Annotated in this window: 57 protein-coding genes and 3 pseudogenes (1 of these 60 running past the window's edge); 43 read left to right on the top strand and 17 right to left on the bottom strand. The window is 33.6% G+C overall.

The genetic code is table 11. The features are described from left to right. Positions 1 to 596 carry the 5' portion of a sulfite exporter TauE/SafE family protein gene (locus BR72_RS09160; protein ID WP_035432219.1) on the bottom strand. The gene continues 175 nt to the left of window position 1, outside the view, so 596 of the gene's 771 nt are visible here — the first part of the coding sequence; the start codon lies at positions 594 to 596; its stop codon lies beyond the left edge, outside the window. Between the two features lie 472 nt (positions 597 to 1,068). Between BR72_RS09160 and BR72_RS09155 the strand changes: the two genes are divergently transcribed. The 5 genes from BR72_RS09155 to BR72_RS09135 all read left to right on the top strand — a co-directional run bounded on the left by BR72_RS09155 (position 1,069) and on the right by BR72_RS09135 (position 4,635). Next, the gene (locus tag BR72_RS09155) at positions 1,069 to 1,851 is read left to right on the top strand and encodes a TrmB family transcriptional regulator (RefSeq protein ID WP_035432217.1); all 783 of its coding nucleotides are present in this window, start codon (positions 1,069 to 1,071) and stop codon (positions 1,849 to 1,851) included. A gap of 266 nt (positions 1,852 to 2,117) precedes the next feature. Continuing rightward, on the top strand, positions 2,118 to 2,684 hold the full coding sequence (locus BR72_RS09150; RefSeq protein WP_035432216.1) for a sigma-70 family RNA polymerase sigma factor: 567 nt from the start codon (positions 2,118 to 2,120) through the stop codon (positions 2,682 to 2,684). Continuing rightward, positions 2,681 to 3,781: a DUF4179 domain-containing protein gene (locus BR72_RS09145; protein WP_035432214.1), complete on the top strand. Its 1,101-nt coding sequence runs from the start codon at positions 2,681 to 2,683 to the stop codon at positions 3,779 to 3,781. Before BR72_RS09150 ends, BR72_RS09145 begins: the two co-directional genes overlap by 4 nt. A gap of 107 nt (positions 3,782 to 3,888) precedes the next feature. Then, positions 3,889 to 4,137 carry a GlsB/YeaQ/YmgE family stress response membrane protein gene (locus tag BR72_RS09140; RefSeq protein ID WP_035432212.1) on the top strand — a complete coding sequence of 83 codons (249 nt, stop codon included), beginning with the start codon at positions 3,889 to 3,891 and terminating at the stop codon, positions 4,135 to 4,137. A 102-nt stretch (positions 4,138 to 4,239) separates the two neighbouring features. Beyond that, positions 4,240 to 4,635: a hypothetical protein gene (locus tag BR72_RS09135; protein ID WP_035432210.1), complete on the top strand. Its 396-nt coding sequence runs from the start codon at positions 4,240 to 4,242 to the stop codon at positions 4,633 to 4,635. Positions 4,636 to 4,656: 21 nt separating this feature from the next. Here the strand turns inward: BR72_RS09135 and BR72_RS09130 are convergent, their stop codons facing one another. Continuing rightward, positions 4,657 to 5,868, bottom strand: coding sequence for an MDR family MFS transporter (locus tag BR72_RS09130; protein WP_035432208.1), 1,212 nt, complete (start codon positions 5,866 to 5,868; stop codon positions 4,657 to 4,659). 100 nt (positions 5,869 to 5,968) lie between these two features. Between BR72_RS09130 and BR72_RS09125 the strand changes: the two genes are divergently transcribed. From BR72_RS09125 to BR72_RS09110, 4 genes are all read left to right on the top strand, one after another. After that, positions 5,969 to 7,744, top strand: a complete 1,776-nt coding sequence (locus BR72_RS09125) for an SgrR family transcriptional regulator (RefSeq protein ID WP_081904840.1) — start codon at positions 5,969 to 5,971, stop codon at positions 7,742 to 7,744. A 198-nt stretch (positions 7,745 to 7,942) separates the two neighbouring features. Beyond that, on the top strand, positions 7,943 to 8,566 hold the full coding sequence (locus BR72_RS09120; protein ID WP_035432203.1) for a YhbD family protein: 624 nt from the start codon (positions 7,943 to 7,945) through the stop codon (positions 8,564 to 8,566). Positions 8,567 to 8,579: 13 nt separating this feature from the next. Beyond that, positions 8,580 to 9,290 (top strand): polymer-forming cytoskeletal protein, encoded by a 711-nt coding sequence (locus tag BR72_RS09115; protein WP_035432200.1) that lies wholly within the window; start codon positions 8,580 to 8,582, stop codon positions 9,288 to 9,290. Positions 9,291 to 9,315: 25 nt separating this feature from the next. Beyond that, complete coding sequence (locus tag BR72_RS09110) at positions 9,316 to 10,023, top strand: polymer-forming cytoskeletal protein (protein WP_035432197.1); 708 nt, start codon at positions 9,316 to 9,318, stop codon at positions 10,021 to 10,023. 130 nt (positions 10,024 to 10,153) lie between these two features. Here the strand turns inward: BR72_RS09110 and BR72_RS09105 are convergent, their stop codons facing one another. Beyond that, on the bottom strand, positions 10,154 to 10,474 hold the full coding sequence (locus BR72_RS09105; RefSeq protein ID WP_035432195.1) for a hypothetical protein: 321 nt from the start codon (positions 10,472 to 10,474) through the stop codon (positions 10,154 to 10,156). 297 nt (positions 10,475 to 10,771) lie between these two features. On the opposite strand from BR72_RS09105, the gene BR72_RS09100 reads away from it, so the two are divergent. Together BR72_RS09100 and BR72_RS09095 are read left to right on the top strand one after the other, a co-directional pair. Then, positions 10,772 to 11,629 carry a DegV family protein gene (locus BR72_RS09100; RefSeq protein WP_035432194.1) on the top strand — a complete coding sequence of 286 codons (858 nt, stop codon included), beginning with the start codon at positions 10,772 to 10,774 and terminating at the stop codon, positions 11,627 to 11,629. Positions 11,630 to 11,846: 217 nt separating this feature from the next. Then, on the top strand, positions 11,847 to 12,077 hold the full coding sequence (locus BR72_RS09095; RefSeq protein WP_035432192.1) for a hypothetical protein: 231 nt from the start codon (positions 11,847 to 11,849) through the stop codon (positions 12,075 to 12,077). 226 nt (positions 12,078 to 12,303) lie between these two features. On the opposite strand, the gene BR72_RS09090 is transcribed toward BR72_RS09095, so the two are convergent. Beyond that, the gene (locus BR72_RS09090; protein WP_035432189.1) at positions 12,304 to 13,455 is read right to left on the bottom strand and encodes a tyrosine-type recombinase/integrase; all 1,152 of its coding nucleotides are present in this window, start codon (positions 13,453 to 13,455) and stop codon (positions 12,304 to 12,306) included. A gap of 351 nt (positions 13,456 to 13,806) precedes the next feature. Here BR72_RS09090 and BR72_RS09085 point away from each other — a divergent pair, with 351 nt between their 5' ends. Continuing rightward, positions 13,807 to 14,790, top strand: a complete 984-nt coding sequence (locus BR72_RS09085; RefSeq protein WP_035432187.1) for a hypothetical protein — start codon at positions 13,807 to 13,809, stop codon at positions 14,788 to 14,790. A 219-nt stretch (positions 14,791 to 15,009) separates the two neighbouring features. Here the strand turns inward: BR72_RS09085 and BR72_RS09080 are convergent, their stop codons facing one another. Beyond that, positions 15,010 to 15,579: a hypothetical protein gene (locus BR72_RS09080; protein ID WP_051957276.1), complete on the bottom strand. Its 570-nt coding sequence runs from the start codon at positions 15,577 to 15,579 to the stop codon at positions 15,010 to 15,012. 413 nt (positions 15,580 to 15,992) lie between these two features. Between BR72_RS09080 and BR72_RS09075 the strand changes: the two genes are divergently transcribed. After that, entirely contained in the window at positions 15,993 to 17,429 is a 1,437-nt protein-coding gene (locus BR72_RS09075) for an FAD-binding oxidoreductase (protein WP_035432185.1), read from the top strand. Then, a complete protein-coding gene (locus BR72_RS09070) occupies positions 17,426 to 17,977 on the top strand; it encodes an MFS transporter (RefSeq protein WP_035432184.1) in 552 nt (183 codons plus the stop codon). Before BR72_RS09075 ends, BR72_RS09070 begins: the two co-directional genes overlap by 4 nt. A gap of 34 nt (positions 17,978 to 18,011) precedes the next feature. Here the strand turns inward: BR72_RS09070 and BR72_RS09065 are convergent, their stop codons facing one another. Further along, positions 18,012 to 18,773, bottom strand: a complete 762-nt coding sequence (locus BR72_RS09065) for a DUF1836 domain-containing protein (RefSeq protein ID WP_035432181.1) — start codon at positions 18,771 to 18,773, stop codon at positions 18,012 to 18,014. Positions 18,774 to 19,036: 263 nt separating this feature from the next. Here BR72_RS09065 and BR72_RS09060 point away from each other — a divergent pair, with 263 nt between their 5' ends. The 3 genes and pseudogenes from BR72_RS09060 to BR72_RS25485 form a co-directional block, all read left to right on the top strand. Then, positions 19,037 to 19,489 (top strand): hypothetical protein, encoded by a 453-nt coding sequence (locus BR72_RS09060; protein WP_035432178.1) that lies wholly within the window; start codon positions 19,037 to 19,039, stop codon positions 19,487 to 19,489. Further along, on the top strand, positions 19,477 to 19,785 hold the full coding sequence (locus BR72_RS09055) for a YxcD family protein (protein ID WP_035432176.1): 309 nt from the start codon (positions 19,477 to 19,479) through the stop codon (positions 19,783 to 19,785). Before BR72_RS09060 ends, BR72_RS09055 begins: the two co-directional genes overlap by 13 nt. Before the next feature lie 64 nt (positions 19,786 to 19,849). After that, a pseudogene (locus tag BR72_RS25485) lies at positions 19,850 to 19,978 on the top strand (carboxymuconolactone decarboxylase family protein); the annotation flags it as partial. 31 nt (positions 19,979 to 20,009) lie between these two features. On the opposite strand, the gene BR72_RS09050 reads toward BR72_RS25485, so the two are convergent. Further along, complete coding sequence (locus tag BR72_RS09050) at positions 20,010 to 20,834, bottom strand: alpha/beta fold hydrolase (protein ID WP_035432174.1); 825 nt, start codon at positions 20,832 to 20,834, stop codon at positions 20,010 to 20,012. Positions 20,835 to 21,363: 529 nt separating this feature from the next. Between BR72_RS09050 and ppaC the strand changes: the two genes are divergently transcribed. Together ppaC and BR72_RS09040 are read left to right on the top strand one after the other, a co-directional pair. Then, positions 21,364 to 22,296: a manganese-dependent inorganic pyrophosphatase gene (ppaC, locus tag BR72_RS09045; RefSeq protein WP_035432173.1), complete on the top strand. Its 933-nt coding sequence runs from the start codon at positions 21,364 to 21,366 to the stop codon at positions 22,294 to 22,296. Positions 22,297 to 22,537: 241 nt separating this feature from the next. Then, complete coding sequence (locus BR72_RS09040; RefSeq protein WP_035432172.1) at positions 22,538 to 23,011, top strand: DUF6884 domain-containing protein; 474 nt, start codon at positions 22,538 to 22,540, stop codon at positions 23,009 to 23,011. Positions 23,012 to 23,073: 62 nt separating this feature from the next. On the opposite strand, the gene BR72_RS09035 is transcribed toward BR72_RS09040, so the two are convergent. After that, positions 23,074 to 23,433, bottom strand: coding sequence for a hypothetical protein (locus tag BR72_RS09035; RefSeq protein ID WP_035432171.1), 360 nt, complete (start codon positions 23,431 to 23,433; stop codon positions 23,074 to 23,076). 410 nt (positions 23,434 to 23,843) lie between these two features. Here BR72_RS09035 and recQ point away from each other — a divergent pair, with 410 nt between their 5' ends. The 3 genes and pseudogenes from recQ to BR72_RS27035 form a co-directional block, all read left to right on the top strand. Further along, on the top strand, positions 23,844 to 25,961 hold the full coding sequence (gene recQ / locus BR72_RS09030) for a DNA helicase RecQ (protein WP_035432169.1): 2,118 nt from the start codon (positions 23,844 to 23,846) through the stop codon (positions 25,959 to 25,961). Between the two features lie 278 nt (positions 25,962 to 26,239). Continuing rightward, positions 26,240 to 26,710 (top strand): DinB family protein, encoded by a 471-nt coding sequence (locus BR72_RS09025; RefSeq protein ID WP_035432168.1) that lies wholly within the window; start codon positions 26,240 to 26,242, stop codon positions 26,708 to 26,710. Positions 26,711 to 26,735: 25 nt separating this feature from the next. Continuing rightward, positions 26,736 to 26,945, top strand: a pseudogene (locus BR72_RS27035) (hypothetical protein); the annotation flags it as partial. 336 nt (positions 26,946 to 27,281) lie between these two features. On the opposite strand, the gene BR72_RS24940 reads toward BR72_RS27035, so the two are convergent. Then, entirely contained in the window at positions 27,282 to 27,704 is a 423-nt protein-coding gene (locus BR72_RS24940; RefSeq protein ID WP_051957275.1) for a hypothetical protein, read from the bottom strand. 1,304 nt (positions 27,705 to 29,008) lie between these two features. Here BR72_RS24940 and BR72_RS09010 point away from each other — a divergent pair. Next, positions 29,009 to 31,117, top strand: a complete 2,109-nt coding sequence (locus BR72_RS09010; protein ID WP_035432165.1) for a HelD family protein — start codon at positions 29,009 to 29,011, stop codon at positions 31,115 to 31,117. Between the two features lie 121 nt (positions 31,118 to 31,238). On the opposite strand, the gene BR72_RS09005 is transcribed toward BR72_RS09010, so the two are convergent. Then, the gene (locus tag BR72_RS09005) at positions 31,239 to 31,559 is read right to left on the bottom strand and encodes a 2Fe-2S iron-sulfur cluster-binding protein (RefSeq protein ID WP_035432163.1); all 321 of its coding nucleotides are present in this window, start codon (positions 31,557 to 31,559) and stop codon (positions 31,239 to 31,241) included. 180 nt (positions 31,560 to 31,739) lie between these two features. Between BR72_RS09005 and BR72_RS09000 the strand changes: the two genes are divergently transcribed. Both BR72_RS09000 and clpP read left to right on the top strand, forming a co-directional pair. Then, positions 31,740 to 32,429 (top strand): RNA polymerase subunit sigma-70, encoded by a 690-nt coding sequence (locus BR72_RS09000; RefSeq protein WP_035432389.1) that lies wholly within the window; start codon positions 31,740 to 31,742, stop codon positions 32,427 to 32,429. Between the two features lie 9 nt (positions 32,430 to 32,438). Next, entirely contained in the window at positions 32,439 to 33,029 is a 591-nt protein-coding gene (clpP, locus tag BR72_RS08995; protein WP_081904838.1) for an ATP-dependent Clp endopeptidase proteolytic subunit ClpP, read from the top strand. A gap of 151 nt (positions 33,030 to 33,180) precedes the next feature. On the opposite strand, the gene BR72_RS08990 is transcribed toward clpP, so the two are convergent. Then, positions 33,181 to 34,068, bottom strand: coding sequence for a LysR family transcriptional regulator (locus BR72_RS08990; RefSeq protein WP_035432161.1), 888 nt, complete (start codon positions 34,066 to 34,068; stop codon positions 33,181 to 33,183). A gap of 219 nt (positions 34,069 to 34,287) precedes the next feature. On the opposite strand from BR72_RS08990, the gene BR72_RS08985 reads away from it, so the two are divergent. The 10 genes and pseudogenes from BR72_RS08985 (at position 34,288) to BR72_RS08940 (ending at position 43,738) form a co-directional block, all read left to right on the top strand. Further along, on the top strand, positions 34,288 to 35,280 hold the full coding sequence (locus BR72_RS08985) for an ABC transporter ATP-binding protein (RefSeq protein ID WP_035432160.1): 993 nt from the start codon (positions 34,288 to 34,290) through the stop codon (positions 35,278 to 35,280). Next, positions 35,258 to 36,283, top strand: a complete 1,026-nt coding sequence (locus BR72_RS08980) for an ABC transporter substrate-binding protein (protein ID WP_035432158.1) — start codon at positions 35,258 to 35,260, stop codon at positions 36,281 to 36,283. The genes BR72_RS08985 and BR72_RS08980 overlap by 23 nt, the downstream gene beginning before the upstream one ends. A gap of 14 nt (positions 36,284 to 36,297) precedes the next feature. Continuing rightward, positions 36,298 to 37,971: an ABC transporter permease gene (locus BR72_RS08975; RefSeq protein WP_035432156.1), complete on the top strand. Its 1,674-nt coding sequence runs from the start codon at positions 36,298 to 36,300 to the stop codon at positions 37,969 to 37,971. After that, positions 37,968 to 39,221 (top strand): MBL fold metallo-hydrolase, encoded by a 1,254-nt coding sequence (locus tag BR72_RS08970; RefSeq protein ID WP_035432153.1) that lies wholly within the window; start codon positions 37,968 to 37,970, stop codon positions 39,219 to 39,221. Before BR72_RS08975 ends, BR72_RS08970 begins: the two co-directional genes overlap by 4 nt. A 22-nt stretch (positions 39,222 to 39,243) precedes the next feature. Beyond that, a pseudogene (locus BR72_RS08965) lies at positions 39,244 to 40,085 on the top strand (hypothetical protein); the annotation flags it as partial. 268 nt (positions 40,086 to 40,353) lie between these two features. After that, a complete protein-coding gene (locus tag BR72_RS08960) occupies positions 40,354 to 41,406 on the top strand; it encodes a P1 family peptidase (protein WP_035432148.1) in 1,053 nt (350 codons plus the stop codon). A gap of 35 nt (positions 41,407 to 41,441) precedes the next feature. After that, on the top strand, positions 41,442 to 41,789 hold the full coding sequence (locus tag BR72_RS08955; protein ID WP_035432146.1) for an NIPSNAP family protein: 348 nt from the start codon (positions 41,442 to 41,444) through the stop codon (positions 41,787 to 41,789). Between the two features lie 64 nt (positions 41,790 to 41,853). Then, positions 41,854 to 42,324 carry an HIT family protein gene (locus BR72_RS08950; protein ID WP_035432144.1) on the top strand — a complete coding sequence of 157 codons (471 nt, stop codon included), beginning with the start codon at positions 41,854 to 41,856 and terminating at the stop codon, positions 42,322 to 42,324. After that, on the top strand, positions 42,302 to 43,141 hold the full coding sequence (locus BR72_RS08945; RefSeq protein WP_035432142.1) for a PP2C family serine/threonine-protein phosphatase: 840 nt from the start codon (positions 42,302 to 42,304) through the stop codon (positions 43,139 to 43,141). Before BR72_RS08950 ends, BR72_RS08945 begins: the two co-directional genes overlap by 23 nt. A gap of 30 nt (positions 43,142 to 43,171) precedes the next feature. Further along, entirely contained in the window at positions 43,172 to 43,738 is a 567-nt protein-coding gene (locus tag BR72_RS08940) for a GNAT family N-acetyltransferase (protein ID WP_035432140.1), read from the top strand. A gap of 111 nt (positions 43,739 to 43,849) precedes the next feature. Here BR72_RS08940 and BR72_RS08935 read toward each other — a convergent pair whose 3' ends face one another. The 4 genes from BR72_RS08935 to BR72_RS08920 form a co-directional block, all read right to left on the bottom strand. Continuing rightward, positions 43,850 to 44,668, bottom strand: coding sequence for a sensor histidine kinase (locus BR72_RS08935; RefSeq protein WP_231559695.1), 819 nt, complete (start codon positions 44,666 to 44,668; stop codon positions 43,850 to 43,852). Between the two features lie 167 nt (positions 44,669 to 44,835). After that, entirely contained in the window at positions 44,836 to 45,639 is an 804-nt protein-coding gene (locus tag BR72_RS08930) for an ABC transporter permease (protein ID WP_035432138.1), read from the bottom strand. After that, entirely contained in the window at positions 45,632 to 46,555 is a 924-nt protein-coding gene (locus BR72_RS08925) for an ABC transporter ATP-binding protein (protein WP_035432136.1), read from the bottom strand. Before BR72_RS08925 ends, BR72_RS08930 begins: the two co-directional genes overlap by 8 nt. A gap of 162 nt (positions 46,556 to 46,717) precedes the next feature. Beyond that, on the bottom strand, positions 46,718 to 47,407 hold the full coding sequence (locus BR72_RS08920) for a response regulator transcription factor (RefSeq protein WP_035432132.1): 690 nt from the start codon (positions 47,405 to 47,407) through the stop codon (positions 46,718 to 46,720). A 646-nt stretch (positions 47,408 to 48,053) separates the two neighbouring features. On the opposite strand from BR72_RS08920, the gene BR72_RS08915 reads away from it, so the two are divergent. The 3 genes from BR72_RS08915 to BR72_RS08910 all read left to right on the top strand — a co-directional run bounded on the left by BR72_RS08915 (position 48,054) and on the right by BR72_RS08910 (position 51,947). Further along, positions 48,054 to 49,244, top strand: a complete 1,191-nt coding sequence (locus BR72_RS08915; protein ID WP_035432130.1) for a DUF2515 domain-containing protein — start codon at positions 48,054 to 48,056, stop codon at positions 49,242 to 49,244. Beyond that, positions 49,210 to 49,617: a CBO0543 family protein gene (locus BR72_RS27030; RefSeq protein ID WP_081904836.1), complete on the top strand. Its 408-nt coding sequence runs from the start codon at positions 49,210 to 49,212 to the stop codon at positions 49,615 to 49,617. The genes BR72_RS08915 and BR72_RS27030 overlap by 35 nt, the downstream gene beginning before the upstream one ends. Positions 49,618 to 50,114: 497 nt before the next feature. Continuing rightward, positions 50,115 to 51,947: a GMC family oxidoreductase gene (locus tag BR72_RS08910; protein ID WP_081904835.1), complete on the top strand. Its 1,833-nt coding sequence runs from the start codon at positions 50,115 to 50,117 to the stop codon at positions 51,945 to 51,947. Between the two features lie 391 nt (positions 51,948 to 52,338). Here the strand turns inward: BR72_RS08910 and BR72_RS08905 are convergent, their stop codons facing one another. Beyond that, positions 52,339 to 53,064 carry an MBL fold metallo-hydrolase gene (locus BR72_RS08905; RefSeq protein WP_035432129.1) on the bottom strand — a complete coding sequence of 242 codons (726 nt, stop codon included), beginning with the start codon at positions 53,062 to 53,064 and terminating at the stop codon, positions 52,339 to 52,341. Between the two features lie 223 nt (positions 53,065 to 53,287). Here BR72_RS08905 and BR72_RS08900 point away from each other — a divergent pair, with 223 nt between their 5' ends. The 5 genes from BR72_RS08900 (at position 53,288) to BR72_RS08880 (ending at position 57,533) form a co-directional block, all read left to right on the top strand. Beyond that, positions 53,288 to 54,094 carry a Cof-type HAD-IIB family hydrolase gene (locus BR72_RS08900; protein ID WP_035432127.1) on the top strand — a complete coding sequence of 269 codons (807 nt, stop codon included), beginning with the start codon at positions 53,288 to 53,290 and terminating at the stop codon, positions 54,092 to 54,094. Between the two features lie 228 nt (positions 54,095 to 54,322). Next, entirely contained in the window at positions 54,323 to 54,994 is a 672-nt protein-coding gene (locus BR72_RS08895; RefSeq protein ID WP_231559694.1) for a TetR/AcrR family transcriptional regulator, read from the top strand. A 13-nt stretch (positions 54,995 to 55,007) separates the two neighbouring features. Further along, positions 55,008 to 55,892, top strand: a complete 885-nt coding sequence (locus BR72_RS08890; protein ID WP_035432123.1) for an ABC transporter ATP-binding protein — start codon at positions 55,008 to 55,010, stop codon at positions 55,890 to 55,892. 6 nt (positions 55,893 to 55,898) lie between these two features. Next, positions 55,899 to 56,690 carry an ABC transporter permease subunit gene (locus tag BR72_RS08885; protein ID WP_035432122.1) on the top strand — a complete coding sequence of 264 codons (792 nt, stop codon included), beginning with the start codon at positions 55,899 to 55,901 and terminating at the stop codon, positions 56,688 to 56,690. Positions 56,691 to 56,735: 45 nt separating this feature from the next. After that, positions 56,736 to 57,533, top strand: coding sequence for an ABC transporter permease subunit (locus BR72_RS08880; protein WP_035432120.1), 798 nt, complete (start codon positions 56,736 to 56,738; stop codon positions 57,531 to 57,533). Positions 57,534 to 57,584: 51 nt separating this feature from the next. Here the strand turns inward: BR72_RS08880 and BR72_RS27630 are convergent, their stop codons facing one another. Further along, on the bottom strand, positions 57,585 to 57,668 hold the full coding sequence (locus tag BR72_RS27630) for an IS3 family transposase (RefSeq protein ID WP_442852844.1): 84 nt from the start codon (positions 57,666 to 57,668) through the stop codon (positions 57,585 to 57,587). Positions 57,669 to 57,671 lie beyond the last annotated feature (3 nt).

Raw genomic sequence — 57,671 nt, 5'->3', positions numbered from 1 at the left:
AAGTATAAAAACATGATGAGAGCGGCAATGTTACTACCAAAATTAAGGACTTTTGCATTGCCAGCTGACTGAATAAAATCAAACCCAATTATTAAAAAGGAAAATAGCAAAAACGAACCAGTTCCAGCTCCAAAGAAACCATCATAAAATCCAATTATAAATACTGTTACCGCAAAGACGGCTCCTTTTTTCAATCCCATCCCTTCATATTTAGAATCCTTACCCCAATCCTTTTTGAAAATGGTATAGATCGCAACTGTAATTAGTAATACTAGTACTAATGGTTTTAATACTTGTGAGGAAATGTGTTTTACTACATATGCACCAAAAAACGAACCGATGACAGTCAATGGGAACAATTTAGATACAAGTCGAAAATTTACTTTTCCTGATTTAATAAACGAAATTGTACTTGTTAAAGCTCCCATTGAACTTGCCAATTTATTTGTAGCAATTGCTGTTGAAGGTGGAAGCCCGGTAAACAGTAAGGCTGGGATAGAAATCAAACCGCCTCCTCCAACTACTGAATCGATGAATGCAGCTAAAAAACCAGAGAGTACTAAAAAAACTAATGTGTAAATGTTTATATCTTCCATAATAACAACCCCTATAATGTAAATTAATTTCTAGCAAAACGGTTTGATAATTAGTCACTATCTTAGTAGTGACTAATTATATGTTAGCAAAATTATAAGTATTTGTGAATGAAAAATTCGAAAATAATGACTAATAAGCAAAGTTAATAAATTCAATTATTTAAACCCATCTTGATTTTTAACAAATAAGTCACTGATAAGTAGAAAAGAAGTGCAGATCTCTTGTTTTCTCCCTTTGTTTTAACCTTCGTCCGTGGCAGAAAAAGTCACTGACCGCTCCTATGCATGACTAGATGCACTCGCCCACCTAAAAAGAAAAGATTTTTATGTCGTCTTTCAATTTGTATGTAAATAGATGTTAGCAATTCACAACACTATAGAAATTATTTACTAAACTGTTGTTTAACGATACTATTAGCTTTAGTAGTTAAATGTTTACAGTTTTATTAAACGCTTATATAGGAAGGTTAATATGGAAAAAATCTTACAAAAAATTCAGTCGTTAGGTTTTAATCAATACGAAGCGAAAGCGTATGTAGCCCTCGTATATTTAGGGACATCGAGCGCTTATCAAGTAAGTAAACAATCGGGTGTTCCTCGTGCGCGGATTTATGAAGTGTTAGAAGGATTAGAAAAAATGGGTGTAGTGATGAAAGAAGAAATAAATGAGGCCACACAATATTCTCCTTTACCTGTTGATGTATTTCTAGAATCAATTAAACAAAAATGGGAAGATACATATACATCTGTACAACAAGAATTAAAAGTATTTGAGAGTCAAAGGCCAAAAGCTGATCCGTGTGTTACAACGATAAAGGGGGAAGAAACGATACTTTCATTTTGTCGAATTCTACTTCGCCGAGCTCAAAGCAGAATTATTATATCGATGTGGGGGGCAATGTATGAAAAGCTTGAAGATGATTTACAAGAGATGCAAAAAACTTGTAATCTAAAGGGAATTGTCTTTCAAGTTGAGAATCCATTACCAAATTTAGTGATTCATCGTAAGACCGATTACGTAGATAACATCGGTGAAAAAAAGTGGTTTATTATTTCTATTGATGGCAAAGAAATGATTTACGGCTATCCTGTAGAACAAAATGGAAACACCTTTTATACTGACGATCCTGTACATGTATCTCTATTAGAAAATTACGTATGGCATGATGTATTAGTAAATCGATTAATGCAGGAAAGTGAGGAGAATTTACAACCTTGGATTTCTGCAGAAAGAGAGAAGTTTTTTAATAAATAATCTCAATATACTCCTTTATAAAATTTGAAAATCCTATAGAAATGGATACAGAGATCGCTTAACGTTTAATGTTAGCGATCTTTTTCTTTCATCATACATTTTACGATAAAGCAAGTGAGCAACATTAACATACCGTATTTATATATTTTTTTTGTAAACTACTATGAAATTTATATTTGAAATCTTTAATAATTGTGAGAGAAAAAATTTTTTCACACGTTATATAAAGTGTAAAAGCTTTTACAAAACGTAAGGGGAGTTGTCACATGAAGTCTAATGATACAAACTTTATTCGGCGATTACAGCGGCAAAAAGAAGACGCGCTGGAATTCATAGTCGATATGTATTTGCCATTAATAAAAGGAATTACTTATAAAATCCTTGCTCCAATTGAAAACAAAGGAGTTATAGAAGAATGTATAAATGATGTTTTTTTATCCATTTGGAATAATTCGAGAAAGTTTCATGGAGATCAAACCGATTTTAAGAAATGGATTTGTGCGATTGCGAAATTTAAAGCGATTGATTATTACCGAAAGGCCACTAATAATATAGAACTTCCTCAAAATCATATGGATTTGAATGCAGAAAAATCACCTGAAGATGAATTGATTTTAATAGAAGACCGAAATGAACTTATAAAGTTAATTAATCAGTTAGAGCCTGTCGATAGAGAGATTTTTATTATGAAGTTTTTTCTAGGTTTAAAGACGGAAGATATTGCACAAAAATTTGGTTTAACTAGAGCAGCTGTAGATAATCGGATTTATAGGGGGAAAAAGAAACTGCAAAAAACTGCTACAAATCTTAATTTGGGAGGTAGTGTAGTATGAAAGATATTTATGAGTTATTAAATGATGTAGATATGGATGAAACGGAATTTAAAGAAATGGAAGTAAGTGAACTAGAAAAGGCAAAGGTGAAACGTTCTTTAAAACAATCAATGCATAAAAAGAAAAAAACGAAAAATTGGAAAATGAAAGTTGTGGCATCTACAGTTATTGTTGGTTTATCAGCTACCACTTTGGGATTAGCGTTTCCCACTTATGCGGGGAGTTTACCTATAATGGGTGATATTTTTCGATTTTTAGATAATGGGAGAACAGGTCTTTATGATCGTTATAAAGAGTTTTCTACTGAAATGAATATGACAAAAGAAAGTAATGGCATTAAGGTTACTATAAATGATGCGATTTTTGATGGGAAAACAGTATCAGTAACATATTCTATAGAAAGTGAACAAGACTTGGGGGATAAACCTGATGTATTAGGTAATTTAAATTTTTTAGGACCAGATGGAATGACAGGAAGCTCTCAAATATCAAAAGTTGCTGATAGGAAGTATGTAGGGTTGATGACAGCTACTCATCAAGGTCTAAAGAAAAAAGAATCTATAAAGGTAAGATGTGACATAGAAAGTATTACAATTCCAAATCAGAAAAAAGAGATTAAAGGAAATTGGAATTTCGCGTTTACTTTAAAAGCAATAGATAGTAATGAAAAATCGATTAACGGTAGTGCAGAAAAAGATGGTGTCAAAGTAAATATGGAAAAGTTAACAGTAACACCGATGTCATTCATTGTTTACTACAACCAGGAGGTTAATAAGGAAGTTAGAAAGAAATGGGATGACGTGAACGTAGAGTTAGAAATTAAAGATGACTTAGGAAATCAGTATTCAGGAGAAGGAAACGGAGGGACAGGAAAAGATCCTTATAATATTAGCTGGAGTAAAACTTTTCAAAAGCTTGATAAAAATGCAACAGAACTAATCATAACCCCTCATATTAATTTGCGAATTCATACTCCTAATAATCACGGCGGAGTAGAAATGACAGGAGGGAAAGAGAAGAAGATTTCAGTGCCAGAAAAATCTGGTGGTGAGAAAAATTTTGATTTAGACAATATTGTTATTGATTTAACGAAATAGCAATATTCTATGAACGTTTTAGTGTATTTTTTCATAAAAATGTAACATAACTAAAGATAAGTAATTACACATTTTGATATGTTTACATTTTTAAGGAGGAATAATGAATGGTATTTATATGGTCATTAATTGTTGGGGGCATTTTAGGCTGGTTTGCTAGCTTAATTATCGGAAGAGATGTTCCTGGTGGTGTAATTGGTAATATTATTGCGGGGGTTATTGGATCTTGGATTGGTACATCGCTTCTTGGAAGTTTCGGTCCTGTGATTGGTGGATTTTCGATTATCCCAGCTTTAATTGGTTCCATTATTCTTATATTTATCGTTAGCTTTTTACTTCGGTTGATGAAAAAGTAAATTATTTGGACTGTTTACTCGCGTAAGCAGTCCTTTTTCGTTAATTTTGTGTTATATTTATAAATCTGTTATGCTAGAGACATAACATTTGGAGGTGTCAACATGAAAGAATTTACAGTCAATTTCCATCAAGAAGATAATGCAAAAGCAACGACAGTTTATAAATTAAATGAAGATGATTTTAATAAAGCAACAGAAGGCGGTACACGTCATCTGTTTGATTTAGATACAAACGTAGGTTTCTTTGTCTTCTTCGATGCTGAAGATGCTGAAGGTAATGAGCAATATTTAATGCTTCAATATGAAGGAGATCATGAAGAGCCAAGCGCGTGCTACGGTTTTGATTTAAAACTATTTTATCAATTTGTAGCCTTGTATTTAAATGATCTTGAATTCCAAGGTGAAACGGATGAAGAAGAGGAAGAATATGGTCCAATTCATCATTTAGCACATTTACTATATCATATCGTAGAAGATGGTAAAGCTATTGAAGCTTAATTACATAAGAAAGGCTGCTCCTTATGCGGACAGCCTTTTTGATTTGTCTTGTTTAAGAATATAATTTATAAACAGATATTGACACGTGCCGCCAATGATCAGAATAACGGCGCACATATTAAATAAGAAACTCCCGCTGAAGTGTTGTAATAATAACGCTCCGGCTGCTGGACCGAGCATTCGTGAGATATCCCAGTGGGTACCGTAAATGGAGAAATAAATTCCTCGCATATGTGTTGGCGCTAATTCTGAAACAAAACGTAACAGATGATTTAAAGCGATACTTTCTCCAATTGTTAAGATTAATAGTGTGAAAAATAGTAACCATAATGTATTAGAGTAGCCATAACCAATTGCAGCAATCGTATAACAAACATAAGAGATTACAATAATTTTTTGCATAGAAAATTTCTCCGCCCATTTTACGACTCCCACTTGCAAAACAATCTCCATAATACCTTTACAAGTAGCCATAAATGTAAAAACAAACATAAAATTCGTGAATAATTCCTTTTCGGCATATAGTCGATAGTTTGTTTCTATTTGTGCATAGAAAAAACTAATTGGTAACATAAAAATCATAAGTCCAAACACGCTATAATGTTGCGTGAGAAAATTTCTCCATTTTATTGAAGTGTTTTTTTGTTCATCATGTTGAAGGATTGGAGCTGTTTCTGGAAGTTGTGTCCATACAATAAACGAATAAAGAAATAAAGCAGCGGCTTCTAAGATAAAAAGTATGGTTGGATTATCATTATAAAAAAGGTATCCAATGGCTGGGCCAATGATTGCCCCAATAGCTCCAACTGTTTGAATAAGAGCAAATACTTCGGCCTGCTTTTCTTTCTCCGTTACATCTACAATTTGTGCTCGTTGTGCAGGAATATAAAGAGAACGCCCTAGACCATTCATAATGTAGAAGAGAGCGAACAGTATAACCGATTTGGCAAAAATGAAACCAGTCATAGCGCATGCTTGTAAGAGTAGTCCAATTAAAATAATTCTTTTTCGTCCATATCGATCTGTAATAGTACCGCCGAAAAGTGTAAAGAGAATTTCACTAAGCGGTTGTAGCCCAAAAAGTAACATAGTAAACAAGGCGTTTCCATTTAATGCTTTGTTTACATATATGATAAAAATAAGTGCGAGCATCGCTCCGGTTATACTAGTTAATAGTTCTCCAAATAACCGAATCCAAATAGGTTTACTGTAACGTTTTGCAAATGTCATCATTTTATTCTCTCCTTTCTATATGGAAATTTTATGATGGAAAGGGAAGAGGAAAAAGAGTAGAATGAAGCAAAGAAATTTTTCATCTTTTAGGGGGATAGGCATGATAATTTTGGATCATTACATACAGCTTTGGCTTCAGTATGCAAATGGGAGAAATCTTGGTGAAAACATAGAAATATCGCTGCAAGACATTTCAAAATCATTATATTGTACAGATCGAAATAGTAAATTCACAATAAAAAAACTAGAAGAAATGCAATGGATTTGTTGGATACCAGGGCGTGGAAGAGGAAATCGCTCGAAAATTGCTTTTTTACAAGATCCCGCAACGATTATTTATGAAAAAGGAAAAGCACTAGTAAAACAAGGCGAAATCAAAAGTGGAAAAACTTTTATTCAAACATATGCAAAACATTTTCCCTACATATTAGAACAATTCCAAACGTGGATTGACACACTTTTTGGATACCACATTGAACAGTCACCGCAAGGAAGAATCGATGTTTTACGTTTAAACATGCGCATACGCCCAATTACATGTCTAGATCCTATGTATGTGACACTCCGTTCTGAGTGTCACATTGTTAAGCACGTTTGTGATACGCTCGTTCATTATAATGAACTGACAAATGAAAGCGAGCCTCGTCTCGCTTTTTATTGGGAATATAATCATATACATAAAATATGGACATTTTATCTTCGTAAAGGAGTGTATTTTCATAATCAAAAATCGTTTACTGCAGACGATGTCAAATATACTTTCACCCGTTTTTTAAGCACAGAGGACAATCCGTATCGCTGGATGCTACAAGATATTAAAAGAATACATATCGTAAATGAATATACAATCGAAATTCACTTACAAAGTGAAAATGAATTATTTTTACACATATTAGGAGGAGAACATTGTTCTATTATTTGCGAGTCACCTGTAACAGAGGATTATCAATGCTTATTAAATGGAACAGGTCCATTTAAACTTGTTAAAAATGATGATACCGTCCTTATTTTAGAAGTTAATCCGATATATTTTCGTGAGCGCCCATTTCTTGATCGTATTGAGCTATGGTATGCGCAATATTTAAGCAGTTATAGTGGTTATGAAGTATTAGCTGGCTCTTTACAGCATGATAAAAAAAGCGTTCAAAAAGAAACGTCTCAATTAGAAGCGAATGTAACATACATAACACTTAATATAAAAAAGCAAGGTCCGATGCAACATATAGCTTTTCGGCAAGCTTTACAACAAATTATTAGTGGTCAAAAAATAGTAAATGATTTAAAAGGGGAACGAGGAGAAGTAGCAACGAATCTGTTATTAGGAAAAACAATCGAAATCAAGAAAGAAAGTTCAATGAAAGAGTTATTGAAAATTAGCGGATATAAAGGAGAAACATTATATTTATATACCTTTCAAGAGCAGGATCATGTTGAGGATTCACATTGGATTCAAAGTGAATGTGCCAAGTACGGTATTCAAATAGAACTATCTTTTTTAGATGCACAGGAGCTTCTTACACCTCGAGTTATACAACAAGCTGATTTGATTCATGATAGTGCTACAATAAGTGAAAATGCAGAGTTAAGTTATCTGTATTTATTACTAACGACAAATAGTTTTCCTCATCAGCATAGTTCCTTTCATTTAAATGAAAAGCTGAAACGAGTATTTAAGGAAGAAAATCAGAGTGTGCGAATGCGATTGTTAGGGGAAACAGAACAGGAGCTTTTAGAAAATATTCATATCATTCCTTTGTATCGTAACAATATGACGGTACATACGCATGAGACAATACAAAATGTAGCTATTAACTCACAGGGCTGGATTGATTTTTATCACATATGGTTTAAGCGACTACTTAACGTAACAAAGTAGTAAAACAGAGTGCATATAACCCATCATTTCTTTGATTGTAATATAATGAAATGATGGGTTTACTCTTTAAATGGGCGGGATAAAGCTACACTATTCCTAGTAATGATATTAGTATATTTTTCATAAAAACAGGAAAACATACCTTTACAGCGTAACAATGTTATGTTACATTGAATAAAAAGAAGGGAGAGCAAAATTTTGAGTCAGGACTTAATTTCGAAAAAAGATTTGTTAGATCTTACTGGAATCTCCTATGGTCAGTTATACAGATGGAAAAGAAAAAACTTAATACCAGAAGATTGGTTTGTGCGAAAATCAACGTTTACAGGGCAGGAGACGTTTTTTCCAAAAGAAAAGATTTTAGATAGAATCGAAAAAATTCAAACGATGAAAGAAAATTTGTCACTTGATGATTTGGCGAATATGTTCTCACCAAATGTGAATGAGATTAGTTTATCAAAAGAAGGAATTATACAACGCGGAATTGCTTCAGAGTCAGTGGTCAATTTTTTTATAGAGCAAAATCAAGAAATGACTGAATTTCGGTTTGGAAAAATCCTTGTTATTTATATTTTAGAAAAAGCACTTCAGTCTGGAGAGATTAGCCTTGAAGAAGGAAAGATGATGTTACTTGTTTTAAATGAACATTATGAATCGATGAAGAATAAACATGCTGAGCTTATTTTTATTCGAAAATTAGGGATTTCAACATGTTTTTTACTATCAAGTGTAGAGGACTTATATTTTGATCAAGGTACGAAAATCGTGATACGTTTACCTTTAATGATTTGTACAGAAGAACTAAAAACAAAGTTATTATGATGGAGGGAAAGTAGTGAAAACTCATGACTTATTAATTAATGGACATGGAACGTCGAACGGAGGGCAGTTTCACAATGTACAATTAAATGGAAGTGGGACTGTAAATGGGGATGTAGAATGTGATGATTTCGAGTGTAACGGCTCTGGTCATATAAATGGGGATTTAAAAGCGGAGAAAGTAAAAATAAGTGGATCCGGAAAGATAAGTGGAAAAATTGATGCCGAGCAAATGAGCATTGAAGGTAGTGGCAATATACAACAGGATGCGGTTGTAAAGAAAATAAAAATTTCAGGTAAAGGAACAATCGGAGGAAATGTATCTGGTGAGGACATGAACATTTGCGGTAAAGCAATTATTGATGGGAATTGTGAAGTAGATACATTCAATTCAGAAGGACAATTTACCGTGGGTGGCTTATTGAGTGCAGATGATATTTTCATTGAAATACACGGAGAATGTAATGTAAAAGAAATAGGCGGTCAAACGATTAACATAAAACATAAGAAATCCACTTTAAGTTGGCTTTTTGAAACAATGTTTCCTCCTCGAATGAAAACGGAATTAATAGAAGGAGACAATATTATAGTTGAGTATACAATTACGAATACGATTCGAGGTAACAATGTTACAGTTGGACCTAATTGTGAAATTAATCTTATTGAATATACTGGAGTTTGTAAAATTGATAAAAATGCAAACGTAAAAGATATCCGAAAAATTTAAATTTTTATAGGAAGGGGCAAATGGTGTGAAAGAACAGTATAATCTTAGTTTAAATGGATCTGGTAATTCATCAGGTGGTATATACAAAAATGTCAACATTCGCGGTGAAGGAACGATTTTGGATGATATTGATTGTGATGTGTTTAAAACGTATGGGGCGAGTGAAGTACAAGGGAATATAAAAGCACAAATGGTAACTGTGTTTGGTGAAACAAAATTTCGTGGTGATTTGCATTCAGAGAATGTAAAAGTTAACGGTAGTCTTGAAGTTGGTGGTACAGCAGAAGTGAAACGTACAAAAGTGCGAGGGATGTTTGATATAGGCGAAAGTTTTACTGGTGAAGAGGTCAACATAACAGGTGGAATAAACGTAAAAGGAAACTTAGAAGCAGAAAAATTTACAATAAATGGCGGTTTTACGATTGCAGGTATGTTGAACGCTGGAAATATTAATATTAATCTAAGATATGAGCACAGTAATGTAGAAGAAATAGGAGGAGACAAAATTACTGTTCGAAAAAAATCATCGTTTGTTCCTTTTTTGAAACATAGTGGTTATCTCCATGCTAATGTAATTGAAGGGGATGAAATTTATCTTGAATATACAAAAGCTGATATTGTTCGGGGGAAAAATGTAACGATTGGTCCAGAGTGTGAAATAGGAGTATTGGAATATCACGAAACTTATAAAAATGACAATCAATCAATTGTGAAAGAATTTAAACAAATATAGAGGAATACTGAAAACCATGATTTAAGAGCCGCTTTTAAGCGGATTACCTCAATAAAGAAATTGATGAAAAACACTCCCTTCAAATGTAGAGAGTGCTTTTGTTTTAATGATTGAGAAACTTTTACAGAAATTATTCTTCAATAATTTCGTATTCTTCATCTGCTAAAAGTAAAATTTGAAGTTTCTTACCTTTATTATGTACTTCAATTACATCATATGTTCCTAAGTTTTTCACTTTATTCGGTGAAGCATTTACCATTCCTTCAACAGAGTCGATTAAAATATCTTCTTCAATGTAAGTTTCAGGCAAAGACATATCCTCAGTTTCTAGTACACACGCATATAAATTTTGTAAATCAGTAGCTGATGGATTTAATTCCTCAACATCAATGATATTTTTTACAGCATCTACATGTTCTTCTTTCGGTTGATATACTTTAATTTTAGCCATGTTTTATTCTCCTTTATTTCTTATTCTAAGAGGCTATATATTATTATAACTTTTTTTATGAAAAACATGAAACAGTAACATCACCGTAAATGAAAAAAATGATATATTTTTTAAGTTTTTATCGATTTTCTAGTTATGATTGAGAAAAAAGTCATTGTTGTATCTTTGTGCGAATATAATATGGTAGTAATGTGATGTATAAAATTTTTTCACTTTCTTAATCTTTGTATTGGCTATATAATTTAGAAGAGACGAATCGGACTGTTTATTTATAAAAGAATTGAGGTTTAACAAACTATGACAATAAAAATTATTACAGATAGTGCAGCAGATTTACCGAAAGAGCTGCTTCATACTTATGATATAGAGGTTATTCCTCTTCGTGTATATGATGAACAAGAAAATGAATTTATTGATGGGGTAACACTAGATCCGATTGACTTACTACGAAATATGAGAGAGGGAAAAGTATATAAAACATCTTTACCTTCTTTAGAAAAAATCCAAGAAGTATTTACTACATACGCAAAACAAGATGTTACCTGTATTTATTTAGCCTTTTCTTCTGAACTCTCTGGCACATATCAATCCTCTGTTATTGTAAAAGAGGAAGTAAAAGAAATCTACCCTAATTCCTCTTTGGAAATCATTGATACAAAATGCATATCAACTGGTCAAGGATTACTCGTAGTAGAAGCTGCCAAAATGGCACAAAGCGGAGCAACAAAAGAGGAAATATTAAGCCGTATTGCTTTTATGGCTAAGCATATGGAACACATCTTTACGGTTGCAGATTTACAATATTTAGTTCGTGGCGGACGGTTAAGTAAAGTAGCGGGCTTTATAGGAGGCTTATTAAATATAAAGCCTATTTTAAATGTAGAAGATGGAAAACTTATTCCGCTCGAAAAAATTCGCGGCCGCAAGAAAGTATTTCAACGTATAGTAGATATTATGGAAACAAGAGGTAAAGACCTTGGAAATCAGACAATTGGAATTTCACATGGCGATGATTTAGAAAGTGTTAACATATTATCAGAAATGATTACCGAAAAATTTGGATGCAAAATATTTGTAGTAAATTCAATTGGTGCGGCTGTAGGAGCACATGCTGGTCCAGGAACTTTAGCTGTCTTTTTCTTAAATGAAATATAAGAAAGAACAAGTCTCTTGAAAAATAAGAGGCTTGTTTTTTTCGTTAATAAAATTACGAATACAACTGTTTCGTCTGTACTTTTGAAAAAGAAAATAAGTGGACCATAGTATCTAGAAGTAATATTTTTCAGGACAAAATAATGATTTTATTATATAATTTTCACATAATAAATATTAATATTTGATCATTTAAAAAACATGTTAAGGATGTATATTCATGAAAAACGTTGATTTTATACTTGAAAGTGATGAGATATTAAAGCCATCAGAACGGCTTATTTTATTACTATTAGAAAAACATAGAATACTATATACAAATGATTTACTAGTATTATCGAATTTATCGTATAAAACATTAGTAGATTCACTAACAACACTCGTTATGAAGTCGTATGTCAGCAAAGAGAGTGGAAAAGGCCGCAGACAAAATAGATATAGTTTAATGTAATTTGATTATCGTAAACTAAAAGAGGGAGAGTATATTGGATAGCTCTTCCTCTTTTATATATAAGTCACTGCTATGCAAAATACAGCATAACCGCGACTTGTTTTCTCTCTTTGTTTAAACCTCGCATGCGGCAGAAAAAGGAACTGACTGTGTCTATGCATAGCCAGATACTCTCGTCCTTCTCTAAAAGAAAAGGTTTTTTATGCTGTTTTTTAACTTGTTAGAATTAAAATTCATCCTCGTGAATTAAATTCCCAGCGTCATGATCTTTCATTAATCGTTGCTTCAAATAATTTTCTTTTGTCGTTCTATCATCTTTATGCCCAACAGCTGCTGCAATGATGTGCGGTGGTAATTGCTTATAATCATATAAATATTGAACATAAAAATGCCGAAAGAAGTGCGGGGTTATTTTTTCATTTTTTGTAAACGATAAACCTGTTTCTTTTATAATTTTAGTAATGTATTGTGACAGGTAATTTTCTTTATATGCCGTATGATTTTTTGTTTGAAAAATTGTACCGCCATTTTTGATTCCTAACTCAATTGGTAAACGGCGACGTATTCGAAAACCAATGATCCGTTCAAAGACAGCTTTATTAATGGGGACGATTCGCTCAGAATCTCCTTTTGTATTTACATAAAGATAATAACGATCGCGTAATGCGTCGTATTCTAAATCTTCCCATTTTGCATTAGCAACTTCGGCAACACGTAACCCGGTAGTTGCTAATATGGAAAGCATGGCATAATTAATAGGATTATTTTTATAATAAGAAAGCAATTGTTTTACTTCTTCGTAAGATAACTCTCTTCTTGGTTTATGTTTTTTCGTTATCGTTGTACTTAGTATCTCAATGTATAAAGGCTCTTTAATATATTCAATTTCATATAACCACTTTAAAAAAGAACGTGTAATGCGTAACTTTCTACTTATTGTTGTTGGCTTATAACTTTCATTTGATTGATAGGAAATAGCTTCTTCAGCAAGCCACTTTTGATAATTACGAATGTGTCGTTTTCGTAAATTTATCCAAACTTTACCTTCTACGAAATGTTCCACATCCATTTGTAAAAATTCAATATGCTCTTTAATAAAAAGATAAAATTGTGATAAATCTCTAGCATAGAGAAGACGAGATGTATCTTTCACTCGTTTTTCCTTATCAAAATGTGTTTGTCGATTTAAATAATAGTACAAAATCTCTTCATCAGAAAAACCTTCATACGAATATGTATGTTGACGTTCATTTTGTTCTTTTCGATCCTCAGCCTCCTTTAAAAAATCTTCGTTCCATATCGCAATCGCATTTGCTAATTTTTCTTTATTCTTTAATAACGAATATTGATTATGAATTGGTATTAAATTAATTTTCATGTTGTATCAAATCCTTATTAATTTCTTTTATAGTATGAATAAAAGAAGATGAATTATATCTACTATTTATTTTAAAGTGCATGTACATAAAATACAATATAATTTCTAAACTATAGAAAATCACACATTTTCTATGGTTTAGAATCTATTTATAAATTTAAGTTTTTATTAGTTGAATTAAAATAATATAAAATTTAATTTAAAAACAAATAGAAATCACGTATGTGTCTAATATAATTATAGTTTCGTAATTATATGTGCTATAATAAATTTATAATGTATATTACTTATTTTTTAAATTCTATTTTCATATAAATTATATTTAGTTTTAATTAGAAAGGATTTATTTTTATGAACGATCATACATACGAACAATATATGGATACAAATGCGGTTAAAGAATTTTTACGTATTTCAAGTTTCACATTTAAGAAATTGATGAAAGAAAATAAGTTATCGCCAATTAATAAAGATACGTGGCGATTAGATGGAAGTTTTTTGTTTCGAAAAAATGAGGTTATTTCATTACAATCACAGTTACATATAGAAGGAATGACTTTAAACCAAGCAAGTAAACAGTTTCATATTAGTATGTATCAATTATTGAAATGGATTGAAGAAGGGGAGTTATCCTATACAATTCAAATGCATAGAAATAAAGAAACAAAGTTTGTAAGAGAAGATGATGTAAAGAATCTTGCCGAAAATTTAGATGATGCAAATAGTCTTTATACATATTCTCGAAAGTATAATGTAGTTTTATTTCAAAAATTTATACAAGGGAATACAATTGCACGAATAACCTCTATTCCAAAAAGAGGAGATATTATCGTAACAGATGAATTTGGAAATGAGATGACATTGCAACAGGCGAAAGAAGCGGGCTTTTTTGCAGCATATCAACTATCAGATAAACCAAGAAGCCACCATCAAAAATTTGTGATGTTTCGCTTTTTGAAAGCACACAATTTACGAAGCGATATTTTTCAGCGAATGGATTTCTTATTGCAATATGTATCACCTAGAAACATTCGAATTTCAGAAGAACATAATTTCTGGATAATTGAAATTCGTCAATCGCTTATTCAAGTTCCCATACAAATTCAACAAGAGTGGATCGATTCTCTTATACCATATATAATAGAAGGGAAATTAGCAAAACGCCCTAATAATAGTATTTACTTAGATAGCAATAGTGTTACGAAAAGCATTATACTAACTTCATCAGAGTATCAATCTATCTCAAATATAGTAAATGAAGAAAAGATGTCGATAGAGGATTTTATAACTTCTGCAATTCAAGAAAAATTAGATCGGTATATAATGAAATATTAAAAGACTTATTCTGTAGGCAGATAATTCTTTTAATATACAAAAATATCCAAACCCTCTAAAAAACGACCTTTCAGATTCCTTTATTAGAGGGTTTTATATAAGTAATAATGATATTATACCTATAATGTACAAAGCTTTATATAAAGATAGATAGGAGGTTTAAATTGATTTGGATATATTTAGTATGTTATTTCTCTGTATATAGTTTACATAATAATTTTATGTATTAGAATTTCGAATAAAAAGCATAGAGTGTCTTTCCGTAATTTCGTAATATTGTTTAAGTTCATTCGTGATCCTTTGTCTTCCTTGTTCACTTGTATGCCAAGTATCGCGATTAATTTGTCGCAAATCTTGCAGTGGAAGAACATCTAATATTTTATCTTCAGCCGCATATAGTGAAGCAAGTAATAAAAATCTTCGACAGAAAAAACTTTTTCCAGCGAGTAATACATTCGTTACTTCTTGTTTATTAATCATGTTAAACGCACTTTTTATTACATCTTCTACATTAGAAAAATCTCCCGTAATCGGTTGGATGTTCTCGTGAGGAACACCTAATTGAATTAATCTTTCTCTATGATATTCAAATTCATTCGCCTGTAGAAACGTATTAAAAATAGAAGGAATGAAAATATATTTTACAACTTCTTGATGGTAATGCTTTGCAACAAGTTCGTTTAATTCTGGGAAATGACCGGGATGATATAGCATAATGTCTGTTTCTGTAAACAAGTGCTTACGGTCTATAAAAATTAAATCACTAATTGTAGAATAATAGTTCATCATGATAAATTCCTCCTTAACAAAAATATAGCCCTTTAAAAATTCGGTATTGATTGACTAAAATCCTGTATGAGAATTCGACAACAATAATTAATTATTGTTGTTATAAATCTATGTGATAAAAGAGCAAATAACATTATTTTATAAACAAGGATCTATCATATTCTGTTGAAAAAAGACTGGAGTATGAAAAAAGATGTACGGTATGGAGAAGAACTAAATAAATTTTATGGAAAATCAGTACTTTATAATAAGTGCTGATTTTCTATTTATTCAGCTATTAATCGACTACAAAATTATAAAAAAACGAAAATGCTGCCTTTAAGTACGAAAATATAGCTTTTCACACTTGAAAACAAATGATATAATTTCAACTAAAGTGTATTATTACACTTTAGTTGAAAGGAGAGGGTATATTGAAAATTGGTAAGATAATAGTTTCTGTAGTAATATACACAAGTTTACTAACTGTATCTATACATACTTATACAAAACAACTAGCTCAACCTGTTATAGCAGATGCAGGGCGGTTACTTCCGGTAAAAGTTAAACGAATAGAGAGCGTTGAAGATGAAAAAGAGTTACAACAATTGGTTCGGGACGCAAACGTTTCAAATGAAAAATTCTCTATTGCTGGGATGCAGCATACGCAAGGGGGCCATACATATTATCCAAATGGTACTGTTTTAGATATGAAAAGTTACAATAAAATAGTGGAGTTCAATCCAAAGCAAAAGAGAATAAGGGTGCAGAGCGGTGCAACGTGGAATGATATTCAAAAAGTAATTAATCCATATGGTCTTGCGATTCAAGTTATGCAATCACAAAATATCTTTACGATTGGTGGTTCATTAAGTGCAAATGTACACGGACGAGATATTCGGCATGATGCACTAATAGATACAGTTGATTCATTTCGATTATTAATGGCAGACGGCAATATTAAAAATGTAAGTCGAAATGAAAATGCGGAGTTATTCTCTCTTGTTATAGGTGGATACGGTCTATTTGGAGTCATTCTAGATGTGACATTAAAATTAACAGATGATGAATTATATCAAATACGAACTAAAACTATAGATTATCATGATTATACTTCTTATTTTAAGAAACATGTTGAAGGTGATGAAGGCGTGCGTATGCATTTAGCGCGTATTTCTGTCGCACCTAATTCATTTTTACGGGAGATGTATGTGACAAATTACGTTCTTGCTACAAATCAAGAAAAGCGAGAGCAATATAGTACTTTAAAAGAAGAAACAAATGTTGCTCTGCCAAAGTTTTTTCTTGGGTTATCTAGGTACAGTGATTGGGGAAAAACAATGTTTTGGAATATCCAAAAGAAGTATTTTGAACGTACAGATGGATCTCATGAAACTCGTAATAACGTCATGAGATCAGATAGTGCATTTATGGAATATGAAAATGCGAATCAAACAGAAATTTTACAAGAGTACTTTATTCCAGTTGATCGCTTTTCTCCTTATATAGATGACCTGAGAAACGTACTAAATCAAGAAGAACTGAATCTACTAAATATCACCATTCGATATGTGACAAAAAATGAAAATGCGGTTTTATCCTATGCGAAAGAGGATATGTTTGCTCTTGTCTTTCTTATCAATCAAGGACGTTCTGAAGAAGAGATAGAAAAAACAAAAAAAGTGATTCAGAAGATGATAAACGTTACTTTACAACATGATGGAAGCTACTATTTGCCGTATTATCATTATCCAGATAAACAGCAGTTTCAAAATGCTTACTCTCGTTCAGATGAGTTTTTTCAAAAAAAGAGGGAGTATGACCCGCAAGAACGGTTTGTTAATTTATTTTATAAGGAGTATGGTCAATGACATATACAAGATTTGTAGTTTCACAAAGTCTCATTATGATGGCAGGAAGTATGGTATTTCCTTTTTATGTATTATTACTAAGAAACGTAGGAAACAGCTTTTCACAATTTGGCTGGGCATATGGTTTGTTTGCATTAACATCAGCGCTTGCCTATCCTCTAATCGGTAAAATTTCTGATCGGTTTGGTGATAAAAAACTGTTAATCATATATTCATGGTCAATGGCTATTTTAATGTTATGTTTTCCAATCGCTACAGAAGTTTGGCATGTATATATTTTGCAAATTTTAATGGGATTGTTAGGGGCTATGCAGAAAAATGCAGAAAAAACATCACTAGCACGAAAAGTAGAACGTCAAGAAGCTGGGTATGAAATTGGAAAATATCACGTTTGGACATCTTTAGGGGCAGCAATCGCTATTATTTTAACAGGGTATTTAGTTGATTTTTTAACGATTGGAACGATTTTTTATGTCGCTTCTACACTATATATGATAAGTGGTATTGTACTTTGCAGGACAAACAACGAAACCACGTATAACCGATAACAATTGTTATCGGTTATACGTGGTTTGCGAACGTTTAATTCACATTTAAATGCTGTAAAAACAACGTAGCTGATACGTAGCGCTTCGCTAATCTTTGTACATAAGCAGTATGAACAGATAAGGTTGCGATTACAATGGCATTGCGAATAGCTTCGCGTTGTTCATTGTTTATATGTTCAATTTTAGCTGCCAACTGATCGGCATTTTCTTTAATTGTTTGTTCAATTGTATAAATCGTATTCGTTGAAGTGAATTGAATGAAACCTCGTTGATTCAATTTTTCAAATAGAGAAGAGTAAAAAACATATAATTGAATCGGATTAATTAAATCATCAGTACGATCTGCTGGGTCATTTACGATAAGTTTTAACAACTTTCGAATGGAGTCAAAATCGAGCGCTGTTTTTAAATCTTCTACAATAAATAATAAGGCGGCTTGTTCAATTGAATATTTTTTTCCTTTTTGCGGAGAACCAATCATTTCTTTTATATCACGTTTCACCCAATTTTGCAGTGCCGTAATAGTAAAGTTAGTATTTTCAATTTGATTCCCAAGCGCTACAATTTCATTTAAAGAGAATCCAATATCCGTTTCTTCTATTTTAATCAACTTTTCAAAAATAGGTGCTAGTGCTGTTGTAATAATAGCTGTAAAACTTTGACCGCTCTCAATATCTTTTTTATGTGACTTTGCCCAGGCTTCTTGTAAAATTGCAAGAGGCTTTTTTGTATCCCATCCTCTAAGAGAGAGAAGGAGCATCGCCATTTCGTTTCGTGTGAGATGAAATGTTTCCATCTTTTCACCTCCAATAATATAAAAGTTCTTATGAACTTATATTATGCATTGTTCTATATAAAGTCAATTGTATTTTCATGATTTCTGCCGTAGTCGAAGAAGTTAATAATCTTAAGAAATAATTCTTGATTATTCTTAAGAAAGTTCATATAATAGGTTCATAAGAACTTTTTGATTCGCTTTAAAAATCATCTATCTTTTTCATCATTTAAGAGAAAGATAGAGATGATATATATTTATTATAGAAGGGGAATGAATTGAAAATGTTAAAAAAAGTGATTACAATATTGACAGCATTTATGTTTGTCTTCGCTGCAGGTAGTTTCGTTTCAGTAGATAGCGCTTATGCAAAAGGCTACAAATCTGGTAAAAAATCATTTACTCCAAGTTCAGGTCAAACACAAAAATCAAAAGTAGATTTGAATAAAAAAGATTCGAATGTTAATGCAAATAAAACAACAGATTCAAAAACAAAAGCAACAAATACAGCACCAAAAAGTAATAAAGGAAGCTTTATGAAAGGTCTTTTACTTGGTGGTCTTGGCGGTTTGTTAATGGGAAGTTTATTTGCTAACATGGGAGCGCTTGGCTCTGTATTAGCATTTATGGTGAATATGCTAGTAATGGCTGGTATAGTAATGCTAGCGGTTCGCGCATTCAAATATTTTAAAAATCAACGTAAGAAACAGGTGGAAGAGGCTGCATGGAAACGATAAAAATCTCTGAACAAGAGCTGATCAATGCACTTTGTGTATATATTGCACAAAAACGTCAAGTTACTCCGGAACAAGTCTTGGTGGAATTGATGTACGATGACGATTACGGTTTCTCAGCTGAAGTAGAAGTAAACGGTCGTCAGCAAATTTTAATTCAAGCAAATTTAATCGAGGCCCTTCGTTTATGGCTTGATATGGAATATAACATTGATCCATTTGCTGCAAGATTACAGCTTGAGTTACATGATGAAGAAGGTATTATCGCATTTGCGAATATAAATAAATCATATGAGTAATAAAAAAACAGCTGTTGAGATGTAACAATCTCAGCAGCTGTTTTTTATGTTTGTAAAAGAGTATAAAGGTTGCATTGATTAAGGGTGCTTTGATAAGGAGCTCTTAAAAGTATGTGGCGTTGCAGCAGCATTTGCTGGCGGAGTTGCGATGAGTCAAGCTGTTACACTTGTGCAGCAATGCATGGAAGAATAGCGTTAACAAACATGTTAATCAAACACCTTCATCAAGAAGGTGTTTGATTACTATCTATAGATTGAATAAAGGTATCTACTATTTTATTAAAACGGTCCGCTTCTTCTAAAAATGGACAATGGCAGCTATCTTCAAAAGTGATAAGCTGAGAGTCTTGAAGATGCTTGTGTAAATGTTCGCCTGCTGCAACAGGAATGAGCTTCTCTTCTCTGCCGAAACAAAGTAAAGTAGGGATGATAATTTGATCTAGGTAGTCTCGATAATCCACAACAGACTGGTCGAACAAAATAGCACTTGCGATAGACTCTGGGATAGTTGTCACTTCTTTTAATATCCACTCAAAATCATCTTCAGAAAGAGGGTTTTTGAACATTAATGATATAAATTCTTTTAGGAAGTCGACTCGATTCATTTGTATTTCTCGCATAATATGAATAAGGGCCGGAAAATCAAAAGCTCCAATTGGGAAGTCAACCCATTTAAAATCAGAAGCGAGTTCATCTACGATAACAGAAGCTTTCACGTTACTTTCACCAAATTGTTTTAAATATTCCCAAACAACAAATGCCCCCATAGACCAGCCAACTAATACAACCTTCTCAAGAGATAATTTTTCGATAAAAGCGTGTAAATCACGAGCATAGTTTGCAATGGTATGCCCAGATTGAACGTGTGAAGAACGGCCATGACCTCGTAAATCCAGTGAAATCGCGCGGTAATTTTCACTAAAATACGGTAGTTGTTTATGAAAAAAGCGGCTGCTCATCCAAACCCCATGTACGAATATAATTGGGGTTCCTTGTCCTTGATCTTCATAATATATATTTACGTCATTATCAAGTTTTATATAAGACATGCAAATAAACCTCCTTTTCACAGAAAAAATAAGTTTATATATTCGAAAATATGCTTTATTGCGACTATGTATTCAAAACTTCTTATAAAGTGAAACTTTAATCAGTGGGGGTTTTCTTCATCCCCCACTGATTATCAGCCCTCACCAATCGGGCTTTTACGGGCAGTTTATCTCCCACCTAACTTCTTAAGAAAAGCGGAAGCGGCTCGCTCAGAATCGCAGGACGCCCACGCCCCTGACAGAGAGGCGCTTTTTGCCTTGTCCGAGGGGGCGAAACGACCGGAGATTCTAGCCGCTGGAGCTGGACAATGTTTTCGCCGAATTTTGAGGTGGGAGTATTACTGCCCACGAATAGCGGGATAAAATCCAATACTATCTTTCATATGGGACATTTTTAAACGGAGCATCGGTACAAAGTCTCTATTTTTCACGTAAATCTAAAAGAAACTTTGATTATTTCTAAAAAAATTCGCCTAAAATATTGTCATATCCTGTTCTTTAAGATATCCTTTTGTAGAGAGGTGAAATCATGGAAAAAGTACTTATTTTCGGGCATAAAAACCCAGATACAGATGCAATTTGTTCTGCAATTGCATATGCAGAGCTAAAAAAAGAATTAGGAATGAACGCTGAGCCTGTTCGTTTAGGCGAAATCAGCGGTGAAACACAATTTGCTTTAAATTATTTTAAAGTAGAAGGACCACGTTTTGTTGAGACAGTAGCAAACGAAGTGGGCCATGTTATTTTAGTTGACCATAACGAGCGTCAACAAAGTGCGAATGATATCGAATCTGTTCGTGTATTGGAAGTAATCGATCACCATCGTATTGCTAACTTTGAAACGAGCGATCCTTTATACTACCGTTGTGAGCCTGTTGGTTGTACAGCTACAATTTTAAATAAAATGTACAAAGAAAACGGCGTTGCAATTCGTAAAGAAGTTGCAGGATTAATGTTATCTGCAATCATTTCCGATTCGTTACTATTTAAATCTCCAACTTGCACAGACCAAGACGTAGCAGCAGCTCGTGAATTAGCTGAAATCGCTGGTGTAGATGCTGAAAGCTACGGCTTAGACATGTTAAAAGCAGGTGCAGATTTAAGCGGTAAAACAATGGAACAATTAATTTCCCTTGATGCAAAAGAGTTCCAAATGGGAGATGCAAAAGTTGAAATCGCACAAGTAAACGCTGTTGATACAAATGACGTTCTTGTACACCAAGCAGAATTAGAAAAAGTAATCTCTGCAGTAGTAGAAGAAAAAGGTTTAGACCTATTCTTATTCGTTGTAACAGACATTTTAACAAACGACTCTGTGGGCCTTGCAATCGGTAAAGCAGCACAAGTTGTTGAGAAAGCATACAACGTAACGTTAGAAAACAATACAGCTACTTTAAAAGGTGTTGTATCTCGTAAAAAACAAATTGTTCCTGTATTAACAGAAACGTTCCAAGCTCTATAAGAGTGACTTTGGATGTAAAAGGACAAGCAGATATATAGTCTGCTTGTTCTTTTTTGTTTTTAGGAAAGATAAAACTTCGAATATTAAGGTCAGTTCTTATCATATTTCATTTAGGAAAAATAAAACTTGGATAGAAAGAAAAGTAAAAACTAACATTTTTATTTATGGATGAAAACTGGTATGATTTTTTTATGAAGTAGATGTTATGGGATTGAAATAGAAAAGAGGTAAGAACGTAACAATGAAAAGACTATGCATAATTCCATGTGGGAAAAAGAAGATTTGGGATACGTACCCTGATAAGGGAGCAACAGAAGCAAAGGATGTATACATTAGTCCATTCGGAAAAGCATGCCAAACATATGCTTCTCAATTTTTTACACACTGGGTTATTTTATCCGCGAAGCATGGATTTTTACTACCAACCGATATAGTGGAAGAAAACTATGATCTTGCTTTTCATTCGAAAAGTAGTGAGATTATTAATATAGAACAACTAAAAAAGCAGATGATGGATAAAGACTTGCTAGACTTTGATGAAATTGTGCTGCTTGCAGGAAAGAAGCATAAAAATGTAGTGACAAAGTTATATCCAGGAGAGTGCATTTCTTATCCATTAGAAGGCTGTAAAGGGATTGGATATATGTTACAGAGGCTGAAGAAGGCAGTTGAAAATCATAACGAGATTCAGGAACTGATTTATGAGGAAAAGTAATAATTCGTTATTGAAAAATAAAGGGGCATTTTCGATACCCCTTTATTTTATCATTCTAAATGTTAGTAATAGTTAATTACCTGCTCCATTAGATTTCTTATCTCTTTCACTGGTGGTTTTTTATCGTATACATCAATATGTGAAGAGTAATAATTTAAATTTCTAACAAGGCCTTTTCCGATTTTTTCCTTTAGGAAAGGGAATATTTGTCCAGTATAGTCTTCGAGAGATTTACAATAATATTTTTCATCCAAATAAATGCTATATTTACATGTTAGCTCTACAAGTGGGTTACCTTCAGAATCATATACATCTTTAGATTCAAAAACGTCTATTAGTGTAAATCTATCATTAAGATAAACTTTTTTCTTCTTCTCAGGCTTATTAGAAAGAATAAAAGCGATACCTATTGCGTTAATCAATATATTGCCTCCTATAAATATAAAGTAAAACTTCCATCAGTGGGGGCTTACTGCCTATTAGTCCAGTATAAAAAAAGATACTAATAAAATATATCGATATATGTTAAATGTAAAGAGGTAAGGTGGATTTAGAGAAGAATCTGTTAATTATGTTGGGTTATATACATGTAATCTGTTTTGAAAAGTTATGGTTATTACTTAAATCACAATGGAAATAATCATGTCAAATAGCAAATGATTATTTTGTTATTAGTCATTTTTTTATTAATTTTATTTCTAAAACCGGTTTTCTCTATCATATGAGTTGTAATAATTATTCGTAAGCATTAGAGAAGTAGAGAGTACAATGACTTTTGACTAATGGTATAATACGAATAGATGAAATACTAAGAAAAGCAGGTGAAACTTTTTTGTTTACAAAAGCAGAACAAATGTTATCTTCTTTTTTCGGATATACGTCATTTAGACGCGGCCAAGAGGAAACGATAAAAAATGTATTGGACGGTAAGGATACGGTTTGTATTATGCCAACTGGCGGCGGGAAATCTTTATGTTATCAAATTCCAGCATTAGTGTTAGAGGGAACAACATTAGTTATTTCTCCGCTCATTTCTCTCATGAAAGATCAAGTTGATACTTTAACCCAAAATGGTATTCCAGCTACATATATTAACAGTTCTATTTCAATTGCAGAAGCAAATCAGCGCATTCAGTTAGCGAAACAGGGGCATTATAAATTGTTATATATTGCCCCAGAGCGTCTTGATTCGATTGATTTCGTTGATCAACTCATTGATATGAAAATCCCGTTAATTGCAATTGATGAAGCCCACTGTATATCGCAATGGGGGCATGATTTTCGTCCGAGTTATTTACATATTCATCGTGTACTTGATTATCTTCCAGTTCAGCCAATTGTACTTGCATTGACAGCAACAGCAACGCCGCAAGTGCGACAAGATATTTGTGACACTTTAGGAATTGCAAAGCAGAATACAATAATGACGACATTTGAACGAGAAAATTTATCGTTTTCTGTAGTGAAGGGACAGGACCGCGACGCCTATTTATCAGGTTATATTCGTCAAAATAAAAAAGAAGCGGGAATTATTTATGCAGCGACGCGCAAAGTTGTTGATCAGCTGTATGAAAAATTGAATAAAGAAGACGTTTCTGTCGCACGTTATCATGCTGGTATGAATGATAACGACCGAAATGAACAGCAAGAACGTTTTTTACGGGACGAAGTAAATGTAATGATTGCGACATCTGCATTTGGTATGGGAATCGACAAATCAAACATTCGGTATGTGGTGCATTATCAGCTTCCAAAAAACATGGAAAGTTACTATCAAGAAGCAGGGCGTGCTGGTCGTGACGGATTAGATAGTGAATGTATCTTGTTATATTCACCGCAAGATGTACAAGTACAGAGATATTTAATTGATCAGTCAACTGGAGCATCGCGATTTTCTAATGAACTAGAAAAATTGCAACATATGACAGATTATTGCCATACTGAGAATTGCTTACAATCATTCATTCTACAATATTTTGGTGAAGAGCCAAAACAAGATTGTGGCCGCTGCGGCAATTGTACAGACGATCGAAATAGTGTCAATGTTACAAAAGAAGCACAAATGGTGCTGTCATGCATGATTCGAACAAATCAACGGTTCGGAAAACAAATGATTGCCCAAGTATTATCAGGATCAAAAAATAAAAAGGTGATGGAATTTAATTTTCACACGTTACCAACGTACGGATTGCTTTCAAATCAGAGTGTTAAAGAAATAAGTGAGTTCATTGAGTTTTTAATTTCAGAAGAACTTATTGCAGTTGAACATGGCACATATCCAACATTAAAAGTAACAGCAAAAGGAAAAGATGTTTTACTCGGGAACCAACTAATTTTTCGGAAAGAAAGAGTAGAAACAAAACAAATAGTGAAAGATCATCCACTATTTGAAGAGTTGCGTCATGTGCGTAAAGAAATCGCCCAAGGAGAAGGAGTGCCGCCATTTGTTATTTTCTCTGATCAAACATTGAAAGATATGTGTGCAAAATTGCCGAAAACACGAGAGGAAATGCTAGGAGTAAAGGGAATTGGTGAACATAAGCTTGAAAAATACGGTAGTATATTTTTACAAGTTGTCACAAACTTCCTCGAACAGCATCCCGATATAGAAGCGATGATAACGACCGAAGTTATAACAGAACGAAAGCAGTCAAAAAAGACAATGAAAAATTCTCATCATGCTACATATGAAATGTATAAGCAAGGGAAAGAACTTTCTCAAATTGCTGAATCACGTGAGTTGTCTATGCAAACGGTAGAAAATCATTTAATTCGTTGTTTTGAAGAAGGAATGGAAGTAGATTGGCCAGGTTTTGTTCCGAAAGAATATGAATCTATGATCAGAGCTGCAATTGAGAAAGCTGAAGGTGGATTGAAAGCTATAAAAGAACAACTTCCTGATCATATAAGTTACTTTATGATTCGTGCTTATTTTCAAATGAAGAAATAGTAGTGTGATAGTAGGGGGGTATATAAATACAAATTAAAAAATCGATATAAAAACCCTCTTTCTTTTTAGGCGGACGAGAGCATCTGGCCATGCTTAGAAGCGGTCACGTCCTTGGAAACAATATAAGAAAGCAAGTAGTGATCATGTTGTATTCTGCCTTATAGGTCGGAAAATTAAAATGGTTTTATATAGAATCAATATTTGTTTTATGTGTATTCTAATGTATCATGATTTTTCATATATAAAGGAATGAGAGGAATTTGAAAGGGGAATAAGGTATGAATAAACTACTATTTAAACAATTTAAGATGACAAGAAGTTATTTTATTAAAAACGTAGAATCACTTTCGAAGGAAATAGTAAATGTGCAGCCAGATGGTTTTAACAACACGATCAAATGGCATATTGGCCATGTATTAACGGTTGCTGAACAGTTTATGCTTGGCTTTCCGCATAAAACAACCCATCTTCCCGCAAATTATATCGAATTATTTGGAAACGGTACAAAACCGGCTGACTGGAAAAATGATGTACCTACCATGGATAAACTCATTATAGAGTTGAAAGATCAATTAGCTCGTCTTCAACAAATTCCTGCCGAAAGGTTAAATGAAACACTGGAAAAACCATTTATGGGACTTGAAACCTTTGGAGAATTAGCAGGTCTCACGTTAATGCATGAAGCAAATCACTTAGGACAAATTCAAGCGATGAAGCGCATTATTGAACATACAGGAGTAAAGAATTAGTAAACTCCTGAAAATAACGTAGCTCCTTGAAAATTTAAGATTCCCGATTTCTTATACAGTCTTTGATGCAGACAACCAAGTAATTGGCACATACAATGCTAATTCACCTTATGGACGCGTATTCAAAGTACAAAAAAACGGTAATATTTTTGTACAATTTCAAGCAATAGTGAATTCTTCATTTACGAAGAGAATGAATGTTACAACTAAATTCGCGCTTTCTAAATGTAATTAATGATAAGGAATTGTTTATGTTATATACACAATGGAATAAAAAAAGGCGTATCCTGGTTAGAGTAACGGGTTCAGTTTTGAAGTACAAAATTATATTTAGAAGATAAATTCACAATAAAATTAGAAACCGAATTGACCTGTAAAATCACATTATAATTAGCATATGAAAACGCCCAGAGTTAAAAAAACTCTGAGCGTCTTTTATTGTCTTATTCAATTAAAGTACCCTTTAGCTTAATTAAAATTAAAGACCAAATTCAAACAAAGTTCTAAACATATTGATTTTACACAATTCATTCTTAAAAAAGAGAGTTAACTCTACTTGGAGCAACACACTTTATAATTGTAATGGTTTATAAGCCAATGCTTTGTCTATAATTTCTCTGGCGGTTAATTCTTCATCACTCCAGAAAATATAATCACTTATTTTAGGGTCAACAACAGACGATTCAACCATGTCCAACCAAATTGTCAGCTCCCATTCTTCTCCTTCCCCATCCATAAGTTTTTGAACCAAGGTAACTAACTCGTCTTTATTTAACTCACCTAACTTTATAGTTTTATGGTTAATAGCTCTTTTTACAATGTATTCTGCACCGTAGTCAGCAAAAAATAATTCTTTTGCATATGGATAGGGAACACTATTTTCAAATACAGTAAGTTTATGTTCAAAATCTTTCCCAAAATCTTGTAGCTCTTGAATTTCTAAAACTAATTTTAATAGTTTCTTTTCGTCCAATTCCTCACTCCCTTTGTTCAAGATAACTGCCTCATTAATCTAAGTACATTTCTTCTCAATTTCCACATTCGTTTTAACATAAAATTACAATTACCCTATTGATTTATCAAAATTAACGTTATCTTTTCTGGTTTCTATCCGATTTCCACTTCTTGTAAAAATAAACTAATTGAAAAAGTAATATAACAATAGAAACAAAAGTAATTAGTAAAAAATTAGATAATTCTAATTCTATAGAGGATAATATAAATAAAGCTACAACCACTAAAGGAATTGACCAAATAGTATTATAAAAGTGCTTTTTGTAAATTGAATTATCATACGTATTATTAGTCATAAAAGAATCCCCCAATATTTTTAAATTATGAGTAAATTTATTTTAGAGATTTATACTTTTTCTTATTATAAAATAGTGTGGTGTATACCCTGTAAGGAGAAAACATTAATTTCTAACTAAATGATGCTATATATTCTTGCAAACAACACCTAAAATTAAACATAAATACAAAAAATAGGAATTTATATAGATATATTATCATATAATTCTTCCTTACGTCTAAAACTTTTAAGTATTCAAATATCGTGAGTATCTATTAGATTTAATTTATTATGACAGGAATTGTCCCATAAAATGATTAAGGTGTTGGATAATGTGGATTTTGTTTTATCCCGCATTAACGGGCAGTAATACTCCCACCTCAAAATTCAGCGAAAGCATTGTCCAGCTCTAGCGGCTAGAATCTTCGGCCGTTTCGCCCCCTCGGACGAGGCAAAAAAGGGGCTCCAACGTCCTGCGATTCTGAACGAGCTGCTTCCGCTTTTCTTAAGAAGTTAGGCGGGAGATAAACTGCCCGTAAAAGCCCGATTGGTGAGGGCTGATAATCAGTGGGGGATGAAGAAAACCCCCACTGATTAAAGTTTCACTTTATTATCTTGATAACGATAGGGTCCTGCTGATCGAATGACATAAAACCTAAGTTCAAACATTTTCTGAAAAGCTAGAGCTAATTTTTCTTGCCATCCCATAACTATCAAGTTTATAGGAAGGTATTCAAGCTAATATTTCGAGGCATTTCCATAACGAAAATTTTGTTTCCATTTTGATGGAGGAATGCTTACTTTTACCGTTTAAGGGACCTTCTATTTTTTTAGTTGATGGGCATGTAAGGTGATCATTAAAAGAACAATTTCCTTCATCAGCATGGATTAAGGAGTTAATATGAATTTTTTAGAAAATCCCCTCTAAACCCTTGACTTATAAGCTTTATTTTTAATACAATTAAACTTCGACTGAAAATTCCAACGAATGGGAGGGGATTCCAAAAATGAAAGGCATTTATGAGCTAGAGCTAGAGAAATTAAATCATACGCTTTCACAAATTAATCACCAATTGAAGAAGTTAGAGAGTATTCCGGTTTATCATGGGGAAAATTTTACAGAACAAGTGCTTGAAACGATGCGAGAATCTAGTCGTCAAAGACTTCGCATTGCCAGTGAAGAACCTTATTTTGGACGATTAGATTTTCAAGAAGAGGGACACGCGCAGCCAGCACCTGTTTATATTGGTAAAGTTGGTGCTTCTGATGAAGAAACGCAGCAACCGATCGTTGTTGATTGGCGGGCACCTGTTGCCAGTATGTTTTATTCATTTACAGGAGGAGAAGATGCAGCTTTTTATGATTCTCCAGAAGGAATCGTTGAAGGAATTGTTCATTTAAAACGAAACATTGCTATTCGGAAGCAAACACTCGAACGAGTTGTAGATACATATGTAAGGGGAAATGAGGATCTATCATTAGCAGATGATTTTCTTCTCTATCGTTTAGGTGAAAATAAAGATAACAAGTTAAAAGATATTGTTTCAACGATCCAAGCAGAACAAAATGATATTATCCGTGCTGAGAAGAATGTTCCTCTGATTATTCAAGGTGTTGCAGGGAGTGGAAAAACAACGATTGCTTTGCATCGTCTTGCTTTTTTAATTTATCAATATCATGAGCAGCTCAAGGCTGAGAAAATGATCGTTTTTGCACCAAACAGTATATTTCTCGATTATATTTCCAGTGTGTTACCAGAGCTTGGCGTTGGGGATATTCATCAAACTACGTTTCAAGACTGGGCATTACATACTTTAGAGAATACTGTTTTTGCAAAAAATACGGATACACAACTACAACAAGCATTCTCCATTCATAAAAATAAAGATGATATCATGGCTGGTAAATTAAAAGGCTCGATCGAGTTTCAACAATTTATAAAGAAAAGTCTGTCTGACTATGAGAAAAGTATAGTACTAACGAAAGATTTTGAACCTTGGGATGGTTCGCTTTTACAAGGAAAGGTAATTCAGCAATGGTTTGAAACAGAATATAAACAATATCCAGTTGGAAGACGAAGAGAGCGAATCGTAGCACGCATGAAGCGTTGGATTGAAATGGAACTCAAGATAGTTTCTGATACAAATAAAAAGAAACAACTAAAAAAACAAGCGACGCAAAGGCTGAATAGTTATTTAAAAAGTTGGCCAAAGTTGACTGCACTATCCTACTACAGTAATTTAATGAAACAAGATGACATTTGCAGTGTGTTGCCAACCGGGCTTGTAAAAGAAACAGCAAAAAACTGCCGAAAAAAAGAAGTGGCGCTAGAAGATTTAGCACCGCTCATTTATATCCATCACTATCTAGAAGGTATAAAGATTGGGCAAAAATTTCATCATGTTGTAATTGATGAAGCGCAAGATTTCTCACCATTTCAACTTTCTATTTTAAAGGAAATAACACTTGGAAATTCTTTCACTATTTTAGGTGATTTATCACAAGCTATTCATGAGTATCAAGGTATTGATGATTGGAAACAGTTTCAAGATGTATTTGATCACAATGCGCAGTACTTCGAATTAACGAGAAGTTATCGCTCAACAAAAGAGATTATTTATTTTGCAAATGAAGTGATTCAAACAGCAAATATTCCAGTAGGACTTGCTAATCCTGTGTTTCGTAGCGGTGAAAGTGTAAAAGTTGTCTCAACAAATGATCAATTGCAATCGATTTTATCGACTGTAAAGACTATGCAAGAACAAAATGTAAAAACGATTGCGATTATCGGACGTACAGAGGAAGAATGCCGTGAGATATATGGAAAACTTATAGAAGCTGGTATTTCAACAAATATAATAGAAGCGAATCAAAGCAAATATGAAGGCGGTATTTCAGTCGTTCCTGTTTATTTAGCGAAAGGATTAGAATTCGACGCAGTACTGCTTATGGATGTAGATGCAGCTCATTATCAACAAACAAAGCAAGATGCCAAATTGTTATATGTCGGTTGTACTCGCTCCCTACATGATTTATGGATTTTTTATTCGGGGACATGTTCTCCTTTAATTCAACAAATTCCAAAAGAACTGTATGAAGAAAGGATCGATGATTAATTAAGAGGGAAATGAAATTAAAAAGCTATAGCTCTGAAAGTACGTTATGTTTAATGGTACTTTTAGGGTTATAGCTATTTTTCATAAGTTTTTCGTTTCGACAACAACATGAATAATAAGTTTACTCAACCGGTCTTGGTCCAGCGTCCATCCCTGATGTCTCTACTGTTAAAATAGGACGAACTGTCATATCTGTATTTACGTATACTTGACATGATAGACGTAAGTGATCTTCTACACCTTTTTCCGCACATACAAATTTTTCAATATTATTAGGTTCACAAAAATCACCCTCTAAAATTTCCACACGGCAAGTTGTACATTTTACTTTTCCACCACAGCGATGAAGAATGTTCACGCCATTATCTTCAAGTGCCAATACTAATTTTGTTCCTGCCGCCACTTCAAAAGTTCCTTTTCCTGAAACAGTTATTTTTGGCATTTTATACTCTCCTTCGATAGAATATGAATAACATAATTATCACCGTGCTCTGTCAAAGGTAAACATAAGAGTAGCAATCTAAATAAAATGTATTATAAAAAATTCATAACTCCCGTAACTTTTTTCTTTATTGAATCGTTTATTAAATAAGCGCGCTTAAAAGGAGTGATCACTTTGAATATGGAAGGAAAGATGATTTCACAATCTAATGTAGAAATGCAACAATTAAATAGATCTATCATTATTAAACATTATGCGGAACTGAAGCGTTATTGTACATTTTTAACAAAAAGTACATGGGACGGAGAAGATTTGGCGCAAGAAACGATATGTAAAGTATTAAAAAAATATATGAATGCAGAATGGAACCAAAGTATTTGTTTAACGTTGCTGTACAAAGTAGCTCGTAATCAATGGCTGGATCAAATGCGGACAAAAGCATTTGAAAAAGAAGGTAATAAAGAAGCGTCTTATGAACCACATGAAAACGTCGCTGAATTATATGATTTAATCGAAAGGATGCTATCTTGCTTAAATGAAATGCAAACTGTAATTTTTTTATTAAAGGATGTGTTTGAATATAGCTTAGCTGATATTGCAACTATTACATCTATGTCAGAAGGAGCAGTGAAAGCATCCTTGTTTCGAACACGTAACAAACTGAAAACGATAAAAGAAGAGGAACGTTTTGTAACTTCAAAAGAAATGGAAGAAGATATGGAAATACTCGTAAAATCAATTCAACAACAAAGACCAGAATTATTAGTAAAACTCATACCAACACTGCAATTTTCAAAAATCTCACAACAACAACCATTACTTTTATTACACAAAAGATCTTCATACAACTGTTTCTCTTATGCTGCTTAAACTAAAATAATGGAGGGATTTTTCATGAATGTAATTCCTTATGTAATAGAACAAACGAAACTTGGCGAACGTTCGTATGATATTTATTCTCGGTTACTAAAAGATAGAATTATTATGATTGGGCAAGAGATTAATGATCAAGTTGCCAGTAGTGTTGTGGCCCAATTATTATTCTTATCAGCAGAAGATGCCAATAAAGATATATCTATTTATATTAACAGTCCCGGAGGTTCAACTTCTGCAGGTTTTGCTATTTTAGATACGATGAATTATATCAAACCGGATGTACAAACCATTTGCATTGGTTTAGCCGCTTCATTCGGAGCATTATTGTTATTATCGGGAGCAGAAGGGAAACGCTTCGCTTTACCAAATAGTGAAATTATGATTCATCAGCCGCTCGGCGGAACGCAAGGGCAAGCGACTGAAATTGAGATTTCAGCAAGACGGATTTTGAAATTAAAAGAACATATCAATCAAATTATTGCCAATAAAACAGGGCAGCCAGTTGAGAAAGTAGCAAAAGATACAGAACGGGATTACTTTATGAGCGCAGAAGAGGCGAAAACATATGGCATTGTAGATGGGATTATCGGTTAAAACTGAAAAGAGGTTATTGAACCATATCGTTCAATGACCTCTCATGCTGTTGAAAAACAATCTAGTCAATATTTTGAATAAGTTTCACCTTATATAAAGAGTAGAAAGAATCAACTAAACATTGCTATTGTACAATGCTTGGTTGATTTTTTTATGTTGGAAAAGATGTAAGTGCTTCTAACCAGTAGGTCACTAATTTTGAATTCCAGCGGTCTTCATGATAAATCGCATAAATATGCCGTTGTAATTCGAAATCGGGAATGGGCAAATAACAGAGTTCATTTCTTTCTACTTCTTGTTCAATGGCCAGTTTCGAAATAAATGCAATTCCATTTCCGTATTTTAAGATTTGTTTCATTGTTTCAAGTGAATCGAGTTCAATTTCAGATTGAAACACGATATTATGTTCTGTCATCCACTGTGTGAGTAGACGTCTTGTTGTAGATGACTGACGATGAAGTAAAATTTGTTCTTTCGAAATGTCTTGCAGTGATATGCTCAATTTTTTTGTGAATACATGATTGGGAGAAAAAGCAAGTACAAGCGCATCTTCTAATATAACTGTTTGTTTTAATGTATCTTCTTCAAATGGTTCGGTTGAAAGAACACCAATATCAATTTCATGGTTCCGTAATAATGTACGGATCTCTGGGGCAGGTTTTACGATAAGTGATACGTTTACATTTGGAAACTCATGATGAAAGTGATAAAAAATTTGTGGCAGCACATATGTTGCTGGAACATAGCTTGCTCCAATTGTGAGAGAACCTCTATTAAACTCCGCAAATTCTGCAACTACACGTTTTGCTTCTTTCATAAGCGCATCTATTTTACAAGCATAATGATACAATGCTTCACCTGCTTCTGTTAAAAAATATCGACTTAATCTCACTTCAAATAAAGGGACTCCGAATTCCTTTTCTAAACTTTTTATATGAAATGAAATGGTCGGCTGCTTAACACCAAGTTTATCAGCTACGATAGTTAGTTTCTGATACTTTTTCACAAGTATAATAATTTTTAATTTTAAGTGATTCATTAAGCAGTCCCCCCCTTTTTTATTTTAACTATAGAAAAAATCTATAGAAATAAACAGTTGTTTATAGTTTTTTTAACTCAATCTTTACGAAGGATTAACATTGTATATAACCTTCTTAGCTAGAATGAAAGAAAGTTCCAAAAAGTGTAATTTATAGAATTGAAATTGTTTATTTGAACTTTCAATGTCATAAAGGTGGAATAAAAGGAGGATTGGGAAATGGATATTTGTATTCATGGATTAGAAAAAACATATGGAACAACTCCAGTATTGAAACCACTTGATATTGTAATGAAACATGGTCAATTCACAACATTACTTGGACCATCAGGATGTGGTAAGACAACACTGCTCAGAATGATTGCGGGACTGGAGGAACCAGATGGAGGAGAAATTTACTTTGGAGATAAATGTGTATATTCTTCTTTTCAAAAAGTAAAAATCTCTCCTCATAAACGAAGAATTGGTATGGTTTTTCAAGATTTTGCTTTATGGCCCCATATGACAGTATTTGAAAATGTCGCATTTGGCTTGCGAGCTTCCAAACAAACTGAACGCTTACAAGAAAACGTGATGGATGCGATTAAACGTGTTCGATTAGAAGGATTAGAAAAAAGATACCCTCATGAGTTATCGGGTGGACAACAACAACGGGTCGCTTTTGCAAGGGCGATTGTGACAAAACCCCATTTTATTTTATTCGATGAACCGCTAAGTGCTTTGGATGCAATTTTACGAGAGGAAATGAGATGGGAGCTCATGGACATTGTACAATCAATCGGATTAACGGCATTATATGTAACTCATGATCAGACGGAAGCGATGTCGATGTCCAATCAAGTTATCGTAATGAAACAGGGGGAAGTACTGCAAAAGGGAAGACCGGAAGAAATTTATGAACGACCTTCTCATGAATTCGTTGCTCAGTTTGTTGGGAAAACAAACTGGCTTGTAAAGAATAAACAAATGATTCGTCCAGAACATATTAGTTGGACGAAAAGCGATGTATGTCAATCATATTCAGGGCAAGTCAAACATGTTACATATCTTGGTGGACATTATGAAGTAAAAGTAGACATGGGGCATCTTGGGATATGGACTGCCTATCACAACACGAAGTTAAGTATCGGAAAAGCGGTGTCATTATATGTACCGTTAAATCGTATTCATACAATTGGAGGGGAAACACATGAAACAAGTCAGTTGGCATAAGTTTGTAGTCATATGCACATTACTCATTACCATTTTAATGACTGGATGTAACACGAAAACGAACAGTACCAATGCAAAAGGCAAGAAGAACAATGAAAAGAAAATTGTTGTGTATAGCGCAGGTCCAAAAGAATTGGCAGAAAAAATTCAAAAAGAATTCGAGAAAAAAACAGGAACAAAAGTAGAAATGTTTCAAGGAACAACTGGAAAGATTTTAGCGAGGATAGAAGCAGAAAAGAAGAAGCCAGTTGTTGATGTTGTTGTTTTAGCATCTTTACCAGCGATGGAAGGATTAAAAAAGGATGGACAAACAATGGCGTATAAAGATGCGAAACAAGTAAATCAACTTCGTCCAGAATGGTCTGATGAAAATGGACATTATTTTGGATATAGTGCCTCAGCACTAGGTATTGTTTATAATACAAAAAATGTAAAAATAGCGCCTGGTGATTGGACTGACGTAACGAAGAGTGAGTGGGAAGGAAAAGTAAATATCCCAGATCCAACTTTATCAGGTTCAGCGCTCGATTTTGTAACAGGTTATGTAAAAAAGAATGGAGAAGCTGGTTGGAATTTATTTGAACAAATTAAGAAAAACAAAGCTACAGTATCAGGTGCAAATCAAGAGGCATTAGACCCAGTTATAACAGGTGCAAAGGATATAGTCTTAGCTGGTGTAGATTATATGGTTTATAGTGCAAAAGAAAAAGGTGAACCAATAGACATTGTATATCCCAAAAGCGGAACAGTTATCAGCCCGCGTGTAGCTGGGATTATGAAAGATGCTAAAAATGTAGAATCTGCTAAGCAATTTATTGATTATTTATTGTCTGATGAAGCACAAAGGCTTGTTTCAGATGCTTATTTGTTACCGGGTAGAATAGATATGAAAGCTGGGAAACGACCAAATGCAGACGAAATTCCAACAATCCAAATTGATTGGAAAACAATCCAAAAAGAACAAGAAGAGGACAGTAAAAAATTCAAAAAAATGTTCCAGTAAGATGGTGATTGTATATGTTAAGTCGAATGATATCAGTTAAACAAATGGGAATGGCGATCGCGTTGCTACTTGTGACAATGTTAATTGTCATTCCAATTGTCCTTATCTTATTGTCTAGTGTATATGAAGATGGTGTATGGAATCTTTTGAAACCATTCGAAGTGATTGGTAGTGGTGGATTAGCAGAAGTCTTTATGAATTCTATGATTCTTGGTGTGCTTGTTGTGATGGGAGCAACACTATTTGCACTGCCACTTGCGTTTATTATGAGTAAAACGGAGATAGGAAAGTATCGTAAACTTGACATTATTTTTATGATTCCATTTATGACACCTCCTTATATTGGATCGATGGGTTGGATTTTGTTTATGCAACCTAATGGATACTTTGAGCAGTTCTTTCCATCTTTGAAAACAGTGTCAGCTTCCTTTTTTAGTTTAGGTGGTATGGTTCTCATTATGAGTTTGCACTTATTTCCATTCTTATACTTTATGTTAAAAAATACGTTACTTCAAATTGGCAGCAGTAAAGAGGAAGCTGCTGCTGTTCATGGGGGGAATTTTGCATATTGGTTAAGGAAGGTTGTCTTCCCATTACTGTTATCAAGTTATGCGATGGGAGCGCTCCTTATTTTTGTAAAAACGATTGCAGAATTTGGAACACCAGCAACCTTTGGGAAAAGGATCGGTTTTCACGTATTAACATCAGAGATTCATAAATTCATATCAAGCTGGCCTATTGATTTCGGAAGTGCGACAGCCTTATCTTCTTTATTATTAAGCGCTTGTATGGTGATTTGGTACATACAAAATGTGCTAAGTCAAAAGTATTCCTATTCAATGGTAAGCGGGAAAGGAGTAAGGTCCAAAACGTACGCTCTTTCTCGTACTTCTCGCATTTTAGCATGGGGATATGTTGTATGTTTACTCGTCATTGCAATCGGTATACCGTATTTTTCAATTTTGATTGCCTCTTTCTCCAAATTAAGAGGCGGGGGCTTACACTTTGATAATTTCTCCCTAGTTCATTATAAAGCATTATTTGCAAATGGATCTCCAGGAATGAAAGCGTTATGGAATAGTTTCATCTTTTCGTTTATAACAGCATTTATAGCAACAATTATCGGTGTGTTTTTAGCACTTATAATTCGAAAGGGAAAGAAAGTATCAGAAAAATTTATTGATATTTGCGGTATTTTACCCAATACAATTCCGAGTATTGTTATGGTTGTAGGGCTCATTTTATTTTGGAACGCACCATTTATGCCGCTTCCAATTTATAATACATCGTTTATGGTTATCGTTACATATGTTGTACTCTTTTTGCCATATACGGTGCAATATGTGAAAGCTTCATTAGGACAAATTGATGATTCGCTTCTATATGCTGGAAATATATTTTCTGGAAGTCCATTCTATATATTTCGGAAGATTATCATGCCACTTATTGTTCCGGGTATTCTTGCTGGGTGGGCCATGACATTTATTATTTCGATACGAGAATTGGTCGCATCACTTCTTGTAGTACCACCATCTGTGGAAACATCAGCAACATTTATTTTTGCCCAGTTTGAACAAGGTAATGTTTCGGTAGGCATGGCTATGGCTGTCGCTTCAGTAGGGCTAACTACACTTTGTTTGTTACTTCTTCAATATTTACAAGAAAAAAAGAAAGGGATAAGTTCATGAGAGTGAAAGTGTGGGGAGGAGCTGGAGAATATGGACGGTCCTGCTACTTTATAGAGAATAAAGCGGAAACGATTCTGTTTGATTGTGGCATTCATCGCTCTTGTACAGATTGTTATCCCAAAATAGAAAAAGAACCCATCCCATTTTTACAAGCAGTTTTCATATCCCATATTCACGAAGATCATACAATGGGGCTTCCGCTTTTAGCTAAATATGGATATAAGAAAAAAATTTGGATCACTAGTTATACACTGCAGCAGATCCCATTATATTTTGAAAAATGGAAAAGCTACAATAAAGAAAAAGGAGAAGACTTACCATATAATCAATATGATATAGAAAATTTAGATTATATATGTATTGATCAAATGAGTCACCCAAATGAGTGGATTGATGTTACATCTAGCTTACGTTTTCAATGGGGATATAGTGGGCATGTGTTAGGGGCTGTGTGGTTTTTAGTGGATATGAACGGAGCGTATGTTTTTTATTCTGGAGACTATACACCAGAATCATGTTTATTACGAGCTGATTTACCTACGAATTTAAAAAAATCTATAAAATTAGCGATTCTGGACGCTGGATATCATACAGATTGTACGTCTCAGAAGGAACGAATTTTCCAGCTATTTGATGAAATAGACGAAACATTAAGAAAGAATGGTACAGTTTTATTACCCGTTCCTCCATTAGGCAGAGCTCAAGATTTATTAATGCTTTTACAAAAACGATATCATGAGATCCCTATACTCGTAGATAGCGAAATAAAAAATGGTTTAGAAAAAATGAAACAATATACAGAATGGCTAAAAGAAAATGTGTTTCCAAAAAAAGATACAGATGTACGAAATATATTCCTAATAAACGGAAGGATAACACTGCAAAAGAATAATTGTGCACAAATCATTCTTATACGGGATGCAAATATGCAAACAGATGATGCAAAGAATTTGTACAAACAATTAAAAACGGACAATCGTAATACCATTATTTTTACAGGGAACGTTGCAAAAGGAAGTTTCGCAGAAAAAATAAGAAATGGACGAGGACTTAATACTCAATATATTCCATATAAAGTTCACCAAGGTATAGAAGAAGTTAAGGAAATGCTTCAAAATATATCGCCCCAATATACTTTACTCGTTCATGCATCTAAAAACGATACTGATCAATTACAACAAAAATTAATGGAATGTGGATTTAAACACATATATTCGGCTACTTTAGCTGAAGAAATAAGTTTTAAATAATATAAGGAGGAGGATTTTGTGAAAAAACTTATTTGTATTTGTATCAGTTTCTTTTCTGTATATTTATATGGCATAAACGGAGTAGGAGCAGCAAGTGTAATGGAGCCGAATTTTGAAGTAAAGCTACTATTAAAATCGGAACAAGTAATAAACGATAAAGGAAAATTAAACAAATCTGTACTAGAATATTTTCAAGCTAGTTCAAGTTCGGAAAAGATAAATGTACAATTTTTAGATACGAATAAAAAAGATTTATATGATGCCGGGTGGACAGCAAGGATCCGGAAGAAAGAGTCAGAACAAGACTTCGAACTAACATATAAGAAAAGATATCCAATTCAAAATGATGATATTCAAGAGGCATTAGTACTAGCAAAAAAGGAAGGCTTTGACCAAAAATCTAATAACTATGAAGCGCAAATTGATTGGGGATTTGAAAAGAAAACATTAAGCATTTCTAATAAAAAAAGTCGTCAAGCAAAAGGGTATGGTCTGCTTCAGTTACCAGGGGAAAAGGAAGCAAGGAAAATGATAATTGATAAGCTTCCAGACAAAATGAATAATTGGCTATATAAAAATTGGGCTGAAAATATATTGAATCAATCTCATATTTTTGGACCTGTGTTAGTTGATCGATATCAAGGGAAATATAATAAATTGAATACAGATATAGAAGTTTGGCCGCTAGATCATACCGGAAATAAAGAAGAGGATTATATTGTTGAGGTCTCTTTTAAAGTTGATAATGAAAAAACAGCTAGGAAACAAAGGGAATTATTTATTCAAGCTTTGCAAAAGCAAGGCTGGTTGTTACCGAAGGATAGTTTGAAAACAGAACTTATTTTGAAAGGAAAATCTATGTAGATTTATTGATCATCGTGAAGGGGATAAAATGATCCTAGCAATGTTGTTGTAGATGGAATTATCAGTTAATATCAAAAAAGAGGTTGTTGAATATAACGCTCAATAACCTCTTTTTTTGGTTTATCACGTATTAACAGGCAGTAAAATTCCGTCGTTAGAAGTTTTGCTCTATAAACAATTGAATTTTCCTAATTAGTGGAATAGAATGAAAATATTATATATTCTTCGTTACTAATATATAAAATACATATTATTTAAGGGGTCTACAATGCACAGAAAAAGACTAAGAGATTTAGATATTCATATCGGAAAATTAAAACCAGGAACATGTAATGCAATTACAGATGTAGAAGGTGTAATCGTCGGTCATAAAACGATTTTAGATAAGGATGTTTGTTCCGGACTTACTGTTATTCTACCTAACAATGGAAATCTTGCTGGATCGCATTTTTCAGCTGGATTTTATTCTTTTAATGGAACGGGTGAATTCACAGGAAGTCATTGGATTGATGAAACAGGTACTTTAGTAACTCCGATTGTTTTTACTGGCAGCCATTTACTTGGGTTAGCACATCATTTTCTTTCGCGTGCTACAAGAAGAATCGAAAATTTAGAACCTTTCTCAAATGGAATAGTAGCAGAGACGTGGGATGGATGGTTAAGTGATTTAGAAAAAACATCCATGACATACGAAGATTTAGAAGAAGCAATCCTTCATGCTAAATCTGGCGTAATCGAAGAAGGAAATGTTGGCGGCGGTACAGGAATGATTTGTTTTGAATTTAAAGGTGGTATCGGTACTTCTTCTCGTATTATTGAATGTGAATCTGGGACTTACACAGTTGGCGCTCTTGTACAAACCAATTTTGGTAGAAGAGAAGATTTTATTATGAATCATAAACCTGTTGGCAGTATATTAAATGAAATGGAAGTACCATTACCGTGGAGTACCCCGGAAAATGCAGGTTCTCTTCTCGTTACAGTAGCAACGGATGCACCGTTATTACCTTCACAATGCGAAAGAATATCAAAAAGAGCATCGTTAGCAATGGCTAAATTAGGTGGTATCGGGGAAGAAGGTAGCGGAGATTTCTTCCTGACTTTTTCAACGGGGAGTTGCTATTCTTACGATAATGAAACACCTTATCCTATCAATATGTTTCCATCAGAACAGTTAGATTTTATTTTTGAAGCGGCGATTGAATCTGTTCAAGAAGCAATTGTTAATTCTATGTGTATGGCAGAAACGATAACTGGACAAAAAGGGAGAAAAGTACATGCCTTGCCGTTAGAGCGGTTAGTAGAAATCTTAAAATCTTAAATTGGCAATGTATTATCATCGACAAGGGGGACTTTATGTTTTATAGACGCAAGTTTTATATTGTAAAAAGTGAGTTTGTCGAGATTTTTAACGCGCATTTTAATGAAACCAATTTACCGAATCAACTGAAATACGGTTCACGGCTAGTAGGTCGATGGATGAAGGATAATGCTGATGATACCGTAGAAATTTTCGCTATATGGGAATATGACAGTTACGAGGATTATGTAACAATTGAATCCAAAGTTAGAAGTGACGAGGCTCATCTTAAACGTATTGAAGACTGGTACGAAAAAAATGGCGGGAGAGACCATGTGTTAAAGGAATATATACTAGAAATGAGAAACGAAGCCTTAGAATCAACTGTAAAGGGTAATGTGTAACATATGAACAAGTAGTACCTTTAGATGTATACGTTTTTCTATTTTAAAAATTGGAGGTGCATGTATGTTTTCTCATGATCAAAACTGTTTTATTTGTCAGAAACACGAAGGAAGGATATCCGTACCAGGCGATGCCATTTATGAAGATGACTTTGTCTATGTTGGACATGTTTATTGGGAAGAAGAGGAAACATATTTAGGCTATCTGATGATAGATACGAAAAGACACACACCGGGTTTAGCGGAAATGAGTGATAAAGAAGCGCAAGCATTCGGGCTCATTGTTAGCAGAGTAAGCCGTGCCTTAAAAGAATGCGAAGGTGCGGAACATATTTATGCATTTGTATCTGGAAATGGTGTATCGCATATGCATATGCATATTATTCCGCGATATCCGAACACTCCGAAAGAATTTTGGTCTCCAACAAAAATTGCAACTTGGCCAGGAGCGCCTCTAGGAAGAGAAAAAGAAATCGAACAATTATGCGAAAGGATCAAAATGTATTTGGTGAATGAATATGAATATAACGGATAAAGTTCTGCAGTTTTCATGGGTAGGGAATGAAGAGATGTGTATCGATCAAGTGAAAATTGGTCAATGCGGCGATGTAATCATCGGGAGATATGGCGGAAACAAAACCGCTGGTGCTAAAAAAAACGAAGACGGAGCATTAGTATGGGCACATAACGACTGGGAACTCGCTATGATTTTAGATGCTCATTATAGCGCGGAAAGTACAGCACTACTAGTAAAAACGATGCAAAATGAGTTTTTTAATTTAAAAGACTTGTTAGATGAACCGATAGAAACGGTATTTAAATCTGTGGAAAGACATATATTATCTATTTTTTCATCTGAATCATTTCAACAATCTTGTCAGCGGATAAAAGGAGAGACGGCATGTTTAATTTGTGTACGAAAAGCAAATTACCTCTGGTGGTTATCCGTTGGTGACTGTTTAGTATATCTTCTGCATGATGAATTACATAAATTAGGTCAGTACACTTTGAATCAACGAAACTTCTATGAATGGATTGGCTTTATCAATACATTTTCATTACCAGTTCCTTGTTATTCATCTGGAGTTCGAGAGTTGCGAACAGGGCATAATCGTATTGTAATGGTAACAGATGGTCTATTAGAATGCGGGGAACAATATTACGAAAAACCATTCAATTTATATACAGATCTCTATGCAGATAAAGAGAACATACAACTAGCTAATTGTATCGAAAAAGTATTACAGCATGTACATCAGCAGCATGGAAGAGATAGTGCGACGATTATAAGTTGGGATTATATAAATTCTTTACCATCTACTTATCCAAGCGATCAAATATTTCAAAAGTAAAGTTTAATACTTATAAAGAAGGGGAGTAACATGGATCTTGAAATAGCTTTTGAAGAATTTCCGATTTTGGAATCTACGAATTTAGTATTAAAGAAGATTGAAGATGTTCATTTACAGGACGTATATGCAATCTATAGTAACGATAAAGTATTTGAATACTGTGGAATTATCCCGAAACATAATTTGAAGACGGTAAGTAAAATGATTCAACACTTTGAGAGAGACTATAACAAACAAAGTAGAATTAAGTGGGGGATTTTTCAAAAGAATAATAGTGATACATTAGTTGGAATTATTGAAGCGATGGATTTTAATCGAAAGGTAAATATGGTCACAATCGGATACTTTTTAGCGGAAGAATACTGGGGGAAAGGGATTGCATCTGAAGCAGTTCATGCAGTTGTAAAGTTTTTATTCGAGGATGTCCATATAAATAGAATACAAGCTGAGGTTATGCTAGCAAATGACATATCAAAGAAGGTACTTTTAAAGAACGGATTCACAAAAGAAGGAGTATTAAGACAAGCTACTTTATGGTCTGGGAAGGGAATTGTTGATTTAGAAATATATAGTGTTCTTCAAGAAGATTATAAATGATATAAACAAATTTATAATACCTCGGCAAAACAAGTAAAAGATCTTCGTTAATGAAGATCTTTTTTTACATTAAATAACAACAATATAAAGTTTCACTTTATAAATTACCGTTTAATCTTGAACTTTCCACCTACATATCATATGAAGTCGCCCTTCTTTTAATTCTGCATGAAGAGACCCATTCATTTTTAGCATCAGAGTTTTCGCAATAGATAAACCTAATCCAGTCCCTTTTTCAGATCGGTGATGGTTGATCGTATAAAATCGGTCAAAAAGCAAAGGTATGTCTTGTTGACTTACATTTGCAACGTCATTACTAATCATGAATATGACTGATGAAGTTTCCCTTTTTAGGGTGATTGATATATTTCCACTAGCATGATTAAGTGCATTGTTAATAAGATTTTCCATGACACGTTTAATTGCCGATTCATCAGCCATTATTTGTATTTCCTCGCGCTGTATACAAATCGTTGGTTCCATTTTCTTCTTGTTAAATTGATCATAAAAACCAACTAAGAGCTCCCATGTTAAATGGTTCATTTTTACTAATTGAGGGCTTAAGTGATAATCATTAGAATCTATGAAAGACAGTTCGAAAAAATCATTTATTAAAGTTTGTAAACGTTTCGTTTTATTTTTTACAATAGCTAAATAATGTTCTCTTTCTTCCGTGGTAATTCCACGCAATTCTAAAAATTGAATATACCCTATAATGGACGTAAGTGGCGTTCTTAAATCATGGGATATGTTAGAGATAGCTTGTTTTAATTCATTTTCGGTACGTGCTTTATCAATGTTTGCTTGTGCTATATGTTCAATTAAATGATTGATTTCAAAAGCAAGTTCTTCAATATTCTTATCTATTAGTTGTATATCTAATTTATGGTTGCTTCTTTGATTAGCATAGTTTTTAAGTGTACTTGTCATACTCCGTAACTCTTTTTTTATTAAAAATAAACGTGTGAGAAAAATTACTGCCAGTATGATAGATAGAATCGTTATAAAAAGCATTATGAAAAGCAATTTTCCTCACCTACTACCTTAATTATTTTATCCCGCATTAACGTGCAGTAAGCCCCCCACTGATGGAAATTTCACTTTATTTCTTTCTTTTTGAAGGCTATACTTCCTAAAAGAAAAAATACGAGAGCCGTACCGATTGCAGTTAGGATAGATTTCATTATATTAATGCTTGAATTTCCTATTTCATACAGTTGGTAGAATACTGTATATTGATATAATTTGCTTACAATGGAAAAAGATTGTCCTAAAAGTAAACTACCAAAATAAACAAATAATATAACCCCTATTGAAATAATAATAGCTTTACCGCTCTCTTCCACTACAATTGCAACAAACAAGATAATGGAAGAAAATGCAATGAGTTGTAAAAGATATAAACAAACCGTTTTCATGATATAAATGAATATAGAATGGTCGGATACTTTCCAAAAACCAAATAGTATAGTAGAACCTACTGTAGCAATAGTTGGCCAAATGCAGCAAATAATAGTGATACCCAAGGCATAGGTAATGAATTTTGCAATAAATATTTGCATCCTGTTATTTCCACTTAAAGCAGTGTTCTTCATTACTCCTGTTGCATAATCATTAGAGATGAAAAAACCCGCCAACGTACTCATAATTAGTGTTAGAGAGAACGGATTCTGAAACAGTGTTATCATTAATATTTCTGATCCAGAAGTTTTAAGTGCGGGCCCCTTATCTGGTCCACCTATAAAAAGCCCCTTGCCAATGATAAGGTAGATGATTCCTTTTGAGGCCAAATACAATAAGGTTGTATAGCCGATCCCTCCTATAGAGAGTAAAACAATTAGTGTCCAAAATACCTTATTTCTTCTTAGTTTAAACAACTCTGCTTGGATTAAATTATTCACGATCCTCACCACCAATTAACTTTGTAAAGTAATTTTCTAATGTGTCACCCATTAGAGCAAATTGTTCAATGGTAAGGCCGTTCATTGATAAAACTTTAGATACTTTTGCTGAAGTATCTATATGTTCATACAACTTAATTGTATCATCTGGCATGACTTCAAAATTTGTTGTTTCAAGCTTTGATTCAATGATTACGGCAGCTTGCTGGGGGCTATCAACCTTAATATGAATATATTTTCTACACTTGTCGATCATTTCCCTGGATGATAGTTGTTCTAACAATTTCCCTTTGTGAATAATGCCATAATGAGTAGCTAATTGATGGAGCTCATTCAAAATGTGACTAGAAATTAAAATGGTTAGTCCTTTTTCTTTATTTAGTCTTTTTAGAAGTTCCCTAAGTTCAATAATACCAGTTGGATCTAATCCATTGGTTGGTTCATCTAAAATTAAAAACTCTGGCTCACCAAGTAAGGCTATAGCTAAACCTAGTCGTTGTTTCATACCTAAGGAAAAGTTTTTAGTCTTTTTCTTTCCAGTATGTTGGAGGCCAACCAATTCCAGTGTCTTCTTTATACACTCTTTTCCAGGAATGCCCTTTTGCAAGCGGTGTACCTCTAAATTTTGAAACGCAGTCATTTGTGGATAGAGGGCAGGAGATTCAATGATGGCTCCTACACGTTTTAGCGCTTTCGTCATTTCTTTCTGATCACTGATCCCAAATAATTCTACTGTTCCATTTGTGGGAAAGGAAAGCCCCGTTGCTAAACGAAGGAATGTTGATTTACCGGCGCCATTTTGTCCAATAAATCCATAAATTTCACCTTTTCTAACGGTAAGATTGACATCTTTAATGGCAAAATCCCCCTGATATTTTTTAGAAAGATTACGAGTCTTTAACACAAACTCATTCATAGCGTAATGTACCGCCTTTCTTATAGGATAATTCTAGTAGCCTTTCTTATAGGATAATTCTAGTATAGGGAGGAACACATAAGAAATAATAAAGAAATCCCTTAAGAAAGACTTAAGTTTTTTATGACAAAGACAGATGTATGTTTAAGTGAAAATCCAACTTTATTTCAATCGATATCCCATCCCCCAAATCGTTTCAATATATTCTCCATCTGGATTAGCCTCCAGTAGTTTCTTTCTTAAATGACTCAAATGAACATTAATCGCATTGTCATCCCCTAAAAATTCCTCTCCCCATACATTTTCAAATAGGTTCATTTTTGTAAAGACCTTTTTAGGATAGGACATGAGGAGTTCTAAAATGGCATATTCTTTAGCTGTTAAAGAGAGTAATGAATGATTAACATATACAGTCTTCGTATCCATGTCTAAATAAATATCTTTATATTGTAAACGGTTAGTGAACATAGGTTCTTTTAAACGATTGTATCTTCGTAAGTGTGAGTCAATTCTTGCAGAAACCTCTTCAATATCAAAAGGCTTAGTGATAAAATCGTCGGCTCCCCCTCGTAAAGCTGATATTTTTGTTTGTAGCTCTCCTTTAGCTGAAATAATAATTACAGGTGTTTGCTTTGTATCACTTATTTTTTCTAATATCCTTTCCCCATCCATACCTGGGAGCATTAAATCCAAGAGTATTAATTGCCAATCTTGTTTTTCAATATAAATAACTGCTTCAGTTCCGGAGAAAACAGGTTGGGGGGAATATCCATTTTTCCTAATAATATTGCATAGTAATTGATTAATCTCATTGTCATCTTCAACTACTAAAATATGTGTTTTTTTAGCCATACCTTCACCCCTTTAGTTGGTGGAATATCTTTTTATCTGCCCTTACATATCTAAAGATTCTCTCTTTCAACCTTTATCCCGCATTAACGGACAGTAAGACCCCCACCTCAAGATTGAGAGAGAAGCGAAGAAGATAGGTGGAGGATAACTGTCCGTAAAAGCCCAATTGGTTCAACTAATAATCAGTGGGGGATGAAGAACCCCCCACTGATTAAAGTTTCACTTTATAATATTGACTCTTTTTCCATTCGCTGAATAAACCTCTGCAACTATATATTGTCTCCTGGTAATCGTATCACTTAAATAAATAAATTTTCTTTCGCCACTCCTTTCACATCCGGATTTTCTTTTGCATATTCTTCACATACCTAACTTTGGATTTATAAAATATAACACCTAAGAAAATTCAGAAAAGTAAAAAATGCCCTCTTACAGATATACTACCGAAGAGGGTGTTTTTTATCAAACTTTATTTCAAAGCTACATGAAACAAACAGCAAACCCCAAAATAATCTTATCCTCAGGGCGTGAATTACATTTTATTCCATTAACTTAATAGCGATAATAATAAGAAACAATCATCATTTATTCTCCACGTTTGTAATAAAATGATACAAGAACATTCATGTTAACGGGAGGAAGAGGAATGCACCAAAATGATCGGAAAAAGAAAGGGAACGACCTTTCCAAAATAATTACGCATTCTCTTTTAGATGTAAAAAATGAATTAAAGAAAAAATGCGAAAACAAACAGCTTCCCGTTAAAACATGGAAGTTAACAGAAGAAGAAACAATGCTAATTCATAAAATTAAAGAACAAACAAGTGGGCACAACAAAAATAACGTGACGCGAACGCACGCTTATTATCGTTTTTACCTTCGATGCCCAGAAATACAATGGGCATTGCTTGGACATATGGTATCGCGTAATGGCGGTTGGAATATGACCGATTTAAAAGGGGAGTTATATACTAGACTATTGTCAGAGAAAGATCAACTCACCTTCTTTTCTTTTTTAGAACGAGGTAACTGGTTAATCTTCCAGGATGTATATCCGCAATTTTTGTTGTACGAACAAAGTGTAAAAAGATCAAAAAATTTATTCTATCTTCTACCCTTTTTTCATGTATCAACGTTTATGGAAACGATATGGAACTATTTTTGGAGAACAGGTGACCGCTATACATTAGCCATTGCCACCGTTATTAATGAACAAAGCTATTTAGAAAAAAGGGTTATTCAAAATGAACATTTTAAAAAGACTGTACTGAATAGTATTGTATTCAAACTTTACGATTTTTTCCGCTTTAATCATATCCTCTTTCCATTTTATAAAGATGAGACTAAACAAAAAACACTACTATTCGGTGATACGATGAAACATTTTACCTCTCTCCATGAACGAATTCTACTTGGAAAACGATTATACTCACTATTATTTCGCCGCGAGAACATCTTACAAAGGGTAATAAACTGGACTCATGATCATCCACATACTGGCTCAAGAAAAGACTACTGGCCGCATTTGTTTTATGATGTAAACGAATCATTCTCTCGTGCCTTTTATGAGCGCCGAATAAAAAACTGCCAATTAAGAAAAGGTGCGAATCGCTTATATAGCCCACGATTAATATATGCATGGAAAGACCTTAATCATGAAGAAGCGGAAAGTGAAGACTGGTTTGAAGACTGGCGCATTATGGATTATTTAATCGATAAGGGAGAAAGTACAGATGGAAAGATTTATAACGAATACTGCAAAACGCTTGAAAAAATTGAGCTTGCCATCTTGGTCAAAAAAAATGTCTTGCTCCGAGAAGAAGCAGGGGAGGAATAACCTGAAAGCTATTGTAGCCACGATCATTGTCTCTTGTTTAATCGGAACATATTTAGACTTACTATTTGTCCATAAACAAATGTATGCCTTTCCAGTGAGACCCTTCCCGCATATATTTACAATTAATATCGCATTTACGTTATTCATATTACCTACTTCTACTGCTCTTTTTGTGTGGATCATGAAAATGTTACCTACATATTCAAAAATCGTATTTATCATTTTGATTGGCCTTTGTATGAGTATTTCTGAACGATTTGCGGAACGGCTAGGATGGTTTACTCATAGTGAAGCTTGGCAACATTCTTATTCCTTTTTTGGATACATGGTTTTCCTACTTTTTATATGGAAGTTTTATCGTTGGTTTCAATAACAGGAAATTGCGTTAAAGAGATATAAAAAATAAACAAAAAGATTGTTCGGAATCCTGTATTGAAATTTAAATAAGATTTATCATATCTGGCGAGAAGACCCCTACCTCAAGCGTGCAACGGTAGGTGGGGGTAGTTCAATTTCAATAACGCGCATTATGTTGATTTTACATGTATAAAGGATACATAAAAAAACGCTGATTTTTTATCATCAGCGTTTTTTTATATAATTTTTCAGCATATCCGACACACAACCTGAACACTGAAAGCCGCGCCACTGCAGCGATATATAAAATCCTGCATATTTCAGAATGTCCGAGAATCAGAAAAATCCTTGATACAAAAGGATTTTTGAAAGTAAATAATTTTAATAATGATATATTATGTTAACTGAAAATGTATAGAACTTATATTTTTGGATAAATAAAGACAATAGCACAAGAAAACATGCTCTTTTTACATTTAATATACTAAATACAAAAAAGGAGCTTGATTATTCATGCCATTAAAAAATAGAGGCTTCTTTATTCCTGTGGCATTTCCTATTCAGATTCCAGAACTCATTCCAGAACTCATTCCAGAACTCATTCCAGAACCTATTCCAGAACCTATACAACCAACCGAGCAGACCGGATTTGATTATATCGTGATTGGTGCCGGAACTGCCGGAGGAGTAATCGCCAAAGAATTAACGGATGACAAAAGTACTTCTGTATTAGTGCTTGATGCAGGAGCAAATATGACGAATGAGCTAAGCAGTGCTTCCATTACAGATGCAATTCATTTGGCCAGCGATAATAAGTTTACATTTAATGTTACTTCTAATCTAGAGAAGATCATTGAACGCCCGCTTTTTTCACAAAATGGTCGAGGAATTGGGGGAAGCTCAAATATTAATAACATGTATGCAGTGCGCGGGAGTAAAGAACTTTATGATAAATGGGGAGAACTTGTTGGTGATCAATGGAGTTACGACAAGATTCGTTCCTTATTTATGAAAAATGAGACCTATATAGGGGGAACACAATGCTCTAACGAGAGGGGAACGGAAGGTCCTATTTTTGTTAGACAGCAACTTATTCCTCCTCATGGGCTGATAGAAACCTTGACTAACGCAACCGCAAAGGTTTTGGGTATCGACATTGTTGAGGACTATAATACAGGTGTAAGAGATTGTACATTTTACAAATCACAATATACCCAACAGGAAAAAAATAGTCAATTTGTTCGTTCATCGACAGCAACAGGATATTTAAATGACAATATTGTTAGTCAAGGAGACCCGTTTCGTCCAGATGGGTTTGGAGTTGATGGAAGAAAGTTGGTTATTTTAGCTGAAACAACTGTTAATAAAATCTTATTTAAAGAAATTCAGGGACTGAACATTGCGGTTGGTGTTGAATTTGTCAAGAACGGTATTTCACAAAGAAGGTTTGCAAGAAAAGGCGTTATCGTCTCTGCAGGATTTTCTTCCTCAGTCATTCTACAACGTTCAGGAATCGGCAGATCGTGCGATTTGGCTAAAGCAGGTATATCAACATTAATAGAGAGTCCAAATGTGGGTTACAATCTACAAACTCATGCTTATGTTGGACTGGGAGTTAGAGTGGAGACATCTCAACTTGTATCGATATTATCGGCTGATCCTGACCAGCCTATTGCCCTAGGTGCTTTTAAAGCAGAGAATTCAGCGAGTCTGGAGGGTCGTCGTCTCCAAATGTTAGGGGCCCCCGTACCTTTATTTCTTCCTATTCAAGAGGTGATCAGTAATGGTTGGAATTTTGATGGATCCAGTGATACCAATATCATGAGTTTCGGCATTTTAGATCTTAACCCGAAAAGTAAGGGTACGATTATGGCAGCACATAGCAATCTTGAAGCTCCTCCATCGCTTACTTTCAATCCGTTGCAAAATCGTGATGATCTAGATTTTCTTGTAGATCAATATATCAATACTTACAATATTATTCAGCATGCTCGAACTCTTAATAACGGCATAGGTGAGGTTATATACCCTCCGGAAAATATCTTCAAGACAGGCACACGAAAGCAACTTGAGAATTATGTTAGGGCGTCTTATTCGAACTTCTTTCATTTTGGAGGGCAATGTAAGATGGGAAGGACGATTCAAGAAGGAGTAGTAGATGGATTCCTCAACGTCTTTGGTACAAAAAATCTTAAAGTTGCTGATCTTTCCGTTTCGCCTATTTTACCAGATGGAAACACTTCCATCGCTGCTCAGATGATTGGTTTAAATGCGGTACGATTTATCCGTGAGGATCCTCACCCTTACGTAGTAGATGATAAAGAATTTGAGGATTATCAGGAATAGCACACACATTTTAATGTTTTTATACGCTAAGAGATTCTCAAAATTCGATGTTAGAGGGAGAAGGAACAATCGTGCCATAAAGTGCAAAATAACTTACAGAAAATGCAGTAATGAATTTTCGATATTCCATAAGATACACAAGGATTAGTGATAAAGGCCCATGGAGGCATGACAGGATTTGTAGTACAAGATCTGATATAACTGTTCCTAAACGGTCTTTATGTTTTGTGGTGTAACAGGATTATGAATCGTAGCAAAAGAAAAGGAAGTTTAAATGAAAAGCGAACGCCTCTTTAGTTGAATCTTAAAGAGGCGTTCGCTATATAAAACATTTATTTTACTAATTTTTTAAGTATAATAAGTCACACATCTTATACTTAATTATCGAGTTTTATATCTCAACTTGCTCTACAAGATTATGAATTTGTTCTTTTGGAGTATTCATACATACGCCTCCGTGATAACAAATGACCGATTCGATATCAAAATTTAAATATTTTTGCAGAGAAGCAAGGGCTGTATTCATGTCTAACGTTGTTCTCTGAACAGGTCCTTGTAAAGAACCGTCTGTACATATCATCGCATCACCAGCAACAAGAGTTTTGCTTTTCTTTACATACAGGCTAACATGTCCCGGAGTATGTCCTGGTGTATGAATCACTTGAATGCCTCCGCAATACGGAAGTTCTTGTCCATCTTCTAAAATCTGATTTACATTACATTTAGGAGGGTTCGTATATAACAATTGCATTTCTTTCGGAAGAGATGCCCATGCTTCTTTATCCATACGCTCAGGGTCTGTTTTTATAAGTGGGAATTTTCCCTCGATATATGGTTTATCAAGCTCGTGTGCATACACATCAATTTGCTTAGAGGATGCTTGTAGTATTTCTGGAAGGCTTCCGATATGGTCTATATCTTGATGTGTTACAATGACTGCCTTTAATTTTTCAAAAGGAACTCCTAGATTATTCATTGCAGTACGTATATGTTCTAACTGACCAGGCATACCGGTATCAATCAAAACAGCTTCTTCATCATTCCAGATAAGTGTAGGATGTAAGACGAAACCTTGTATGTTTAATTCAAGTGCAGCAACTCCATTTGAAATCTTCATTGATTAAGCCTCCTTAGGAAATGTGTTTGTATAGTAGTTAACTACTACATATGATAATTTACCACGCCTTACGATTCTGATCAACAAATAAAATAATAATCATAACATAAATAAAATTTTTTGTCAAGTTTTTGTTTGTTTTTATGATTAAGTTTAAACAAAGAGGATTTCCGAACTATATATAGAATATGAAAAAGATATTTTCAAACAAGGAGATGCTCACATGGACCTTATATCGAATGTTAAAGGAATTGTTTTAGACTTAGATGGTACACTACTAAATTCACAAAAAGAAATTTCTAATAGAAACTTACAAGCTATCCTCGAATGTTATAGACAAGGAATAACTGTTATTTTCGCGACTGCAAGACCCCCGCGTTCAGTAAAAGACTTTCTTCCTTGGGAACTTCAAGAAATGGGACCGATTGTGTATTACAACGGCGCTTTAATCATTGATTATACATCAGAGTACAGACAACATTATCCAGTTGAATCAGCTATCAAAAATGAAATTATTGAATATGTAATTACTCATCATTCAGGTGCTTGTCTTTCTATCGAATCTGAAGATACATGGTATAGCAACAAGACGCTAGATTATAGTAAAGCTATGAATGCAATTGTAAATCCAATTGTAGTTTCGTTAGATGAATTGAAAGAAATTAAAGCTTCGAAATTATTAATCACACAATATCCATATTACGAAAAATTACAAAAGCAATTTGAACATAAAGTAAACACTGTATGTACTGATTCGGGAACTTTAATTCAAATTATGGCCAAAGGTGTTTCTAAAAAACAAGCTATAATGGATCTTTGTGTTCAAATTCAGTTAAATATAAACAACATAATGGCATTTGGTGATGATTGGAACGATTTAGATCTTTTCCACGCCTGCGGTTTCCCAATCGCTATGGAAAATGCAATACCTGAACTAAAAGAAATTGCATATTTCGTTACAAAGTCCAATGATGAAGACGGAGTAGCACAAGTATTAGAAAGGTTAATTTGTACCGGCAATAATGCTTAATATGATTAAACTTTTTATAAAAGAAGAATGAAATTAAAAATACTAAGAGTGTGTGTGAAGCAGTTTTTTTAAACACGCTCTTTTTTTGTTCATTCATTAAGGTTATGAGTATAAATTTGATTAAATACTATTTTAAAACTACAAATTCGAAAAATTCATTTTTTTGTAAAAATACAACTTGAACACTATTGACCGCTGTGGTCAATAGGGGTACAATGTGATTGACTGATGTGGTCAATTGCAATTTTTAGAATGAAAGAAAAGAGGGTTTCTCCAATGTATTCAAAATTTTTGAACCTGGATCAGGACAAACAAGACCGCATAATAAATGCAGCGATGAAGGAATTTGCCCAGAAAGGATATGATAAGGCGTCGACTAATGAAATCGTTAAAGAAGCGGGGATATCAAAGGGTTTATTATTCCATTATTTTCAAAATAAAAAACAATTATATATATTCTTATATGAACATATGATCGATACTCTACTGAAAAAAATAACAGAAAAGATAAATTGGGATGAAAAAGACATTTTTGCCCGCTATCGACAAATCTCATTGCTGAAAATCGAAATATATAAAATTTATCCAGAAATGTTGAACTTTGCTAAGTCGGCTTATACAGATTCTTCCTCCGCAATAAAAATTGATATAAACTGCAAGGCGAAAGAAATACTCGAACGATCCTATAATCAATTATTTTCTGATATTGACTTTTCTAAATTTAAAAAAGGAATTGATATAAAAAAGGCGATCAACATTATTAATTGGACAATAGAAGGGTTCGCCTATCAAGTGCAAGAAAAAGCATTGTCACTATCCTTGGATCAAATCGATATCGAGGGGACAATGGCCGAAATGGAAGAATACTTAGAAATACTAAGAATTTCTTTATATGAGTAAGGAGGTATTAAAAATGAACGTAATAGAAATTAAAAATCTAACTAAAACTTATGGCAAGGTAAGAGGAATATCCGATATTAGTTTTAATGTTGAACAAGGTGAAATTTTCGGTTTTATTGGGCCTAATGGTGCCGGGAAGTCAACAACGATTCGTACATTATTATCGATTATTTACCCCACAAGTGGCAGCGCCACAATTTTTGGGAAAGACTGTATTCAATTTGCTCCAGAAATAAAAAAGGAAATTGGCTATTTACCATCAGAAATTTTTTATTATGACAATATGAAAGTAAAGGACCTTTTAAAATACTCAGCCAGCTTTTATAAAAAGGATTGCAGTAAGAGAATCAAAGAGTTAGCAGAAATTATGGATTTGGATTTAAATAAAAAAATTGATGACCTTTCTTTAGGAAACAAAAAGAAGGTTGGGATTGTTCAAGGGCTACTCCATGAACCTAAACTTATTATTTTAGATGAACCGACGAGCGGGCTCGATCCATTAATGCAGCAAAAATTCTTTGAACTATTAGAGGAAGAGAATAAAAAAGGTGCTACGATTTTATTTTCGTCGCACATCCTCAGTGAGGTTCAAAGATTATGTAATCGTGTTGCCATTATTAAAGAAGGTAAAATCGTAACGGTAGAAAAGATTAGCACGTTACAAGAAAATAACTATAAAAAATTTAAAATTGAGACGAAATCAGCTCTAGACAAGAATTACTTCCAAATCGACGGGGTCAATAAATTAGAAGTTAACAATAACGTAACCAGCTTTATATTTAAAGGAAATATCAATACGGTGATGAAAAAAATCGCTGAAATTGAAATTGCGAATCTGTGGATCGAAGAACCGGACCTTGAGGAGATCTTTATACATTATTACGAAAAGGAGGCTTAAGAAACGATGAATATCTTTATGCATGAATTGAAGGCTTATCGAAAATCTACGATTATATGGTCGCTATCGTTAATTGTGATCATCGCTATTTATATGTCGATGTACTCTTCATTTGCTAAGGATGCAGAGGATTTCATGAAAATATTAGAAAATTATCCAGAGGCGATAAGAAATGCACTTGGGTTTAATCAAGAAAATTTCTTTACGATTCTAGGGTTCTATAGCTTCCCATTATCATTTATTACTCTTTGCGCAGCAATCCAGGCCATGAATCTCGGTATTTCCATTGTTAACAAGGAAGTACGTGAAAAAACAGCGGATTTTTTGCTAACGAAGCCTGTTACTCGTACTAAAATTTTGACAGCAAAGTTATTGGCAGCGCTAGTTTCGATTGTCATGACGAATATCGTTTATTTCGCTGCAGCTAGCTTTATAGCATTACAAGTTAAGACTGATGATTTTAGCTTGAAAATTTTCTTTTTGCTTTCGCTTACAATTTTTTTCACGCAGCTAATATTCCTTTCTTTAGGAATTATCATTTCCGTTATGGTCCAAAAAATCAAATCTGTGTTGACCGTCTCGCTTGCTACTGTCTTTGCTTTTTATTTTGTGGGAATGTTCAGTGATAGTGATGAAGTAAAACGTTATTTTTCACCGTTTAAATATTTCGACACTTCCTATATCATTAAACATTCTAGCTATGAAGCAACATTTTTAATTGTTGGTGCAGTTATTATTATTCTTGCCATTGCGACTAGTTATGTTGTCTATATCAAGAAGGATATCCATTCTGTTTAAGAATGATAGCTTTACTTACGGAAAGCTAAATGGAGGGGTTCGGTCATGAATATATTTATAAAAGAATTGAAATCTCATCGGAAATCGCTCATATTTTGGAGCATCGGTGTCTTCCTAATGGTGGCATCAGGAATGACTAAATATGAAGCGTATTCGTCATCGGGCCAATCGATAAATGATTTGATGGCAGATATTCCAAAGTCGCTGCGGGCTGTATTAGGTTTTAGTGATTTAGACTTAACGAAGGCCAGCGGTTACTATGGTATGCTTTTTCTCTATTTATTATTAATGGCAACTATTCATGCGGTAATGATCGGAGCAACCATAATTGCCAAAGAAGAACGGGATAAAACATCTGAGTTTTTATTCGTAAAACCAGTATCTAGAAGTAAAGTTATTACAGCAAAGTTAATGGCAGCATTCACAAATATCGTGATCTTTAATCTCGTAACATTCGTTTCTTCCATTGTCCTTTTAGGGAAATATAGCAATGGTGAAGAGGTTAATAGTGAAATCGCCATCTTAATGGCGGCAATGTTTATTTTGCAGGTCTTGTTCATGGTTATTGGCAGCGCACTCGCTGCTGTAAAAAAGAAACCAAAAACGGCTGCATCAGTATCTACTGGAATCCTATTACTTATGTATATGTTATCAATCATTATCGACTTAAATGAGAACATTAAAGGCTTAAGATATTTTACACCCTTTAAATATTTCGAAGCGAAAAATGTCATGTATGGCGGTGGTTTAGATGTGATTTTTGTAGTAATTTCACTAGTATTGATTCTATCACTTTTGATCGTAACCTATGTTTATTATAAAAAAAGAGACTTGAATGTTTAGTAAAAAGACCGTAACTGGTCTTATCCCTGTCAAGTAGACAATATAAAAAAACTATGCAGCTAGCGCGTGTCTAAACTCAATCGGCGCACGCTGATTGAGTTTAGATTGAAATCGTTGATAATTATAATAGTAAATATA

Origin of the sequence: Bacillus sp. UNC322MFChir4.1 (assembly GCF_000746135.1) — a bacterium.
GTDB lineage: Bacteria > Bacillota > Bacilli > Bacillales > Bacillaceae_G > Bacillus_A.
This window is presented reverse-complemented; position numbering and strand designations above follow the sequence as displayed.

Bases quoted from the DNA above. Each gene is read 5' to 3' on its own strand.
- BR72_RS08950 (WP_035432144.1), top strand. From the start codon at position 41,854: ATGTTTTCTCATGATCAAAACTGTTTTATTTGTCAGAAACACGAAGGA.
- BR72_RS08945 (WP_035432142.1), top strand. From the start codon at position 42,302: ATGAATATGAATATAACGGATAAAGTTCTGCAGTTTTCATGGGTAGGG.
- BR72_RS09095 (WP_035432192.1), top strand. From the start codon at position 11,847: ATGAAAAACGTTGATTTTATACTTGAAAGTGATGAGATATTAAAGCCA.
- BR72_RS09065 (WP_035432181.1), bottom strand. From the start codon at position 18,773: ATGGAAACATTTCATCTCACACGAAACGAAATGGCGATGCTCCTTCTC.
- BR72_RS09010 (WP_035432165.1), top strand. From the start codon at position 29,009: ATGAAAGGCATTTATGAGCTAGAGCTAGAGAAATTAAATCATACGCTT.
- BR72_RS08880 (WP_035432120.1), top strand. From the start codon at position 56,736: ATGAATATATTTATAAAAGAATTGAAATCTCATCGGAAATCGCTCATA.
- BR72_RS08940 (WP_035432140.1), top strand. From the start codon at position 43,172: ATGGATCTTGAAATAGCTTTTGAAGAATTTCCGATTTTGGAATCTACG.
- BR72_RS08985 (WP_035432160.1), top strand. From the start codon at position 34,288: ATGGATATTTGTATTCATGGATTAGAAAAAACATATGGAACAACTCCA.
- BR72_RS09085 (WP_035432187.1), top strand. From the start codon at position 13,807: ATGAACGATCATACATACGAACAATATATGGATACAAATGCGGTTAAA.
- BR72_RS09040 (WP_035432172.1), top strand. From the start codon at position 22,538: ATGAAAAGACTATGCATAATTCCATGTGGGAAAAAGAAGATTTGGGAT.
- BR72_RS09025 (WP_035432168.1), top strand. From the start codon at position 26,240: ATGAATAAACTACTATTTAAACAATTTAAGATGACAAGAAGTTATTTT.
- BR72_RS08915 (WP_035432130.1), top strand. From the start codon at position 48,054: ATGCACCAAAATGATCGGAAAAAGAAAGGGAACGACCTTTCCAAAATA.
- BR72_RS08910 (WP_081904835.1), top strand. From the start codon at position 50,115: ATGCCATTAAAAAATAGAGGCTTCTTTATTCCTGTGGCATTTCCTATT.
- BR72_RS08900 (WP_035432127.1), top strand. From the start codon at position 53,288: ATGGACCTTATATCGAATGTTAAAGGAATTGTTTTAGACTTAGATGGT.
- BR72_RS08990 (WP_035432161.1), bottom strand. From the start codon at position 34,068: ATGAATCACTTAAAATTAAAAATTATTATACTTGTGAAAAAGTATCAG.
- BR72_RS08885 (WP_035432122.1), top strand. From the start codon at position 55,899: ATGAATATCTTTATGCATGAATTGAAGGCTTATCGAAAATCTACGATT.
- BR72_RS08970 (WP_035432153.1), top strand. From the start codon at position 37,968: ATGAGAGTGAAAGTGTGGGGAGGAGCTGGAGAATATGGACGGTCCTGC.
- BR72_RS08920 (WP_035432132.1), bottom strand. From the start codon at position 47,407: ATGGCTAAAAAAACACATATTTTAGTAGTTGAAGATGACAATGAGATT.
- BR72_RS08890 (WP_035432123.1), top strand. From the start codon at position 55,008: ATGAACGTAATAGAAATTAAAAATCTAACTAAAACTTATGGCAAGGTA.
- ppaC (WP_035432173.1), top strand. From the start codon at position 21,364: ATGGAAAAAGTACTTATTTTCGGGCATAAAAACCCAGATACAGATGCA.
- BR72_RS27030 (WP_081904836.1), top strand. From the start codon at position 49,210: ATGTCTTGCTCCGAGAAGAAGCAGGGGAGGAATAACCTGAAAGCTATT.
- BR72_RS09080 (WP_051957276.1), bottom strand. From the start codon at position 15,579: ATGATGAACTATTATTCTACAATTAGTGATTTAATTTTTATAGACCGT.
- BR72_RS08980 (WP_035432158.1), top strand. From the start codon at position 35,258: ATGAAACAAGTCAGTTGGCATAAGTTTGTAGTCATATGCACATTACTC.
- BR72_RS09105 (WP_035432195.1), bottom strand. From the start codon at position 10,474: ATGGCTAAAATTAAAGTATATCAACCGAAAGAAGAACATGTAGATGCT.
- BR72_RS09150 (WP_035432216.1), top strand. From the start codon at position 2,118: ATGAAGTCTAATGATACAAACTTTATTCGGCGATTACAGCGGCAAAAA.
- BR72_RS09090 (WP_035432189.1), bottom strand. From the start codon at position 13,455: ATGAAAATTAATTTAATACCAATTCATAATCAATATTCGTTATTAAAG.
- BR72_RS09145 (WP_035432214.1), top strand. From the start codon at position 2,681: ATGAAAGATATTTATGAGTTATTAAATGATGTAGATATGGATGAAACG.
- BR72_RS09125 (WP_081904840.1), top strand. From the start codon at position 5,969: ATGATAATTTTGGATCATTACATACAGCTTTGGCTTCAGTATGCAAAT.
- BR72_RS08975 (WP_035432156.1), top strand. From the start codon at position 36,298: ATGTTAAGTCGAATGATATCAGTTAAACAAATGGGAATGGCGATCGCG.
- BR72_RS08960 (WP_035432148.1), top strand. From the start codon at position 40,354: ATGCACAGAAAAAGACTAAGAGATTTAGATATTCATATCGGAAAATTA.
- BR72_RS09070 (WP_035432184.1), top strand. From the start codon at position 17,426: ATGACATATACAAGATTTGTAGTTTCACAAAGTCTCATTATGATGGCA.
- BR72_RS08905 (WP_035432129.1), bottom strand. From the start codon at position 53,064: ATGAAGATTTCAAATGGAGTTGCTGCACTTGAATTAAACATACAAGGT.
- BR72_RS09000 (WP_035432389.1), top strand. From the start codon at position 31,740: ATGGAAGGAAAGATGATTTCACAATCTAATGTAGAAATGCAACAATTA.
- BR72_RS09140 (WP_035432212.1), top strand. From the start codon at position 3,889: ATGGTATTTATATGGTCATTAATTGTTGGGGGCATTTTAGGCTGGTTT.
- BR72_RS09100 (WP_035432194.1), top strand. From the start codon at position 10,772: ATGACAATAAAAATTATTACAGATAGTGCAGCAGATTTACCGAAAGAG.
- BR72_RS09055 (WP_035432176.1), top strand. From the start codon at position 19,477: ATGGAAACGATAAAAATCTCTGAACAAGAGCTGATCAATGCACTTTGT.
- BR72_RS08925 (WP_035432136.1), bottom strand. From the start codon at position 46,555: ATGAATGAGTTTGTGTTAAAGACTCGTAATCTTTCTAAAAAATATCAG.
- BR72_RS08895 (WP_231559694.1), top strand. From the start codon at position 54,323: ATGTGGTCAATTGCAATTTTTAGAATGAAAGAAAAGAGGGTTTCTCCA.
- clpP (WP_081904838.1), top strand. From the start codon at position 32,439: ATGGAGGGATTTTTCATGAATGTAATTCCTTATGTAATAGAACAAACG.
- BR72_RS09135 (WP_035432210.1), top strand. From the start codon at position 4,240: ATGAAAGAATTTACAGTCAATTTCCATCAAGAAGATAATGCAAAAGCA.
- BR72_RS09050 (WP_035432174.1), bottom strand. From the start codon at position 20,834: ATGTCTTATATAAAACTTGATAATGACGTAAATATATATTATGAAGAT.
- BR72_RS09060 (WP_035432178.1), top strand. From the start codon at position 19,037: ATGTTAAAAAAAGTGATTACAATATTGACAGCATTTATGTTTGTCTTC.
- BR72_RS09130 (WP_035432208.1), bottom strand. From the start codon at position 5,868: ATGATGACATTTGCAAAACGTTACAGTAAACCTATTTGGATTCGGTTA.
- BR72_RS09005 (WP_035432163.1), bottom strand. From the start codon at position 31,559: ATGCCAAAAATAACTGTTTCAGGAAAAGGAACTTTTGAAGTGGCGGCA.
- BR72_RS08955 (WP_035432146.1), top strand. From the start codon at position 41,442: ATGTTTTATAGACGCAAGTTTTATATTGTAAAAAGTGAGTTTGTCGAG.
- BR72_RS09155 (WP_035432217.1), top strand. From the start codon at position 1,069: ATGGAAAAAATCTTACAAAAAATTCAGTCGTTAGGTTTTAATCAATAC.
- BR72_RS08935 (WP_231559695.1), bottom strand. From the start codon at position 44,668: ATGACAAGTACACTTAAAAACTATGCTAATCAAAGAAGCAACCATAAA.